The sequence below is a fragment of the Hyphomicrobium sp. DY-1 genome (genome assembly GCF_047497105.1).
In the GTDB taxonomy this organism is placed as follows: Bacteria; Pseudomonadota; Alphaproteobacteria; order Rhizobiales; family Hyphomicrobiaceae; genus Hyphomicrobium_B.
This window is the reverse complement of record NZ_CP134870.1, coordinates 3,243,289-3,300,959: the sequence shown is the minus strand read 5'-3', so window position 1 is coordinate 3,300,959 and position 57,671 is coordinate 3,243,289. Positions and strand designations below refer to the sequence as shown.

The 57,671-nt window shown below is 60.5% G+C and carries 52 protein-coding genes and 1 riboswitch (2 of these 53 only partly in view); of the genes, 31 read left to right on the top strand and 21 right to left on the bottom strand.

The genetic code is table 11. The features are described 5' to 3' along the window. On the top strand, window positions 1-620 hold the end of the coding sequence (gene parE, locus RLW41_RS15950; protein ID WP_414462100.1) for a DNA topoisomerase IV subunit B. Its footprint begins 1,387 nt before the window's first position; only the last 620 of its 2,007 coding nucleotides appear in the window; the start codon falls outside the window, past its left edge; it ends in the stop codon at window positions 618-620. A gap of 75 nt (window positions 621-695) precedes the next feature. Here the strand turns inward: parE and RLW41_RS15945 are convergent, their stop codons facing one another. Beyond that, window positions 696-2,099, bottom strand: coding sequence for a fatty acid desaturase family protein (locus RLW41_RS15945; RefSeq protein ID WP_414462099.1), 1,404 nt, complete (start codon window positions 2,097-2,099; stop codon window positions 696-698). Window positions 2,100-2,465: 366 nt separating this feature from the next. Between RLW41_RS15945 and RLW41_RS15940 the strand changes: the two genes are divergently transcribed. Next, complete coding sequence (locus RLW41_RS15940) at window positions 2,466-3,137, top strand: aquaporin (protein WP_414462098.1); 672 nt, start codon at window positions 2,466-2,468, stop codon at window positions 3,135-3,137. 301 nt (window positions 3,138-3,438) lie between these two features. Beyond that, window positions 3,439-5,073 carry a DEAD/DEAH box helicase gene (locus RLW41_RS15935; RefSeq protein WP_414462097.1) on the top strand — a complete coding sequence of 545 codons (1,635 nt, stop codon included), beginning with the start codon at window positions 3,439-3,441 and terminating at the stop codon, window positions 5,071-5,073. A 153-nt stretch (window positions 5,074-5,226) separates the two neighbouring features. On the opposite strand, the gene RLW41_RS15930 is transcribed toward RLW41_RS15935, so the two are convergent. The 8 genes from RLW41_RS15930 to RLW41_RS15895 form a co-directional block, all read right to left on the bottom strand. Beyond that, window positions 5,227-5,640: a TfoX/Sxy family protein gene (locus tag RLW41_RS15930; protein ID WP_414462096.1), complete on the bottom strand. Its 414-nt coding sequence runs from the start codon at window positions 5,638-5,640 to the stop codon at window positions 5,227-5,229. Between the two features lie 33 nt (window positions 5,641-5,673). Beyond that, window positions 5,674-6,027 (bottom strand): HesB/IscA family protein, encoded by a 354-nt coding sequence (locus RLW41_RS15925; RefSeq protein WP_041300732.1) that lies wholly within the window; start codon window positions 6,025-6,027, stop codon window positions 5,674-5,676. Window positions 6,028-6,125: 98 nt separating this feature from the next. After that, entirely contained in the window at window positions 6,126-6,608 is a 483-nt protein-coding gene (locus RLW41_RS15920) for an SUF system Fe-S cluster assembly protein (RefSeq protein ID WP_414462095.1), read from the bottom strand. 12 nt (window positions 6,609-6,620) lie between these two features. After that, window positions 6,621-7,904 (bottom strand): cysteine desulfurase, encoded by a 1,284-nt coding sequence (locus RLW41_RS15915; RefSeq protein WP_414462094.1) that lies wholly within the window; start codon window positions 7,902-7,904, stop codon window positions 6,621-6,623. Window positions 7,905-7,934: 30 nt separating this feature from the next. Then, entirely contained in the window at window positions 7,935-9,272 is a 1,338-nt protein-coding gene (gene sufD / locus RLW41_RS15910; protein ID WP_414462093.1) for a Fe-S cluster assembly protein SufD, read from the bottom strand. 1 nt (window position 9,273) lies between these two features. Then, the gene (gene sufC / locus RLW41_RS15905) at window positions 9,274-10,029 is read right to left on the bottom strand and encodes a Fe-S cluster assembly ATPase SufC (protein ID WP_414462092.1); all 756 of its coding nucleotides are present in this window, start codon (window positions 10,027-10,029) and stop codon (window positions 9,274-9,276) included. 72 nt (window positions 10,030-10,101) lie between these two features. Continuing rightward, a complete protein-coding gene (gene sufB, locus RLW41_RS15900; RefSeq protein ID WP_414462091.1) occupies window positions 10,102-11,571 on the bottom strand; it encodes a Fe-S cluster assembly protein SufB in 1,470 nt (489 codons plus the stop codon). Window positions 11,572-11,625: 54 nt separating this feature from the next. Continuing rightward, window positions 11,626-13,203 carry an aminotransferase class V-fold PLP-dependent enzyme gene (locus tag RLW41_RS15895; protein ID WP_414462090.1) on the bottom strand — a complete coding sequence of 526 codons (1,578 nt, stop codon included), beginning with the start codon at window positions 13,201-13,203 and terminating at the stop codon, window positions 11,626-11,628. A gap of 304 nt (window positions 13,204-13,507) precedes the next feature. Between RLW41_RS15895 and RLW41_RS15890 the strand changes: the two genes are divergently transcribed. After that, complete coding sequence (locus RLW41_RS15890; protein ID WP_013946731.1) at window positions 13,508-14,290, top strand: alpha/beta hydrolase; 783 nt, start codon at window positions 13,508-13,510, stop codon at window positions 14,288-14,290. Between the two features lie 16 nt (window positions 14,291-14,306). On the opposite strand, the gene RLW41_RS15885 is transcribed toward RLW41_RS15890, so the two are convergent. Then, window positions 14,307-15,428 (bottom strand): anhydro-N-acetylmuramic acid kinase, encoded by a 1,122-nt coding sequence (locus tag RLW41_RS15885; protein ID WP_414462089.1) that lies wholly within the window; start codon window positions 15,426-15,428, stop codon window positions 14,307-14,309. Window positions 15,429-15,580: 152 nt separating this feature from the next. Between RLW41_RS15885 and tyrS the strand changes: the two genes are divergently transcribed. Then, window positions 15,581-16,837 carry a tyrosine--tRNA ligase gene (tyrS, locus tag RLW41_RS15880; RefSeq protein WP_409562595.1) on the top strand — a complete coding sequence of 419 codons (1,257 nt, stop codon included), beginning with the start codon at window positions 15,581-15,583 and terminating at the stop codon, window positions 16,835-16,837. 9 nt (window positions 16,838-16,846) lie between these two features. On the opposite strand, the gene RLW41_RS15875 is transcribed toward tyrS, so the two are convergent. Continuing rightward, window positions 16,847-20,602 (bottom strand): AsmA-like C-terminal region-containing protein, encoded by a 3,756-nt coding sequence (locus RLW41_RS15875; protein ID WP_414462088.1) that lies wholly within the window; start codon window positions 20,600-20,602, stop codon window positions 16,847-16,849. 167 nt (window positions 20,603-20,769) lie between these two features. Between RLW41_RS15875 and bcp the strand changes: the two genes are divergently transcribed. Together bcp and RLW41_RS15865 are read left to right on the top strand one after the other, a co-directional pair. Continuing rightward, complete coding sequence (bcp, locus tag RLW41_RS15870; protein ID WP_013946727.1) at window positions 20,770-21,237, top strand: thioredoxin-dependent thiol peroxidase; 468 nt, start codon at window positions 20,770-20,772, stop codon at window positions 21,235-21,237. Between the two features lie 236 nt (window positions 21,238-21,473). Continuing rightward, window positions 21,474-22,013, top strand: coding sequence for a bactofilin family protein (locus RLW41_RS15865; protein WP_414462087.1), 540 nt, complete (start codon window positions 21,474-21,476; stop codon window positions 22,011-22,013). Window positions 22,014-22,141: 128 nt separating this feature from the next. Here the strand turns inward: RLW41_RS15865 and RLW41_RS15860 are convergent, their stop codons facing one another. The 3 genes from RLW41_RS15860 to RLW41_RS15850 all read right to left on the bottom strand — a co-directional run bounded on the left by RLW41_RS15860 (window position 22,142) and on the right by RLW41_RS15850 (window position 23,907). Further along, a complete protein-coding gene (locus RLW41_RS15860; RefSeq protein ID WP_414462086.1) occupies window positions 22,142-22,681 on the bottom strand; it encodes a GNAT family N-acetyltransferase in 540 nt (179 codons plus the stop codon). A 40-nt stretch (window positions 22,682-22,721) separates the two neighbouring features. Next, window positions 22,722-23,132: an adhesin gene (locus RLW41_RS15855; protein ID WP_414462085.1), complete on the bottom strand. Its 411-nt coding sequence runs from the start codon at window positions 23,130-23,132 to the stop codon at window positions 22,722-22,724. 127 nt (window positions 23,133-23,259) lie between these two features. Further along, window positions 23,260-23,907 (bottom strand): MarC family protein, encoded by a 648-nt coding sequence (locus tag RLW41_RS15850; RefSeq protein WP_409562589.1) that lies wholly within the window; start codon window positions 23,905-23,907, stop codon window positions 23,260-23,262. A gap of 224 nt (window positions 23,908-24,131) precedes the next feature. On the opposite strand from RLW41_RS15850, the gene RLW41_RS15845 reads away from it, so the two are divergent. Next, window positions 24,132-24,419 carry an usg protein gene (locus RLW41_RS15845; protein ID WP_414462084.1) on the top strand — a complete coding sequence of 96 codons (288 nt, stop codon included), beginning with the start codon at window positions 24,132-24,134 and terminating at the stop codon, window positions 24,417-24,419. 307 nt (window positions 24,420-24,726) lie between these two features. Continuing rightward, complete coding sequence (locus RLW41_RS15840) at window positions 24,727-24,915, top strand: hypothetical protein (protein WP_414462083.1); 189 nt, start codon at window positions 24,727-24,729, stop codon at window positions 24,913-24,915. Window positions 24,916-24,981: 66 nt separating this feature from the next. Here the strand turns inward: RLW41_RS15840 and RLW41_RS15835 are convergent, their stop codons facing one another. Next, window positions 24,982-25,995, bottom strand: coding sequence for a sensor histidine kinase (locus RLW41_RS15835; protein WP_414462082.1), 1,014 nt, complete (start codon window positions 25,993-25,995; stop codon window positions 24,982-24,984). Window positions 25,996-26,208: 213 nt separating this feature from the next. On the opposite strand from RLW41_RS15835, the gene RLW41_RS15830 reads away from it, so the two are divergent. The 7 genes from RLW41_RS15830 (at window position 26,209) to RLW41_RS15800 (ending at window position 32,814) form a co-directional block, all read left to right on the top strand. Continuing rightward, window positions 26,209-26,589, top strand: a complete 381-nt coding sequence (locus RLW41_RS15830; protein WP_013946719.1) for a DUF930 domain-containing protein — start codon at window positions 26,209-26,211, stop codon at window positions 26,587-26,589. Between the two features lie 280 nt (window positions 26,590-26,869). After that, window positions 26,870-28,042, top strand: coding sequence for an acyltransferase family protein (locus RLW41_RS15825; RefSeq protein WP_414462081.1), 1,173 nt, complete (start codon window positions 26,870-26,872; stop codon window positions 28,040-28,042). 181 nt (window positions 28,043-28,223) lie between these two features. Then, on the top strand, window positions 28,224-29,846 hold the full coding sequence (locus RLW41_RS15820; RefSeq protein WP_414462080.1) for an OmpA family protein: 1,623 nt from the start codon (window positions 28,224-28,226) through the stop codon (window positions 29,844-29,846). 410 nt (window positions 29,847-30,256) lie between these two features. Next, window positions 30,257-30,466, top strand: coding sequence for a cold-shock protein (locus tag RLW41_RS15815; RefSeq protein ID WP_414462079.1), 210 nt, complete (start codon window positions 30,257-30,259; stop codon window positions 30,464-30,466). A gap of 131 nt (window positions 30,467-30,597) precedes the next feature. Next, window positions 30,598-30,780 carry a hypothetical protein gene (locus RLW41_RS15810; RefSeq protein WP_414464597.1) on the top strand — a complete coding sequence of 61 codons (183 nt, stop codon included), beginning with the start codon at window positions 30,598-30,600 and terminating at the stop codon, window positions 30,778-30,780. A gap of 142 nt (window positions 30,781-30,922) precedes the next feature. Beyond that, entirely contained in the window at window positions 30,923-31,714 is a 792-nt protein-coding gene (locus RLW41_RS15805) for an alpha/beta fold hydrolase (protein WP_414462078.1), read from the top strand. A gap of 623 nt (window positions 31,715-32,337) precedes the next feature. Next, a complete protein-coding gene (locus RLW41_RS15800) occupies window positions 32,338-32,814 on the top strand; it encodes an HXXEE domain-containing protein (protein ID WP_414462077.1) in 477 nt (158 codons plus the stop codon). Between the two features lie 103 nt (window positions 32,815-32,917). Here RLW41_RS15800 and RLW41_RS15795 read toward each other — a convergent pair whose 3' ends face one another. The 3 genes from RLW41_RS15795 to RLW41_RS15785 all read right to left on the bottom strand — a co-directional run bounded on the left by RLW41_RS15795 (window position 32,918) and on the right by RLW41_RS15785 (window position 36,198). Next, the gene (locus tag RLW41_RS15795; protein ID WP_414462076.1) at window positions 32,918-33,535 is read right to left on the bottom strand and encodes a GNAT family N-acetyltransferase; all 618 of its coding nucleotides are present in this window, start codon (window positions 33,533-33,535) and stop codon (window positions 32,918-32,920) included. 129 nt (window positions 33,536-33,664) lie between these two features. Beyond that, a complete protein-coding gene (locus RLW41_RS15790; RefSeq protein ID WP_414462075.1) occupies window positions 33,665-34,990 on the bottom strand; it encodes a DUF1254 domain-containing protein in 1,326 nt (441 codons plus the stop codon). Between the two features lie 608 nt (window positions 34,991-35,598). Beyond that, on the bottom strand, window positions 35,599-36,198 hold the full coding sequence (locus RLW41_RS15785) for a DUF1285 domain-containing protein (protein WP_414462074.1): 600 nt from the start codon (window positions 36,196-36,198) through the stop codon (window positions 35,599-35,601). Between the two features lie 189 nt (window positions 36,199-36,387). On the opposite strand from RLW41_RS15785, the gene RLW41_RS15780 reads away from it, so the two are divergent. The 10 genes from RLW41_RS15780 to RLW41_RS15735 all read left to right on the top strand — a co-directional run bounded on the left by RLW41_RS15780 (window position 36,388) and on the right by RLW41_RS15735 (window position 50,260). Next, the gene (locus tag RLW41_RS15780; protein ID WP_013946707.1) at window positions 36,388-37,386 is read left to right on the top strand and encodes an AAA family ATPase; all 999 of its coding nucleotides are present in this window, start codon (window positions 36,388-36,390) and stop codon (window positions 37,384-37,386) included. Between the two features lie 7 nt (window positions 37,387-37,393). Continuing rightward, entirely contained in the window at window positions 37,394-38,392 is a 999-nt protein-coding gene (locus tag RLW41_RS15775) for a DUF58 domain-containing protein (RefSeq protein WP_414462073.1), read from the top strand. Next, complete coding sequence (locus tag RLW41_RS15770; protein WP_414462072.1) at window positions 38,389-41,385, top strand: DUF4159 domain-containing protein; 2,997 nt, start codon at window positions 38,389-38,391, stop codon at window positions 41,383-41,385. The genes RLW41_RS15775 and RLW41_RS15770 overlap by 4 nt, the downstream gene beginning before the upstream one ends. Window positions 41,386-41,397: 12 nt before the next feature. After that, window positions 41,398-43,539 carry a hypothetical protein gene (locus RLW41_RS15765; RefSeq protein WP_414462071.1) on the top strand — a complete coding sequence of 714 codons (2,142 nt, stop codon included), beginning with the start codon at window positions 41,398-41,400 and terminating at the stop codon, window positions 43,537-43,539. 19 nt (window positions 43,540-43,558) lie between these two features. Further along, window positions 43,559-44,347, top strand: coding sequence for an NAD(P)-binding domain-containing protein (locus RLW41_RS15760; protein WP_414462070.1), 789 nt, complete (start codon window positions 43,559-43,561; stop codon window positions 44,345-44,347). Between the two features lie 118 nt (window positions 44,348-44,465). Next, on the top strand, window positions 44,466-46,124 hold the full coding sequence (locus tag RLW41_RS15755; protein ID WP_414462069.1) for a DUF4332 domain-containing protein: 1,659 nt from the start codon (window positions 44,466-44,468) through the stop codon (window positions 46,122-46,124). Window positions 46,125-46,219: 95 nt separating this feature from the next. After that, window positions 46,220-46,329: riboswitch (TPP riboswitch) on the top strand. A gap of 100 nt (window positions 46,330-46,429) precedes the next feature. Continuing rightward, window positions 46,430-48,274, top strand: a complete 1,845-nt coding sequence (thiC, locus tag RLW41_RS15750) for a phosphomethylpyrimidine synthase ThiC (RefSeq protein ID WP_414462068.1) — start codon at window positions 46,430-46,432, stop codon at window positions 48,272-48,274. Between the two features lie 86 nt (window positions 48,275-48,360). Next, window positions 48,361-48,771 (top strand): hypothetical protein, encoded by a 411-nt coding sequence (locus RLW41_RS15745; RefSeq protein ID WP_013946700.1) that lies wholly within the window; start codon window positions 48,361-48,363, stop codon window positions 48,769-48,771. Window positions 48,772-48,788: 17 nt separating this feature from the next. Further along, window positions 48,789-49,487 (top strand): glutathione S-transferase C-terminal domain-containing protein, encoded by a 699-nt coding sequence (locus tag RLW41_RS15740; protein ID WP_414462067.1) that lies wholly within the window; start codon window positions 48,789-48,791, stop codon window positions 49,485-49,487. Window positions 49,488-49,609: 122 nt separating this feature from the next. Further along, window positions 49,610-50,260: a hypothetical protein gene (locus RLW41_RS15735; protein WP_414462066.1), complete on the top strand. Its 651-nt coding sequence runs from the start codon at window positions 49,610-49,612 to the stop codon at window positions 50,258-50,260. A gap of 642 nt (window positions 50,261-50,902) precedes the next feature. Here the strand turns inward: RLW41_RS15735 and RLW41_RS15730 are convergent. Beyond that, the gene (locus RLW41_RS15730; protein WP_414462065.1) at window positions 50,903-52,201 is read right to left on the bottom strand and encodes a polysaccharide deacetylase family protein; all 1,299 of its coding nucleotides are present in this window, start codon (window positions 52,199-52,201) and stop codon (window positions 50,903-50,905) included. A 221-nt stretch (window positions 52,202-52,422) separates the two neighbouring features. Between RLW41_RS15730 and RLW41_RS15725 the strand changes: the two genes are divergently transcribed. Both RLW41_RS15725 and RLW41_RS15720 read left to right on the top strand, forming a co-directional pair. Then, entirely contained in the window at window positions 52,423-52,752 is a 330-nt protein-coding gene (locus RLW41_RS15725) for a hypothetical protein (RefSeq protein WP_414462064.1), read from the top strand. A gap of 231 nt (window positions 52,753-52,983) precedes the next feature. Beyond that, window positions 52,984-53,499, top strand: coding sequence for a bactofilin family protein (locus tag RLW41_RS15720; protein WP_414462063.1), 516 nt, complete (start codon window positions 52,984-52,986; stop codon window positions 53,497-53,499). Between the two features lie 88 nt (window positions 53,500-53,587). On the opposite strand, the gene RLW41_RS15715 is transcribed toward RLW41_RS15720, so the two are convergent. Then, window positions 53,588-53,902, bottom strand: a complete 315-nt coding sequence (locus RLW41_RS15715) for a hypothetical protein (protein ID WP_409562563.1) — start codon at window positions 53,900-53,902, stop codon at window positions 53,588-53,590. Window positions 53,903-54,111: 209 nt separating this feature from the next. On the opposite strand from RLW41_RS15715, the gene RLW41_RS15710 reads away from it, so the two are divergent. After that, window positions 54,112-55,077: a magnesium transporter CorA family protein gene (locus tag RLW41_RS15710; protein WP_414462062.1), complete on the top strand. Its 966-nt coding sequence runs from the start codon at window positions 54,112-54,114 to the stop codon at window positions 55,075-55,077. 2 nt (window positions 55,078-55,079) lie between these two features. Here RLW41_RS15710 and chrA read toward each other — a convergent pair whose 3' ends face one another. Continuing rightward, on the bottom strand, window positions 55,080-56,408 hold the full coding sequence (chrA, locus tag RLW41_RS15705; protein WP_414462061.1) for a chromate efflux transporter: 1,329 nt from the start codon (window positions 56,406-56,408) through the stop codon (window positions 55,080-55,082). Window positions 56,409-57,022: 614 nt separating this feature from the next. On the opposite strand from chrA, the gene RLW41_RS15700 reads away from it, so the two are divergent. Then, complete coding sequence (locus RLW41_RS15700) at window positions 57,023-57,553, top strand: septal ring lytic transglycosylase RlpA family protein (RefSeq protein WP_414462060.1); 531 nt, start codon at window positions 57,023-57,025, stop codon at window positions 57,551-57,553. A 115-nt stretch (window positions 57,554-57,668) separates the two neighbouring features. Next, window positions 57,669-57,671 carry the start of a septal ring lytic transglycosylase RlpA family protein gene (locus RLW41_RS15695; RefSeq protein ID WP_414462059.1) on the top strand. The gene runs 696 nt beyond the window's last position, so only the first 3 of its 699 coding nucleotides appear in the window; the start codon lies at window positions 57,669-57,671; the stop codon falls past the right edge of the window.

Below are 57,671 nucleotides of genomic sequence, written 5' to 3'. Positions count from 1 at the left end.
GCGCCAAGAGCGCGCGCGACCGCGAAACCCAGGCCGTGCTGCCTTTGCGCGGCAAGATCCTGAACGTCGCCAACGCCTCGTCGGCGAAGCTATCCCAGAACCAGCTTCTAGCCGATTTGATCCAGGCGCTCGGCGTGGGCACGGGCACCAAGTATCGCGACGACGACCTGCGCTACGAGCGTGTGATCGTCATGACCGACGCCGACGTCGACGGCGCGCACATCGCCTCGCTGCTGATCACGTTCTTCTATCAGGAAATGCCGGAACTAGTCGAAAACGGCCACCTCTTCCTGGCCGTGCCGCCGCTCTACAAGATCTCCGAAAAGAGCGACGTCGCCTACGCCCGCAACGAGGCGCACCGCGACGAGCTGCTCGCGACGCATTTCAAGAACAAGAAGCCAAAGGTCACGCGTTTTAAAGGCCTCGGCGAGATGGACTTCAAAGACCTGAAAGAGACGACGATGGATAAAAAGCGCCGCACGCTTCTCCGCGTCGCCATCGGCGAAGCTGCGCGCGACGGGCTGTCAGAAGTAGTCAACGCACTGATGGGTTCGAAGCCCGAAGCGCGCTTCCGTTTCATTCAAGAGAACGCTGCCTTCGCGAAAGACCTGGATATTTAGGCCTTCGCCCGGCTCAACCTGAAAGCATTCCATTTGTCATCCTCGGGAAAAAACCCGAGGACGACAAAATTCGGGTTACTCCCCGCGCGACGAGGCTTCGTTCTCGCGCTGGATAGCCGCCTCATTGCTGACCTTGGCGTATTCGAGCGTATCCGTATCGACGTAAACTTCGCCATCCGGCTTCGGCGCATACTTTTCGCCCAGAACCTCAATCACTGTCGGATTGCGCTCCGGAACCTCACCATGCGGCGAGTTGAAGTACCCTTCGACGACGATACCCTTCTCGCGATACTTCGGATCGTCCAGCAACAGCTCATGCAGGTCCTTGAGCTTGTAATGCGGAACAGACGCGTAGATGTGGTGCGGCAAGTGATAGTCCATGCCGAACGGAAACACCGCATAGCGAATGAACGGATTGACCAGGAACACGCGCGTGTTCGTATAGCGCCCGCGATCGGCATTCCCGTGCTGCACCCACTGCCGCATGATCATGAACAGCGGGAAAGCGGTGAATAGCGGCAAGATCCACAGCAGGCCATAATAGCCCCAGGCCGGTCCCCAGCCCGCCACTTCAACTGCCGTCAAAGCTGTGTAGACGATCGCCATGTAAATGATGCGGCTGATGTTCGTCGCCCGATGCGAAATCACCGTTTCGACGTGCGCGTGCGGCAGCTTGTTTTCATCGAGAAAATAGAAATACGCGACGACAGCCGCCGTCATCACGCCGAGCGCTGCAAAGGCCCATGGGCCATGGCCCGTCTTGATGAGTGTGATAGCCGCAATCGGTGCCGTAACGGCATAGATGACACCGGCCAGCGTCGGCAGCCGTTCGCCCTTCCGCTCCCGGTCCATGTATGGATTATTATCCGTCCCGAGCGCGCTGTAACGCGCACGCACGATCATGTAGCGAAAGAGGTTCGGCAGCCAGAGCTGCTTCGCCAGTTCCTTCAGCATGTCGACGTGCGTGATCGGAAAATCGAGATCGTGGCCGCTCTCGTTCAACTGCGCCCAATCGGGATCGCGCAGCGGATCGTTGATGAACTGATGATGCGCTAAGTGGTGCAGTCGATACTGGAACGTCGATGTGTAAATCGGAAAGCCGCCAAGCCAATCGGACACAGCTTCATTCATGAATTTGTTTTCGAAGAGCGTGAAGTGCGTGCCCTCGTGAATGACACCGCCGAATTGATGCTGCGAGGCGCCGACCGCCGCAATGCACAGCAGGGTCATCGGGATGTTCCACCACCAGCCGAGACCGGCAGCCGCGACGGCGCTATAGCTCCAGATCGTCAAGCCAATCGCGGTGGCAATCACTAGGTAGACAAACCCGATGTGGGCGAAATTCGTATAATTATCCCGCTTCTTCAATTCGCGTATGACGTCGCCACGACGAATGCCGCGTGGCCGGGCTTCTGCCGTTACCGCCGGAGTTTCGCGTGCGGTCACACCGCCAACCACAGAACCAGCATCGATTGTCATTGCTCGACATCCTTGCGAGGTCGCGAGACGGTTCTCGCGTTCAAAATGGCACACGCGAAACGCCACGCAACGGAGCGCACTTAACACCGCCCCTATACCCAGACCGTGACAGGCGCCGCCTCGCCGATGTCTACGGCACTAAATATCCGCTAAAAAGGCAATTTCGTTGATACGACAAATAAGCTCCCCGGAGCTTGTGGAGGTTCGTTAAGATTTTTTCAACAGGCACGGCAAAAAAGCGCTCGCCGCTATGCCCACCATGTTGCACGGATGCCCCTGTTTCGAATGCTGATTCGCATTCATTATGCCAACATATGGCGGCAGAATCTGAGCGACCTCAGAATACGGCGCCCGGGGGGAAATATTATGAACATAAGAGCCTTGGCTGCCGAGACATTCGGCACATTTATGCTGATGTCATCCATTCTTGGATCGGCATTCTATTCGTTCGGAGCACCGTCCGGCGCGGCGGGCATACTTGGCGTCGCGTTTTGTATCGGCATTACCGTCATGGTGACGGCCTTCGCGATCGGCCACGTCTCCGGCGGACACTACAATCCCGCTGTCACTCTGGGCTTAGTTGCCGGCGGCCGCTTCGAGTTCGGTCCCGCCATTCTCTACATCATCGCCCAGCTCGTCGGCGCTTGTGCCGCCTGCGGAATCTTCTCGCTCGTCGGCCATACGAGCCCCACGTTCGCCGCTAACGGCTACGGTGATCTCTCGATGCTGAAAGCGACCCTGGGTCAGGTTTTCATCCTGGAAACGGTCCTGACTGCATTTTTCCTTGTCGTCATCATGGGCGTCACGCGGGCGAACCACCCCTCGATGATGGCCCCCATCGCCATCGGTCTCGCCCTGACTGCAATCCACATCATGTCGATCCCGATCTCAAACACCTCGGTCAACCCGGCCCGCAGCTTCGGCCCAGCGGTCTATGCCGGCGGCGAGCCGCTGTCGCAGGTCTGGGTGTTCTTCGTCGCGCCCATCCTCGGCGGCATCATCGGCGGCCTGTTCGGTCGTTGGCTGCTTGAAGATTAAACTTGGAGTTTAGGGTTTCTAGGGCCGCCAAAAGCGGCCCTGGAGCTGCCTGTGACACAACCCCGCGGCTTACAGGCTCAAAACTAGTGGGTTTTCCTTGCGATTTGCCGAGATGTATGCGAGCACGCGATCGTGCCGGAGCGCAGGGGATCGATTTGCGCATTTTTTAATGCTTTTTTGATCCGCACTCCTATTTCGGCTTAGGTCCTTTCGGCACCCGTCCCCCCTGCGCTCTCTTAAAGACCGTCTGACGCCACTCGCGCCGGACAGCCAGATCCTGTGCAGATGGAGATACCTGCTTTTGGAAACCAAGACGTTCGCTGACCTGGGGCTCTCGCCCAAGGTTCAAGCCGCTATCGCGGCTGCGGGTTACGTCGCGCCAACCCCGATTCAAGCCGCTGCTATTCCGGTCGCCGTGACCGGCCGAGACGTTCTCGGCATTGCTCAGACGGGCACCGGCAAGACCGCCTCCTTCACCCTACCGATGATCACACGCCTCGAAACGGGCCGCGCACGCGCGCGAATGCCCCGCTCATTGATCCTCGCGCCGACGCGAGAACTCGCCGCCCAGGTCGCGCAGAGCTTCGAGAAATACGGCGTCAATCACAAGCTGTCGCTCGCACTGCTGATCGGCGGCGTCTCGATGGACGACCAGGTCAAGAAGCTCGACCGCGGCGTTGACGTTCTCATCGCCACACCCGGCCGGTTGCTCGACCATTTCGGCCGCGGCCGCGTCATGCTGATGGGCGTCGAAATCCTCGTCATCGACGAAGCTGATCGCATGCTCGATATGGGCTTCATTCCCGACATCGAGAAGATCTGCAAGCTGCTGCCGCCGCGCCGCCAGACGCTTTTCTTCTCGGCGACGATGCCGCCCGAGATCACGCGCCTCGTTAATCAGTTCCTGAACAATCCCGAACGCATCGAAGTCGCCAAGCCGGCAACAACGGCAAAGACGATCACGCAGCGGTTCGTCTATTGCCAGAACGGCGAAGACTGGGCCAAGCGCGAAGTCCTGCGTGACATGATCCGCGACGGTAACGTCAAGAACGCGATCATCTTCTGCAACCGCAAGCGCGATGTCGCAGTGCTCCATAAATCGCTGACCAAGCACGGCTTCAACGCTGGCGCACTTCATGGCGACATGGACCAGACGAGCCGCATGGAGACGCTCGACAAGTTCCGCAACGGCGAGATCATGCTGCTGGCAGCGTCCGACGTTGCGGCGCGCGGTCTCGATATTCCGGAGGTCTCGCACGTCTTCAACTTCGATCTGCCGTGGGCAGCCGATGACTACGTGCATCGCATCGGCCGCACAGGCCGCGCCGGACACGAAGGACGTTCCATTTCCCTCGTCAGTCCGGATGATTTGAAGTTCGTGAAAGACATCGAGAAGATCACAAGCGAAACGGCCGTCTGGCTTGGCGAACCTCCATCAGAGGAAGACATTGCCGGAGCCGGAAAGCGCCGCCGCGGACGCGGTGGACGCGGCCAAGCCCCGGGCGGTCGCGAGAAGTCGGCCAAGCCGCACCGTGGTTCGGAACACGGGCGTCGCGAGCAGAAGCCAGCGGCGGACAAGCAGCCGCGAAGCCATGCACCGGTGCACGCACCTGCGCGCGACGGCGAAGCCCCACGTGCTCATGGGCGCGGAGAGCAACCGCCGTCGCCAAACCGTCAGCATGCGCAGCCGCGCCGCGAACATCCTCAGCGCTCAGCCCATCGCAACGAACAGCCGACGGTCGACGCCTGGACGGATGAGCCGAAAGCGCCGCGTCGCCCCGAGCGTGCGCCGGAGAAGCGGCAAGCGGCGCAAGAGCAGCCACGTAGCAAGGCCCCGCCTCCGCAGAAGGGTGGCGAGCGCCTCGGCTTCGCTGAAAACATGCCGGCGTTCATGCGCAAGCCCGCCCGCCCAATAAAGGTCCCCGGCCGCGGCTGATTGATCTTACCTCTCCTTTGAGAGGGTCACAGAGCGAGGGGGACCAGCCACTGGCTTACTCCCTCGCCAATCATCCTCGGGCTCGTCTTGAGGATCTACCGGCCAGCATCCTCAACAGAAAAACGATCCTCGGCTCTGTGCCCAGGGTGGTGTTCAACGGGACGATCGTGCGACCGATTTTGTCTTTCGCTCTGCTTCGGGCTTTGCGGTTGTCGGCTTCCGCTGTTTGCTAGCAGCGAACTCACGCGCGGCATCAATGGATGCACGCGCCCAATCTCTCAATTCATCGACGTCGTCGAGCAGGCGCTCCGGCAGCCGCCAATAAGACGTAAGCTGCGTCCTTCCGCTTTTGGTCTGGTAGGAGAACGGCTGCGAGCGCTCCGCCTCGAACCGCGCTCGCATTCCTTCAGAGGTCTTCAAATAGATCGTGCCGCCAGTGATGATGGCGAAGAACGTGCCATCGAAATAAACACCGACGCCGCCGAACATGCGCCCACCGCGCACGAAACCTTCGCGTTCCAGAGCATCTTTCAGGATTTGAAGCAGATCATCGTTCGCGGAGGACATGCCCCGGTCCCAAACCCGTGTCCGCGGTTTGCGTCAGCCGACCGGCGCAAACCCTTCCGGCGTAGCCGGTTCGAGGTTGACGCTCTCGCCGCAACCACAAGCGCTCTTCTGGTTCGGATTGTTGAAGACGAACTGCGACGACAGCTTGTCGGTCTTGTAGTCCATCTCCGTGCCGATCAGATACATGATCGCTGCCGGATCGATAAGCACGACCGCGCCTTTGTCTTCGATGACTTCGTCGAACTTCCCGATCTCTTCGGCCCAGGTCATGGTGTATTCCATGCCCGCGCAGCCGCCCTTCTTGATCCCGATCTTCAACGCCTTGACGCCTGGCTTCTGCGCGAGCAGAGCAGAAACGCGCGCCGCGGCGGTGTCGGTCAAGGTCATGACTTTTGGCATCATTCTAAGCGAGGGCACGCTGGCCTCCGTAGGTCGTTGCTTCACTGCAAGTATATGGGTATTCGCCGTCCAAAACGATACCCACGTCAGAACATTCCAACCGCAAGCCGCGCTTCGTCCGACATCCGGCTTTGATCCCAGGGCGGATCGAACACGATATTGACCCTGGTTCCAGCGACGCCCGGCACGGCATTGACGGCGTTTTCAACCCAGATCGGCATTTCACCTGCGACCGGACAGCCCGGCGCCGTCAACGTCATGTTGACCACGACGTTGCGGTCGTCATCGACCTCGACCTTGTAGATCAAGCCCAGCTCGTAAATGTCTGCCGGAATTTCCGGATCGTAAACCGTCTTGAGCGCGGCGACGATGTCGTTCGTCAGCCGCTCGATCTCTTCCGGCGGCAGTGCCGATGCATTGCCGCCAACCTTGGGGGCCCCATCCGCCGATACGACACCAGCTACCGGATCCGGCGCAACGCCACCGTCCGGCGGCGACGTCGGCGGCGCGTCGAGCGCCTCGACCGCCGTCTTCAACGCCTCGCGGTCTTCGATTTGCTTCCCATCCATTCGGAAGCTCCTTTACGCGAAAAGATCATGCGCCTTGGTGAGCGCGGTAACCAGCGCATCAGCCTCGGCTTTTGTGTTGTACAACGCGAAGGACGCGCGGCATGTTGCAGTCACGCCCAGGCGCTCCATCAAGGGCTGCGCACAGTGATGCCCCGCCCGGATTGCCACACCCGAACGGTCGATGATGGTCGACACGTCGTGCGGGTGCAGCCCATCCATCGTGAACGAGAAGATCGCGCCTTTGCCCGGCGCCGTGCCGTAAAGTTTGAGCCACGGCAGCTCCGCCAGCCGCTCAGCAGCGTAAGCGCCAAGCTCGGCTTCGTAGCGCGCGATTTTCTCGCGCCCGATCTGCATCATGTAATTCAGCGCTGCCGCCAGCCCGACCGCTTCGACGATCATCGGCGTGCCGGCCTCGAACCGGTGCGGCGGTTCGTTATAGGTGACGTTATCGAGCGTTACACTTTCGATCATATCGCCGCCACCTTCGTACGGCGGCATGGACTGCAACAACTGGCGCTTTCCATACAGGACGCCGATCCCCGACGGGCCATAGGTCTTGTGCCCCGTGAAGACGTAGAAATCCGCATCGAGATCGCGCACGTCGACACCCATGTGCACAGCCGCCTGGCTGCCGTCGATCAGCACCGGCACGCCCTTGGCGTGCGCGATACGAATGATCTCCTTCACCGGATTGATCGTGCCGAGCACGTTCGACATATGCGTCACGGCAACAAGCTTCGTGCGCGGCGTAATAAGCGCCTCGAGCTTGTCGATTATCAGCTCACCGCGATCCGTCATCGGCGCCCATTTCAGCACAGCACCGTTGCGCGCGCGCAGGAAGTGCCACGGCACGATGTTGGCGTGATGCTCCATGATCGTGATGACGATCTCGTCGCCCTGCCCGATTCTGGGCTCACCGAATGACCGCGACACGAGATTGATCGCGCTCGTCGCATTGCGCGTAAAGATAATCTCGTCCGCATGCTCGGCGTTGAGAAACCGGCGCACCGTCTCACGCGCGGCTTCGTATTTGTCGGTCGCCGTATTCGAGAGGAAATGCAGCCCGCGGTGCACGTTGGCATATTCGTAGCGATAGGCATGATCCATCGCCTCGATGACGGACAGCGGCTTCTGCGCCGACGCTCCATTGTCGAGATAGACGAGAGGCTTGTCGTTCACTTCCCGAAACAGGATCGGAAAATCCGCCCGAATGCGCTCGACATCGTAAGGCGCGCCGGTGAGCCCCGCCTGCGACGCGGCGCTTCGGGAAGCGGCAATGCTGGTTTCATGTCCCATATGTTATCCGCCCAGACTTTCGGCCCTAAACTATCGGCCCGCCGAGCGCCCGAGCCACTGCGTAGCGTAAGCCGCTAGCGCGCCTCGAAGCTGCTCGTTTTCAACCTTCTCGATAGCTTCACCAATAAAGGATTCGATCATCAGCGCCCGCGCCTCTTTCTCCGGAATGCCGCGCGAACGGCAATAGAAGAGAAGATCGGGATCGAGTTCCGCCGCCGTCGTGCCGTGGCCGCAGACGACGTCGTCGGCGTAAATCTCGAGCTCAGGCTTCGAATCGAATTCAGCATCTTCCGACAGCATCAGCGCTTGCGACATCTGCTTACCGTCAGTCTTCTGCGCATCAGGGCGAACAATGATCTTGCCTTGGAACACGCCACGGCCGTGATCTTCCAGCACGCCTTTGAATAGTTCGCGGCTCTCGCAGCGCGGCACCGCATGATCGACGACAAGCGTCGTATCGATATGCTCCGCCCGCCGCGCGAGATAGGCGCCGGAAAGATCGATCTTGCCGCCCTCACCTTCGAAAATGACGTTGAGGCCGTTGCGCGCCAGGCCGAGCCCAGCCGAAAACTGGAAGCTGCGATAGGTTGCATCGGCGTCGAGCGTCACATCGCAATTCGACAGATGCAGAGCCTTGCCTTCGTCGACCGCGACCTTTGCATGATGCAGCGTCGCGCCTTTGCCAAGGACAACATCCGTCAGCGCATTGAGCTGCACGTCCTGCGCCGCGCCCGGCAGAACGACGTGCGCTTCGATCACGCTCGCCGACGCACCGGCTTTAACCGTCACGAAATTGCGCACGGCAACTGAGGAAGCCTCGGCACCTGCTCGAACGAAAACGATCATCAGTGGCTTTGCGACTGACGCGCCTTCCGTCACGCGCACGACGGCGCCGTCGGTCATGAAGGCCGTATTGAGCGTTTCAATCGCATCGCCGCCCTTCGGAGTGGAAACGAGAGCCGCACTCACGTCTTCCGTCGCCGTTGCCAACAACTCGCCAAGCGCCGCAACCTCGATGCCCGCCGCGTCGGCAAAATCGCTAAGCCCTGCTCGATGGTGACCATTCACGAAAACGATCCGATGCGCATCGACGTGGGCCAACGGCCCGAGCGCCACGATCAATTCCGCGATCGTCAACGGCGTTGCGTCGTCGGGCGCAGGGGGAAAGATGTCTTTCACGTTGGCGCGAAGATCGGTGTATTTCCATTCCTCGATGCGCCGATGAGGCAGGCCAAGGCCACTGAAAGCCCCGATCGCTTGCGCGCGCCGCTCACGCACGACATCGGTTCCCGGCAGCTTTCCGGCCGCAGCCTCGAAGCTTTCCGAAATGGCCTGTTCGGCCTTCGTCTTCATCACTGCAACGTTCATATTAAGCCGCCTTGTGCGTGTATTCCGCGTAGCCGGACTTCTCGAGTTCGAGCGCCAACTCTTTACCGCCCGTCTTCTGGATGCGGCCATCGGCAAGGACGTGCACCTTGTCCGGCACGATATAGTTCAACAGCCGCTGATAGTGCGTGATGACGACGAACGCGCGGTCCTTGTCGCGCAGCGCGTTGACGCCCTCAGAGACGATGCGCAGCGCATCGATGTCGAGACCGGAATCGGTTTCATCGAGCAGGCACAGCGTCGGCTCCAACAGCGCCATCTGCAGGATTTCCGAGCGCTTCTTCTCGCCGCCTGAGAAGCCCACGTTGACAGGGCGCTTCAACATATCGACGTCGATGTTGAGCTTCGCGCCCTTTTCCTTCACGAGCTTCAGGAACGCAGGCGTCGTGAGTTCCGCTTCGCCGCGCTTCTTCCGGACGGAATTAAGCGCCGTGCGAAGAAACGTCAGCCCGGCGACGCCCGGAATTTCCATCGGATACTGGAACGCGAGGAAGACGCCCTTCGCAGCCCGCTCATCGGGTTCCATGTCGATGATCGACTCGCCGTTCCAGAGAATGTCGCCGTCGGTGACCTCGTAGCCGTCGCGGCCAGCAAGAACATAGGCAAGCGTCGACTTGCCCGATCCGTTCGGCCCCATGATCGCGTGCACTTCGCCCTTCGGCACTGTGAGCGACAGGCCTTTAAGAATCTCACGATCTTCATCTGCGAGCTTCACGTGCAGGTTTTTGATTTCAAGCATTTCAATAACCGTTTCTACAAACTTGAATTCTGATTTCGTCACAGCTGCGCGGGCAGTCACCCTCAGCCACGATCAGCCAACCGAGCCTTCCAGCGAAATGCCGATCAGTTTCTGGCTCTCGGCCATGAACTCCATCGGCAACTGCTGCAGCACGTCACGCACGAAGCCGTTGACGACGAGCGCCACTGCTTCTTCCGACGAAAGCCCGCGCTGGCGGCAATAGAACAGCATGTCGTCCGAGATCTTCGACGTCGTCGCTTCGTGTTCGAAGTGCGCGCTCGAATTCTTGGCCTCGATGTAAGGCACCGTATGTGCACCGCACTTGTCGCCGATCAGCAGCGAGTCACAGTTCGTGAAGTTGCGCACGTTCGTTGCTTTCCGATGCGCCGAGACAAGACCGCGATAAGTGTTCTGCGAGAACCCCGCCGCAATGCCCTTCGAAATGATCCGGCTCGACGAGTTTTTGCCGAGGTGGATCATCTTCGTGCCGCTATCGACCTGCTGATAGCCGTTCGAAACCGCAATCGAATAGAACTCGCCGCGCGAATAGTCGCCGCGCAGAATGCAGCTCGGGTACTTCCACGTAATCGCGGAACCCGTCTCGACCTGCGTCCACGAGATCTTCGAGTGATGACCGCGGCAATCGCCGCGCTTCGTCACGAAGTTATAGACGCCGCCCTTGCCCTGCGCGTCGCCCGGATACCAGTTCTGGACCGTCGAATACTTTATCTCGGCTTCATCGAGCGCGACCAGTTCGACGACCGCTGCGTGCAGCTGATGCTCATCACGCATCGGCGCCGTGCAGCCTTCCAGATAAGAGACGTAAGCGCCCTTGTCGGCGATGATCAGCGTGCGCTCGAACTGACCCGTCTGCTTCGCATTGATGCGGAAGTACGTCGAAAGCTCCATCGGGCAGCGAACGCCCGGCGGCACGTAGACGAACGAGCCATCGGAGAACACCGCCGAGTTGAGCGCTGCATAGAAATTGTCCGACTGCGGCACGACCGAGCCCAGATACTTCTTCACCAACTCGGGATGCTCGCGCACCGCTTCCGAGATCGAGCAGAAGATCACGCCAGCTTTCTTCAGTTCATCCTTGAACGTCGTGACGACCGACACGCTGTCGAACACGGCGTCGACCGCAACGCGCGAACCCTGCACGCCGGCCAGCACTTCCTGCTCTTTCAGCGGAATGCCGAGCTTCTTGTAAGTCTCCAGCAATTCCGGATCGACCTCGGCAAGGCTCTTCGGGCCCTCTGTCGATTTCGGCGCGGAATAATAATAGAGGTCCTGAAAGTCGATCTTCGGATAATGGACCTTCGCCCACGTCGGCTCCGTCATCGCCTTCCATCGCGTGAACGCTTCGAGCCTCCAGTTCAACAGCCACTCCGGCTCGCCCTTCTTGGCTGAGATGAAGCGAACCGTCGATTCATCGAGCCCTTTCGGCGCTGTGATGCTATCGATCAGCGTCTCGAAACCATACTTGTACTGGTCGACATCGATCTTGCGAACTTGATCGATCGTCTCCTGAACAGCAGCCATTTCTTCGTCTCTCTATTTACGCACCGCCTCGCGACGGCACTTGAAATCTGATCTTTACGCAGCGAGCGCCGGTGTGCCCGCGATTGCCTTCCAGGCGGCTAGAAACGCCGCGATATCATCTTCAGTCGTCGTCGGGCCGAGGCTGACGCGGATCGTGCCTGCCGCGATGTCCGGCCCCAATCCCATCGCCTCCAGGACATGGCTCGCGCCGACTTTGCCCGATGAGCACGCCGACCCCGCACTTACTGCGATGCCTGCAAGATCGAGCCGAATAACGAGCGTTTCCGCGAGCTTTCCGGGAAGCGCCACCGCCGTCGTATTGGCGAGACGCAGTGCACCTTCACCGACGATGACCACATTCGGGCTAACCCGCTTCAGTTCGGCTTCGAGCTTGTCTCGCAACGCGCCGACCGCATCGATCGAAGCCAGACTGCGAAGCGCAACTTCGGCAGCTGCGCCAAAGCCTGCAATCGCCGCAACGTTCTCGGTCCCAGCGCGACGGCGACGTTCCTGCCCGCCGCCCCTGATAAGAGGCACAAGGTCCACATGGTCACGATTGACGAGTGCGCCAACCCCTTTCGGGCCACCAAATTTGTGTGCGGAAATCGCCAGCGTATCGACATCGAGCGCGGCGAAATCAATCGGCATCCGGCCCGCAGCCTGTACCGCGTCGACGTGCATTTTGATACCGTGTGCCCGGGCGAGTTCGGCAATCTCGGCGACCGGCTGGACGACGCCGGTTTCGTTGTTGGCCATCTGAACGGCAATGACGGCCGGGCCGGCGAAACTGCGCGACGCGAGCAGCGCAGCGATGTCCTCGACTTTGAGCCTGCCATCCGTGCCGATCGGCAGCATCACAAGCTCGGCGTTTGAAGCCCGCGCAGGCGCTAGCACCGAATCGTGCTCGATGCCGCTCGTCAAAATCGTCGCCCAGGGCTGTGACAGCCCCCAGCTGTTGGCTTCGCTCGCACCGCTCGTAAACACGATCTCGGACGACTTCGCGCCGACCAAACGCGCTACGCTCTCGCGCGCCGCTTCGATGACAGCGCGTGCACGACGGCCTTCCGCGTGCACCGACGACGGATTGCCTGCAACATCGAGCGCCTCGATCATAGCGGCCTTAGCCTCCGGCAGCAGCGGCGCCGTCGCGTTGTAGTCGAGATAGGTTCGCGGACCGTCCGCGCGTGCAAACGCCAATCCGCGGCTGGCAGCCGGACGCGCTGACATTCGGCCGCCTGCTACGACGTCAGCAAGTTTGACCGAACTCAAAAACTTCCCCGTCGCGTCGCTCAGCGCACTCCACAGCCCATGCGTCACGCACGGCGTCGCAACCGAGCAGCGCGGATCGTTATGCGAGCAGCGGGTGAAACGCGTGTCTTCCTCGACCGCGTCCATCACATCGGCGACGGAAATCTCATTTGCAGGCTTGGCGAGGCGATAGCCGCCAGAGCGCCCGCGGGCGCTCTCAACTAGCCCAGCGCGGCGCAACGGCACAAAAAGCTGTTCAAGATAGGAAAGCGGCAGGCTCTGGCGCTCAGCCACGACCGACAGCGCTGTAGCACCTTCATCGGCATGCCCGGCAAGGTCAGCCATGGCCATGACCGCATAACGGCCTTTGGTCGTTAATTCCACGTATCAATCCCCGGACTATCGTCGCCCCAAGCGGCGGCGGAATCCTTCACCACGCATCCTTAGCTTGCATCCGGCACCCCGGACTGTGCTAAGAGACCCGCCCTATCGGAAGGGCCCTGCGTTTTTGAACGCCAGCCCCTACATTTCGAACGGTTCTAAGGTTATGGAAATCCTGAGCGCTGGAGTCAAGGATTGAGAATTCGAGCCACAAGGATTTGAACGCCAAAACGCCGCAGGTCATCCTGGCGGCGGCATCCAGCCTCCGAATGCAGCCCAATTTCACACGAGCGAGACCGAGTAACGAATGCCCGAACTCATAATAAATGGCCCAGGCGGACGCCTTGAGGCCCGCTACCACCACGAGAGCAACGCGGATAGCCCGATCGCGCTCATCCTGCACCCCCACCCACAGTTCGGGGGCACCATGAACAACCAGGTGGTCTACAATCTCTACCACACGTTCGCAGCGCGGGGCTTTTCCGTGCTTCGCTTCAACTTCCGCGGCGTCGGCCGCAGCCAGGGCGTTTGGGACGGCGGCCCCGGCGAACTCGCCGACGCAGCCTCCGCGCTCGACTGGCTGCAGCTCGTCAAGCCCGACGCCAAGACCTGCTGGATCGCCGGCGTGTCGTTCGGCACTTGGATCGCGATGCAGCTCCTGATGCGCCGCCCGGAAGTCGACGGCTTCATCTGCGTGGCGCCGCCGTCGAACCTGTATGACTTCTCGTTCCTCGCGCCGTGCCCCTCGTCGGGCCTCATTATCAACGGCGATATGGACCGCGTCGTCCCGACCGCTTCGGTCGCCGAAATGGCAGCGAAGGTGAAAGTGCAGAAGGGCATCAAGATCACGCACGAGGTCGTGCCCGGCGCCAACCACTTCTTTGAGAACAAGACGGAAGAACTCGGCAACATCGTCGGCAGCTATCTCGACGAGCGCATGGTTCAGTTCGAACTCGATCGCGAGCGCAACAAGGAACGCGAGCGTGAGCGTGAGCGCGAACGTCAGCGCCAGCGCGAACTTGAACGGCTCGAATCCCAGAGCGCACCCGCTGCCGGCGCAGGCGGCGACGAAGAAAGCGACGACGAATAACGCCGTCTTATGTAGCCTAGTGAATGACGTGAGCGGTGGGATCAGCCCTGAGCCCGCCGCTCATTGGTTCTGGAACGCCCGTCGTGCCCGGAAACGTGATCGGCAGTCCGAGCGTCGAACGAACAGCCAGATAGGCCCACGCCTCCGCTTCGAGGCTATCGCCATCAAGGCCGATTGCTTCCGCCGGAACGACGGCATGATGCACCTGCTCCGCCAGCATCCCCATAATGGTTTTGTTGCGCCGGCCACCGCCTGCAACGACCCACAACTCCGGTTCGCTCGGCATGTGCTCCCGCGCCTTCGCAATCGAGCGCGCAGTGAAAGCCGTCAACGTCGCTGCTCCGTCTTCGATGCTCAAGTGCTGGACGGCATCGAGCGCAAAGGCATTGCGATCGAGCGACTTCGGCGGCGTCTCGGCGAAATACCCGTCGCTCATCAAGGAAATGATCGCATCTTCGTCGACCTGCCCCTGCCCCGCAGTAACGCCGCCGGAATCGAGATAGGCGCCGGTCTTGCGCAACATCCAGTCATTGATCAACGCATTGCCGGGTCCAGTATCGAAAGCCAGCAGAGAGCCGTCGCGCCCGATCCACGTCAGGTTCGCGACGCCTCCGATATTGACGATCGCGACTGGCCGCTGCGGCAGCTTTGCCGTCAACGCCCGGTGATAGGCCGGAACGAGCGGCGCACCCTCACCTCCCGCATCGACATCGGCCGCACGCAAATCATAGACGACTGGACAGCGCGTAAAGTTCGCCAGCAGATCGCCAAGCCCGAGTTGCACCGTCAGGCCAATCTCCGGCCTGTGCAGCACCGTCTGGCCATGAAAGCCGATCACGTCGACCGAAGAGCGTTCGATGCCTGCCTCTTGAAAAAACTGCGCGACCGCAATGCCGTGGGCTTCGGTCAGCGCCCGTTCCGCATCCGCCAAAGAATACGGTCGCGCATCGCGGACATGCAGATCCCGCGCATCCGCTATGGCGTTGACCAGCACGCGGCGCATGTCATCGTCATAGGGAAACGTCATCGCCGGACCGCGGATTACGTGATCTTCCCCGTCCGTATCGATCAACGCCACATCGATGCCGTCGAGCGATGTTCCGCTCATCAGCCCCACCGATCTCATCAACTTGCTCATCGCGACCTTCCCGTGCATGGTGCCGCCCCGCGGCGCAGGCCGCAAATCATCAAGTGGCGCAGCCGCAAATAGAAAGCGGCCGCGCCGCATACTAAAAAGCGGCACAGCTCAAAACATAGCCCGCGACGACTGAAGTGAAAGCCTGAATTGCAATGACGACACCGAATTCCGAATTTCTTAAGACTATGACCGAGCGCGGATTTTTCCACCAGTGCTCCGATATCGAGGGCCTGGACAAGCTCTCGGCCGATGGCCGTATTGTCGCTTACGTCGGATACGATTGCACGGCGCCGTCTCTCCATGTCGGCTCGCTGATCTCGATCATGATGCTGACCTGGTTGCAAAAGCTCGGCGGCAAGCCCATCGCCCTGATGGGTGGCGGCACGACCCGCGTCGGCGATCCATCCGGCAAGGACGAAACGCGCCAGATGCGCACCATCGATGAGATCGAAACCAACAAGAACGGCATCAAGCAGGTTTTCGAGAAATTCCTGAAGTTCGGGGATCAGGGCTCCGACGCCATGATGGTCGACAACGCCGAATGGCTCGCGCCACTCAACTACATCGACTTCCTGCGCGATGTCGGCCGACACTTCTCGGTCAACCGCATGCTGACGATGGACTCGGCCAAACTCCGCCTCGAACGCGAACAGGAGCTGTCGTTCATCGAGTTCAACTACATGCTGCTTCAGGCCTATGACTTCGTCGAGCTGAACCGTCGCTATGGCTGCAATCTGCAAATGGGCGGTTCGGATCAGTGGGGCAACATCGTCACCGGCATCGACCTTGGCCGCCGCATGGGCGTGAAGGATCAACTTTATGCGCTGACCTGCCCGCTGCTGACGACGGCGTCGGGCGCCAAAATGGGCAAGACCGCTGCGGGCGCCATCTGGCTCAACGAGGCGCAGCTTTCCGCTTACGACTACTGGCAGTTCTGGCGCAACACCGAGGACGCCGACGTTGCCCGTTTCCTGAAGCTCTTCACGTTCCTGCCGCTCGATGAAATTGCCAGGCTCGAAAAACTGTCGGGCTCCGAGATCAACGAAGCAAAGAAGGTGCTGGCGACCGAAGCCACCGCGCTGTTGCACGGTCGCGACAAAGCCGAAGCTGCCGCTGAGACCGCGCGCAAGACCTTTGAGCAGGGCACGCTCGCGTCCGATCTGCCGACCATCGAAATCCCGCGAAGCGAACTCGATGCCGGCATCGGCATTCTGGTGGCGTTCGTGAAAGCCGGGCTCGTTTCGTCGAACAGCGAAGCGCGCCGGCAGATTCACGGCGGCGGCCTGAAGGTCAACGATGTAGCCGTCACAAGCGACAAAGCCAGCCTCACCCCAGCCGATGCGAGTGCATCAGGCTTTATCAAGCTGTCGCTCGGCAAGAAGAAACACATTTTGCTGCGACCGGTCTAAAGGACTGGTCTAGTGGCTGGTCGTCGTCGATGACCAGCCATCGACCTGCGCCTCGGCCTTCGGCGCTTTTTTCTTGGCCTTCGACTTTGATTTCTTCGTCTCGGAAGATGGGCTGGGTGACACGACCGGAACCTGCCGCTTGGCGGCATCGCGAACCTGGATGGTCGGGTCCATCGACGTCATCTGGAAGATGTCGCGGAAGATGCCCGGCGCAACCAGCGAGAATGGGTTGACGATGACTTGCGGGGCATTCGTTTGCCCTTGCACCGCGAAGGTCATGCCAAGAACACCTTCACCCTGCGTGCCTGACAGAATCTGTCCGATCACCGGAATGTCGCCGAGCGCACCGTTGATGCCTTGCAGCGGAATATACGTGCCGCCGATGCTAACCCGCTTCGTCCGGAAATCGACCTTGCCGCGCAGCGTCGCGCCGAGCAGCGGCCCTTTCAGATAGGCTTCCTGCAACACGAATTGTCCGTAGCCGACAGAAAACGGCGCGCGCATTCGATTGAAATCGAACACTTCGCGAACAACGTGATCATTGCTGCCGATCGCAGGGCGGCCGCTGTCGGCGCTGCTTGCTAGTTCCGTAATGACTGGATCGCCCAAAATCCTGAAATTATCGACGACGAGAAGGCCGGTCTTTTCCGCCGGTCCCGAACCGTCAAGCGCCACGTCGAGACGCATCCGCCCGCCCTGCATGTTCGGATAGAAGTTGACGAGCTTCATCACCTGCCCGGCATCGCTCGACGTCACGATCAGATGTCGCGAGCCCGTGCTTTTATCAAGTGCCGCAACGAAATTGCCCCCGCCATCGAGCGTTCCCCGGGCGTCCAGGCTCGACAGGTTGCCGTTCCGCATTTCGGCTTCCAACTTGAGATTGCGCAGCGACACGTCCGAACTGCCAATGACGTTGGTCAGCGTGATCGAAGCATGCGAGCCGCCCGAAGCAGCCTTTGCCGTGCGATCCGGACCGTCCCCGACGCTGAAGAGCGATTTGAAGAAATTTCGGCCGTCGTAATTCGAGCCGTTGATGTTGACCGTCCAGAAGTCGTCCTTGCTGCGCGCCCCGTTGATATCGAGTTTCGAAATGACGTTGAGGTTGAGATCGGGAAACTCGAATTCCTTGATTTTGTTATCGGGGCCGAACACGACCTTGCCGTCGGCCGCGATGTTGTCGCTCAGCACCTTGAAATTCTGCAGCTCCGTGTCGCCGTCAGGCGTCTTCACGACATCCATATCGAGCGACGCCGTCCGGCCGGGCGCCTTGCGCCACTGAAGCTTGTCGAGCGTCATCTCGGCGCCGGTCAGATCCGCATGCACCTTGATTGCAGGCTCCGGCCGATCGCCCTTCTGGTACGTCACCTCGACGGGTACGACACCGTGCACCATGTTGTTGACGTCGAGTCCGAGTTGCGTCCGGTCTGCCTCGTCAAGCTTGGCGACGATCTTGAGCGGTGGCTGGTCATCGGCATCCGGACCGAGCAGCCGCTGTCCCACGACTTTTGCCGGAACACCATTGACCAGAAGATCGCCCTTCGCATCGAGCGACGTTGCCGTGAGATTGAGGTCGAGCGAAAAGTTCTGCACGTCGAAGCGTCCGGCAACCTTGCCGAAACGCCCATCCGTAATGCGCGCCTTTCCGGTAATGGCCATGTCGTCGCCGCTGACGCCGTCATAGAATGGCATTTTAATCAGGAACTGCGCATTGACCTTGCCTTCGCCGGCTTTCGGCAACGGTGAAGCATCGCGAACGGCTTTGATCGGAAGCTGCTCAAGCGCTTCGATGAAGGGACCGAGATCACCGGTCGCTGTGAGCGCGATCTCGCCGTTCGGACGCGGCGACAAAATATTGTCCGTCGTCAGGCTTCCATCTTTGAGCGGTACCTGCTTCCCGTCCGGCAGTGTCAGTGTTCCTTCTGGAACGGCAACCGACAGGACATTGTTTTCCAGATGGATCGAAGCCTTGGGAGCCGCGATAGGCGGGATGCCAGGCAGCGTCGTAAGGACGACGTTCTCCGCCTCGAAATCCGCATTGGCCCGTTCTGTTGCGGTCTGGACAGTGCCGGGCTCGATGCCACCGACGTCACCGTTCGAAAACTTCAGCGTCCCGCCTTTGAAATCGACGGACTTCACATTCTCGCCGAACCACTCGCGCGGCCCGGTCGCCACCGCCCGCGGCCATAGCGCCTTGAGCGTGTTGAGCGGCATCGGCGAAACATGGAACTCCGCCGACATGCTCTGGCCCTGTGGCCCAGCTTGCATCTTCGCTTTGACCGTCGCCTCGCCGCCGCCGCCCGCGAGTTGGAATTCGCTTAGATCGACGGAACCGCGCCGCGGAACGATCGTACCGGTCGCGTTCCACTTGTCGATGGTGACGGGGGGGACCTTGAACTCCGGCGCTTCAAAGACACCATTCTTGCCGTCGAGATTGAACTGCCATGTCGGCGGTTCCCCGCTCTTGGCGACATCCGCCATGTTGCCTGTGAACATGATCGTGCCATCGGCCCATTTGACCGGGCTCGGCTTCAGCTCCCAGCGCTTCTGCTTGCCGTCGTAGGCAAGCTTGAAGATACCGGCCGTGACGTCCATCGGCTGAACCATATAGGGCAGCCGCGCCCGGCCTTTGCCGACTTCGACAGAAAGGTCCGCGGCTTCGATATTGCCGACCGTCGAAAGGTCTACGGTCGCATCGCCTGAAACCGGAAATTCGAAGTTGCCCAGAAGTGCAAGAGGTGGCGCCGCAGACGCCAGCGTCGACGGCACCAGACCGCGCACGGTCGCTTTGACCTCGAGCCGGCCCGTCTGTTCGCTTTCGTCCGTCAGGAACGAGAGCGACCACGGCCCGCGTGCAGACGCGACGGTGGCGCGCCCCGAAATCACGCTGCGCCTGGCCGCATGATCGAAATCGACACTGGCCTCGTCGATCCGCCAGGAACTGCGTTGTCCTTCGTAATCGACGACGACGGTGGCGTTCGAGATGCCGAATTCCGTCAAGTAAGACGTCGCATCGAGACGTTGCCGCGCCCGCCGCGAAGATTCGGTCAGCATTTTCGCGAGATTGACTTTCGTACCCTTCGCGCCGTGCTGCGGCACAATCGTTGTGGCCGAGACCGCGGCAGGTGCCTCGCCCGTAGATGGCTGCACTCCCGCGTCAGTTCCGGGATGCAGCGGCATCGGTTTGGGAATGGCTCGCTCGAACACAAACCCAGATTGCTCCGAATAGGCGAGCGCAATAATCGGATCGATCAACTCGATGCGGGCCGGCACGATGCGGCCCCGCATCAACGCCCCCATCGAGATATTCACGGCCGCGAGCGGCGACGACAGCACTACATCGCCGCCCTTTTCGAGCACGCTGACATCCCGCAGACGGAATTCGAGTTCTCCCGTCGGCCCGAGCCGCAGCTCCGCGCCATCAATCTTCACCGAGCTGGTAACGAGTTCAGCGTTGATGCCCTGCTCAATCGGAGCGACGACGAAATCGAACGCGATCGGGCCATGGCGCAAGCGCACATACAAGACACCAATAGCGATCGCCGCGAGCAGCGTAAGCGGCATCACGAGATAGAACATGACGCGGCACCCACGAAAGAAATGCTTGGCGCCCTTCGCCATCGCAGTGTCTTTCCGCGGCATGGGCGGCGGCGAGGCCGAGACCTCGCGCTGCGGGATGGCCGACAGGCGTTGCGAAGCGTTTTGCTGCGCGTTTTGGTCAGCGCCGCGCCGAACAGCAGCGCGCCCGCCGGTTACCGGTCTCGTCAACTCCGCTCCTCAAAACCCCCAACCGGCCAGTTGCGGGCCGGTCACCCGTACTGTAGCTCGGAACGAACAGAAAATGCTTTCAATAGAAGGTCTAAACTCTCTGGCCCCCTCTCAGGCATAAAGCCAGCTACAAGGGTCAAAAACGACAAAAGAAAGGCACTTTCAAGATGATCGAGGACGGCAAAAAGGCGCCCGACTTCACGCTTCCCGACGACACCGGGGAAAAGGTCCGCCTCTCGAAGCTCAAGGGCCACCCGGTGGTCGTTTATTTCTATCCCAAGGATGACACCTCGGGCTGCACACAGGAGGCCAAGGACTTCACCTGCCTCGCCGACGATTTCGCCGCGGCCGGAGCAGAGCTGCTCGGCATTTCACCCGACAGCCCGACCAAACACCAGAAGTTCAAGGCGAAACACGAGTTGTCCATCCGCCTGCTCGCCGACGAGCAGAAAGAGGTCGCTCAAGCATATGGCGTCTGGGTCGAAAAATCGATGTACGGGCGCAAATATATGGGGATCGAGCGTTCGACGTTCCTCATCGACGGCAGCGGTAAGGTCGTCAAAAGCTGGCGCAAGGTGAAGATACCTGGACATGCCGAAGAAGTTCTGGCTGCCGTGCGCGCGCTCAAAATATAACCATACTGGGCATAATCGTCGCGACCGTTGATCTTCCGCCACACTTCTCACTCAAGAGAGTGCCTCGGAACGTCGCGCCGGGGAATTTCCAGTGGAAAGCCTCCGGCGACACGGTGGACCAACGTTGGAAAAGTGCTACGCGAATCAAACGCGCTCGTCGCAAAGCGATTATGTGATGCGTTGAGTCGTTTCGGGTGCGGATTGTTGCTTAAGTTGTGTCAGAGGGAAGTCCGAGCATGTTGCCAAATTTCCGCCGTTCCGAGCCTGAGTTGTCGAAGTCCCCGACGCTGGCATCCGCTACATCTGAAACGGCCGCGCCGACGCCTCCCGCCCCGGTGTTTCAGCCCCGTCCATTCCTGACCGTTCCCCGCGCCGCTGCCGAGGGTCCGAAATCGGTCTCGGTGATTGGCGCCGACCTCACCATCACCGGCAATCTCATCTGCAAAGGTGAAGTCCAAGTCGACGGTATCGTCGAAGGCGACATCGAAGGTAGCAATGTCGTCATCGGCGAGGAAGCCACGATAACAGGCAGCATCACCGGTGATGAAGTCATCGTCCGCGGCCACGTCGTCGGAACCGTCCGCGGCAAGCGCGTGATGCTGCAGACCACCAGCCAGGTCGAAGGCGACATTTTCCATCAGTCGCTGTCGATCGAACAGGGCGCCTTGTTCGAAGGCAAGTCGCGCCGCACCAAGGACGATCCGCGCACGGCAGAAATCAAGGCGGAGCCAATCGGCTTTGTCATCCCGGCGCAGCCGCCTGAGTTGCCGAACTGAAAGATCACAAAAGTTTACACGACCCCAAACCCCCAGAGGCCCTTCCCCCAGAGGGCTTAACTTCACCTTTCCGGCCGCCTGTTTGTACCGCTTAGTCGGCGGCCGGAAAGGCTTTCAAATCCCATTTTTCAGAAGCTGCGCGCCAAGAAGACGAGGCTACCGTCCGGCCCGGTCCGCTCGATCTCCTCAAAGCCGTTCCGATTGTAGAAGCTGACGTTCGCAGACCCTGCGCTCGTCACGACGTGCACACCCGTCGCATCCGCCGCCTTGGCATCGGCGATAAAACAACTAATCAGCCGCCCCCCGATCCCGCGATTGCGAAACTCAGGGCTGATGTTGACGTGGAGATGCGCTGGATAGCGCTTCGTCTGCGCTCCGAGCATCGCGAAATACGGAATATCGCCAAACCGCGGCGTCCTCGCCGGATCGTCGATCGCGCCGACGAGATAGCCGACGATCCTGCCGCCGCCATCTCGCGCCAAATATGCAAACGCCGGATCGTGGACCAGATAACGCCCCAGCCACCGCTCACGGAACGCAGCTCGCGCTTCGTCGCTCGGAAACGTTTTCGTGTTGCTCGATTCAAAAAATATGCGGTCGATCTCGGCCACCCTCTCAGGCGTCAGATCGACATCGCGGTATCGGCAAATCGAAACGGTCTCGGACATTCCCGCGCCTTAGCACATGGCGCGAAAGTCCACATCCCAATCAACCGGCAGCGTCGACCGCCGCCACGAGCTGTCTGCGGAACGTCGGCGGCAGGTCATACGGAATAGCCTGCTTGAAAAGCGGCACATCGTTCGACGCCTTGACCGTCGGGTTCGGCGAAATCGTGCTCGCCGGATTTGCCCCGCCGTAGTTCGGGCTGAACGGCTGGCTCGGATCGTCCGGCAATTGCCGGATCGTTGCCGCAGGTGCGGCCTGCACCGGCAAACCATCGCTCTCCATCTGCACGGCCGGTCCCTGCGCAACGTAAGCCGTCGGCGTCGTGCTCGCGGAATAGCTGTTGCCTGTATTGGCGCATCCGCCCGCCGAAAGCGCTGCCGCTCCGGCTACAAAAGATGCAAACACCGCGCGCACGGACGGAGCCGCGGGACGGTGAAAGGAAAACGCGGACATCACATACGCCTTCGTCAACGCAACAAATGCTACGCAAGTTCAACAGTTGTCCGGGATTGAAACAGCCAGGCGTTAAAGGCGCCCTAACGGCCGGCAGCTTTTGAAGCCGCTTGGGTTGCCGAGGTCTCTAAGAAAGCTTGGCTGCGGCCGGGATCAGCCCCGACGCCAGGATGCCATTGAACAGCGCCTGCACCGCGATAGCCGCTAGCAGAATTCCGAACACGCGAATGAGCACTCGTTGCGCCGTGATACCGAGGACATGGTTGAGTTGATTGGCCATCATCAGCAGAACCAGCGTGATGATCATCACCACGGCAAGGGTGATGGCGACGACAGCCAACCCCAGCGGCTCGCCGTGGACGTTGGCGGCCAGCAGGATACCTGCGCTCATTGCGCCAGGTCCTGCGAGCAACGGCGTCGCCAGAGGAAAAACCGCAACGTCATCGCGCGATTGTGCTTCCGCACCTTCCGGAGCCGTAAGTTTTATCGATCCGCCCGGCCGCGCAAAAATCATGTCGAGCGCAATCAAGAGCAGGATCACGCCGCCCGCCGCCTGCAGCGCCGCCAGTGACACGCCGAGCTGGCTGAGGATCGGACCGCCCAGCAGCGTAAAGAACGCCAGAATCCCGGAGGCGATCAGCGTCGCCCGCACCGCAATCGCCTGACGCTCGGCGTAGGCCATCTTTGGCGTCAGCGTCGCAAACAACACCGCGGCTTCGATTGGTCCGACCGTAGCAAAGAACGTCGTGAAACTTTTGAGGGCTATCTCAAGCATACGGCGACGCTACCTTCCAATCGAAACAGCCATCGACACAGCCGTTGACGCACATCCAGTCAGCGGTCCGCTCAGCACTTCGGCAGAAATCGCCAGCACTCGAATAATGCGTTTGCTAACAATGTATTTTCGCACATCTTCGCAATGGACAAGGAACGAATCTCACTTGATCATCATCATTCTAGGGAGGGCGCCCAATCACCTAATTCAAAGGAGATTGCTACGTGACCGAACGGGAAATGTCTTGCGATAACGGTTTCCGGGCTCAACTTGCAGGGTTCAGCCTGACGACCGCTGAAATTCTCTACCGTCTTCCAGACCATCCTTCGCTGCTGCAAAGCTATATCTGGCAGGAATACGACGCCGCCCCGCGTTTTCCGAAACTCAAATCATTCCTCGATTTCTGGGTCGCCAAACTCGAAGGCAAACTTTATCGCGTGACCGTAGCCCATTCCGAATTGATACGGCCGCGCGAATTACGGCTCATCGGAGCGGAATTGAAGCTGCATTGAGTCTCGACGTTCGCGAGTGCGAAAGAAAACGATTTATATTTATGGCAGAGCGCTGAACGAAAGCGATCTGTCCTTTCTCCGACTGCCTCAATGAGCGCGTGTATCTTCGCCTCTGCCGGCAGAACGAAATCGACTTTACAAAAGGGTAAGTACCTCCTCCTTACCGCTTCGGTTTAGCTTCGCGCCGTCGCACGAAATATTTCATTGGGTGGGACGCAGCCGACATACACTTGGATCTGCGTTGGCGAGGCATCTCGCAAACGGTGCGCTCCAGGCTGTCTCGACGGGATCAATCGAGGAGAAAATCATGAAGTTTTTGCTGGCAGTCGCCGCGGTGGCGACACTCGCTCTCGGCTCTCAAATCGCAAATGCCGCTCCGAGCGTCGCTGCGCTCGACGGCGTTCACGGCTCAAGCCTCGTTCAGAAGACGGGCTACTATCATCGCCATCGCCATTGCGTATGGCGCCACGGCCACCGCCACTGCTGGTGGCGCTGAGCTTCGGTCGTCCCGAAACTCAGTTCTTGAGGCGGTGCGCAAGCGCTGCCTCTTTTTTTGGAATTTTCATTTCTCTGTTTTGACAGGAATGACGACGACCACGGCCATGCCCGGCGACATCGGCTCGAACGAAAGATCGCCATTGAGCTGAGCCGCGAGCATGCCCATCAGACGATTGCCGATGCCGCCGTTCGTGACGGTTTCGCTTCCCACGCCATTGTCCGCGATGGTGAGCCTGTACTGCAATCCGACGCGTTGAAAATGGACCGTAATATGTCCTTGGCGCTGTTCTGGAAACGCATGTTTGGAAGCGTTGGTAACAGACTCGTTGATGATCAGCCCAAGCGGCACAGCCTTTTCCAGACTGATCGAATGACTTTCGACCTCGCAGTCCAGTGCGATGGGCCGCATCGCGAGCCGCGAAAGGCGAAGATCTGCACAAAGCTCGCCGATATATGCCCTGGTATCTACGACGACCCGATCGTTATGAAGCTCCAGTCGGCGATGTACCCGCGCAATTGTCTGAACACGTTCAGCCGCCGATGCCAGCGCCTCGCGCGCCTCAGGGTTGGCGGACCGAGACTGAAGATTGAGCAACGTCACGACATTGGCAAAATCATTGCGCGTACGATGCGCAAGCTCGTTCAAAAGCAGATCGCGGTCCCGGACGGTGTCGCGCGCCTCCTCTTTTTCCGCCGCTAAAGCCGCAAGGCCGTTGTGCAGAGCCTCAACGACAAACGAAATCGCAAAACCGATAACGATAAAAAGGATCAACGCAGCTTGATCGCCGGTCTCAACAACGTCGAGTGAGTGGCGCGTTGGAAGAAGAAAGTATGCACAGGCTGCCGCGCTCAGCACGGTGGCAAGAAATCCGTTCCCGCGGTCGAACAGCGTGCCGCAAACGAATACGACGGGGATAAATATCAGAAAGGGATATCGATCGACCATTGTTCCTTCGAACGCGACCTGCACTGAAACCGTCAGCGCAACGAGAAGCACAGTGATCGTATAGCGTAGCGCCTTCGGCACAGAGCGGGCAGCAAGAGCAGCCCGGTGAATAGTAGCGACCCAAGTATCCATGCCGATCAATACGCTCCCGCCGCCAAAATCGTTCAAGTTGTCATATAGGACGTTCCAACGCCCCGTCTCGCAATGCAACCGAGAGCGCTTCACCTACGTTAACAAGCGTCAGCGGCAAGATTTCCTCTCTGTCGGCATAACTTTTTTGACGCCAGCCACGATGGGCGTTAAGTCGGGTCCGTCCGCCGCGTGACGCGCGACGAGGGAGGGGAAATGCATCTGTGGTTGCGACTATTGGCACTCATTGGTTTGATTACGCCGGCATCCGCGGCGTCCATGGATAAGACGCTGATGAAGCTCGAACCTGAAGAGCGTGCGCATCAGGCGTGCATTCTGCGCGGCATGGACACGCTCAAGCGCGCCAAAAAACTGAAAAAGATCGACCGGCTGAAAACGAGCATTCTTTCCCGAGCGACATTCGACGGCGCCACCGTAGTCGCCAAGGGCGCGGCCGTTCGGGCCGACGGCCACTGGTATCGGCTCAAGTTCACCTGCACGGTTGGCGAAAACCAGATGACAGCCACATCCTTCACCTACGATCTCGGGACCGAAATTCCGGAAGACCGCTACGAAGACCTGGGGCTCTGGAAATAATGGCAATCGCCGATCTATACGAGGCTATTGAGTAATCGTTTGCACATTTGGCAAATTCGCGAACGAGCTTCGTATCGCTGCCTTCACGAGAAATGCCATGTTCACGACGCTGCGATATGTTTAACGGACGCGGTCTGCGGATCGCTCTCCGAATGGAGTAGCACGCCGCAAGCTTTCGAAACGTATACACCGTAATTAGTCTTTTCGGCGGAATGTCGAGGGCCCGAATCTTGCGCTAACCTTCAAGGCGGCCGCAAAAGCCAAATTCCGGGGGCCTTTCATGCGCGCCCACATATATCCGCTTGATGCAGTCCGCTTTTTTGCAGCGCTCTGCGTCATGCTCTTTCATCTGAGCTTTTACGATTGGGCATCGACGAACTCCGTCGTCGGCCAAATGTTCGCAAACGCGACGTCCTTTACGCAGGCTGCGCCCTTTACATCGTTCGGCTGGGTCGGCGTCGAGATATTCTTCGTCATTTCCGGCTTTGTAATCGCCAATTCTGCCAACAATTCATCGCCCATTGCGTTCCTCAAAAGCCGGGTGCTCAGACTCTATCCGGCCGCATGGATTTGCATTTGCTTCACAGTTGCAGCGTGGCTTCTCGCGGGCGGCGTGTCGGGACGTCATCTTAGCGGAGAATTCTTGCGCTCCATCACGCTTTGGATTTTCGGACCATGGGTCGATGGCATCTACTGGTCGCTCGCTGTGGAATTGGTGTTTTACGCGATCATCTTTTTCCTTCTACTCAGCAGCCGGTTCGATTGTCTGACGCATGTGGCGTGGGCGTTGACGACGATCTCAGGGGCATTTCTGATCTCCGTCAGTTTTGTCCCGAGCGCCCACAAATCCCATCTTGGCTGGCAGATCGTGGCGTATTCGGACGTACTGCAGCTCCGATATGGATGTTTTTTCGCTTTCGGAATCTGGATGTGGCTTTTTTCGAGGCGCACGCTGGGAGCAGTCAACGTGTTCGGCATGGTTTCTGCGTTTGCGATCTGCATTCTCGAAATCGTAAGCCGCTCACACGATATGGCGAAATGGGAAGTGCACCCCGGTGTTCCTGTTTCCCAGGTCCTGCCAGCCGCTCTGTGGATCGGCACGATCATGTTTATGCTGGTGATCGTCCGAGACGACAAGCGCTTCACACCAGAGTCGCCCAGGCTGCAAAATGCCTTCAAAAACCTGGGGCTGATGACGTATCCGCTTTATCTCATTCATTCCGTCGTCGGGGCCTTCTTGATCCGAGTGATGGTGCGATCCGGAATAAATCCCTGGATTGCTTTGACGATCGCTGTTCTGTCGATGCTGTCGCTAGCTTACGAAGTTTCGCGCTATGGCGAGCCGCCTGTTCGCAGACTGTTGCGCGCAGCATGGGAGCGTGGCGAAGCCAGCCTGCGGAGCGTGCAATCGGTGGCGTTCCTTTTCAGATCCGGCGGCCGTATCGCGACGTAGAACCTCACGCACGTGAACCCGGAGCCGGGACAGACGATGCGCACGAGAATAAATTTTTGCCTGCGAATATCGGCGGCCGATTGCGCCGACTCGCTAACCAAAGGCTTTGAAACCCATCGCGATCTGTCGCGCGCTTTGATTTAAGATCGACAAATCGCCCCTCGATGGACGTAGCAGTACCGTGACACGGACAACGACCATAATTCTCATCCTGCTCTCGACGCTATTTGCATGCGCAGCGTCGGCTGAAGAATTGGCCTACACGTGCAATTATCAGCTTGGCTCCGAAGCGGAAGCGACCCGAAGAAAAATCGGATCCGCCATCATCGCCATCAACATTGCCGCCAAAACCGCCAGAGTCGATTTCGGCAAGGGCTGGTTCAAGACTATGACACTTCTGGTTGACGGCACGGATGTTAAGGAAACGTCTCCACCAGCAAGCGGCGACGAACTCGGCTTTTTCTATTTCGACTTGGCAGCCAACAGCGGCGGCTTTTCGGGTGGCGGTAAAAATCGCGAATTTTTCGACTCGTGCGTGCGCACCAAAATCTCTGACATTGTCGCCCAATCAAACCGAGCCGCGGGCGCGCCACGACAATCCGAGCCAATTCCAGGCCAGACGGCATCGCCATCTACTCAGAAGGCCGAGCCGAACATCGAACCAAAGCTCGCCGCTAAACCTGAGCCAAACGAGGCAGCACCGCCATCGCCGCTGTCAACGTCGCCAAACATGCCTTCTGCACCTGCGGCGACGGACGAAGCCAGAGTCGAAGAGAAAAGCGGCAAAAACCTTGCGGCAGGCACGCCCACTCCGCTGCCTGAACCCAATCTCGTCCCCGAGCCGGAGAAAAATGCGTCCGAGCCGCTCTCCGCCGCTCCCTCGCCAAGCCTAGCTGCTGCGCCTCCACCCTCGGCACAGCCGACGACCGGCGACGAACACGCCGCCTCCGGCTCGGCAAAGGCATCCGAGCCGCCGTCGGAACCACGTTCCATGGAATCGCCCCAAAGCGCACCAGAGCCAGCGCCCGCAACGCCGCCCGCAAGCGTGCCCGCCTCGCCTCCTCCGGCCGACGCCCAGACCGCGGCCGAGTATAGAGGTAACATCAGCGGCACTGCGAAAGCGCCGACCGCGCAACCGGAGCCGAGCGCTATTGTCGAATCCGAGAAAAACGCGACGGAACCGACGCCCGCCACACCGCCGCCAAGTGCCTCGATAGCAACTGCTGACGCCGCGCAAACTCCTGCAGCAAGTACCGGCACAGAAGAAAAGCCGTTGCTACACGCCCAGCCGTCGCCGAGCGCGTCCACCGAACCTGCTGTAGCGATACCGACCCCAGCATCAAACCCTGGAGCAGAGGAAAAACCATCGCCACCCACCGCTCCGCCGCCATCCACCGAGTCGACGGTCGCCGCCGTGCCTGCCGTCGAACCCTGCCGGGAAACGCTCGATAGCGAAACCCATGCGGCAGCGATCACGTTCGCGAATGCCAGCGCGATCCTCTCGAACGATAGCGTGGCCGAACTCAGAAAAATTGCCGAGATCGCCCGCAGTTGCACGAACGTGGCAATAGAGGTTGGCGGTCACACCGACACTTTCGGCACCCGCCTCGGCAATCGTGAGTTGTCGCAGCGTCGAGCCGATGCCGTCGTTGGCGTCCTCGTTAGCGAGGGCGTCCCAGCCGAGAAATTGCGCGCCATCGGGTATGGGCAGGATCAACCGATCGCATCCAACGCCACGGCCGCCGGTCGCCGTCTGAACCGCCGCGTCGAATTCCACATCACGCCCTTCAAGACATCGGGCTGAGCGTTCATCTTCTTAGCCACTGCGTCTAACGTAGCGCACGAACCTCTATTCGCTGCGGGGCTCCAATAGCGTAAATATGCGGCGCGGCCGTTCGCAGCATCGGGCCCGCGAGACGCGGATTGTCCATCACTTCGACCACCTAACCGTTAAAGGTTGCGATCGTCGCGCCAAGACAACTCCCCGGATGATGGGCATTGCGACGTCCGATTGAAAACACGTTTTCGCGCGCTGTACCGATTGCGCTTGCATAGAAGCAGCAATTTTTCTATTGTTTCTCCGTTCGAGCTTCGCTGAAAATGACTTGGCCTCGCCCGCGAAGTGCGCGCCTGACCGACGACCTTCCCAACAAATCTCGACTGTCAGTCCCGGCATTGTCGGGAATAATCGCGCATAAACTAAGGATTTTACCTATGCAGACTGGTACCGTGAAATGGTTCAATGGCCAAAAAGGCTACGGCTTCATCCAGCCGGATGATGGCGGCAGTGACGTTTTCGTGCACATCAGCGCCGTCGAGCGTGCGGGCATGAACGGCCTTAACGAAGGCCAGAAGGTTTCGTTCGATGTCGTAGCTGACCGCCGCAGCGGCAAGTCGTCGGCCGACAACCTGCGCGCCGCCTGATCTCCATAAAGATCGGGACTTGGCCAGCCCCTGCTGGCCACGAACACGAACCGGATCAACGAAACCCGCGTCTGCTCGGCCAGCCGCGGGTTTTTGTTTGCCCGTCAAAATTAAGGAACGATTTCATGGCTATGCCCCGGAAAGACCTGTCGAGTGCAGCAACCGTTAAGCTGCGAAAGGCTCAGGAAGCATCGCAAGCGATGAAAGAACACGAAGCGGAACGCCAAGCCGTTCGCGCCAAGACTGAACGACTTCGCGCCGAGCGGCTCGCCCGGGAAGCAGCCAATCCGCCCGCGACGAAAAAGAAACGCTAACGACGTTCTTCAAAAACGCCATAACATCACGACAAAACGCCCCGAATTGTACTTGCTCTCAGCGCTGCTGATGGCGATGCTGCGCCGGCACATCACGTCGATGGCTTATTTCCTGCAGGATCAGCCGTAGGGAAAATACTGGATGCCATTCCTCGACAAGGACGGCATTGCCCTGCATTACGAGAGCATCGCGGGCGCGGCTCGTCCCATCGTCTTCATCCACGGCTGGTGTTGCGATCACACGTTCTTCGCACCGCAAGCCGCCTATTTCGCTGCACTCGGACACCGCATAATCGCACCCGACCTGCGCGGCCACGGCCAAAGCGCCAAGCCCGAGCAATCGTATCCGATCGCTGCCTTTGCCGACGACATCGTATGGATGTGTCGCGAGCTGAACGTGAAACGCCCGATTCTCGTCGGGCACAGCATGGGCGGGATCATCGCGTTCGACATCGCGACGCGCTATCCCGATCTTCCGGCAGCCATTGCGATGCTCGATGCAGCCATCGTGTTGCCGGATGCCGCGCGCGCAGCGGTCCCTGCGTTTCTGGAAAGCTTGGAGGCCCCAGACCCCGCGAAGGCACTGCGCGACTTCGTTGGAACGGTGTTTTTCATCCCGACCGACGATCCGGATCGGAAACGCCGTATCCTGGACGTCATGGCGAAGGCCCCGCAGCACGTCATGGTGTCGGCCTACCGAGGCCTTGCGGACTATAATGCGGAAACAACGCCGAGCCGCGTCGCCGTCCCCTCGCTCTATATCGTCGCCGACGAGCCCTCGGCACGAACCGACATGGCGCGCCTCCAAATGCTCATTCCCGATTTACATATCGGCCGGACGGTCGGATCAGGCCATTTCTGCCAGCTCGAAGTGCCCGATCAAGTCAACGCCATGCTTTCGCGCTTCATCGCGACAGCGGTGCTCCCCGACTGAGCTGATCAACGCAACAGCCAACGCAATCGGCGGCCGGCTCCGCGTAGCGGAGTCGCCAATGGCATACCAAAGCCCCATCGGCGGCCGGCTGAAACTGGCATGCGCCGACGGCCGGCTCTGCGGAGCAGAGTCGGAGGCGCCAACAACCAAGGGCCAGGGCGGCGGGGCCTCGCTCTCATATCTTGTTGTACTTCGGATGCAGCCTTCGCCGCCCCGGGACAGTGCCAAGTCTTGTTCATGCACCCAGCGGCGGCCGAACCGGCATTCCGGGGCACTCGCAACCTGAAAGGAAGCGAGCTTCCTTTCGAGCCGTGAACCCACCATCCTCCCGTGCATCTCGAGTTGGAGCGGGAGTTGAACCGCGATACCACGCCATGGTGGTCCGCTCGCGGCCGGCAGGGATCCCCAGGCGCGCCGATATCGCTGGCGGCCCGGCACGCTCCCATCCGCACGCAAAACCCCATGCTCGAGTTTCGCGCCCTTGCAAGTCGCGGCGGGATGAGAGGGAGTATGCGGGAGCGCGAGAGAGCGGGGATAAGTTTGATCGCAAATTATTTCCGCGCAGCGTAAAGACGATTGCCCGGACGTCGCGTATCGTGCCGCAAACCAAGGGAGCGCCCGCCATGGACCTCACGCACTGGATCTGGCTCGCGACTGGCGCCTACGGCGTCCACGCTTTCGAGGAATTCGAGCTCGACTGGCGCAACTGGGCGCGCGCCGTCATCAAGCTGCCGGTCGAATGGCACGACTTCTACGTCGTCAATTTCCTTGTGATCGTGCTCGGCATCGTCGCGGCGGAACTCGCGACCGCGATGCCGGGCGTGGCGCTCGCGTTCCCGGCGCTGATGCTGATCAACGCCATCTTCTTCCACATCGCGCCCTACGTCGTGACGAGAGGACGCTTCTCGCCGGGACTGATCACCGCCGTGCTGCTGTTTCTGCCGATCGGAACGATCTGCTACGTCGTCGCGAACGACGCCGGCGTGCTCGACACCACCAACCTCATCGGATCGTTCGTGCTCGCAGCACTCCTGATGGCAATGCCGATCGTGCTCCTGCATATCAAGTCGATGGCTTATTTCCGGCAGGACCGACCGTGAGCTGAGCGACAGCCGGTTAGTTGCGTGCGCGCCCTTGCAAGTCGCGGCGGGACGAGAGGGAGTATGCGGGAGCGTGAGAGAGCGGGGATAAGTTTTTTACCCGTCACCGCTCCAACAAAGGAATTTGCGGCGCGGCCGTTCGCGGCAGCAGGCCAGCGAGGCGCGGATCGTTCTCCACCTCGACCATAAAGGCATAGGGCCGAAAGCCGGACCGCCGATAGAACGCCAATGCGTCCGGATGATCGAAGCTGCAGGTGTGCAGCCACAGCCTGCGAATGGGATGCGCCCACGCCGTGTCGATTGCGAAATCCATCATGAACCGGCCCGCGCCTTTGCCGATCGCATCTTTGACAACGCCGAACCACGTAATCTCGCACTCTTGATCTTCACGAAAATCCAATTCGAGCAGACCGATGCGCGCGTCGCCGTCGTGCAGGACAAAAACTTCGATGCCCGGATCGCTGAGGACGGCCGCCAACGCCTCATCAGTCAGCCGGAGGCGCGACCACCACAACCAATCTTCACCGACGGCGCGGAACAACGCGCGATAAGCATCGAGATCGGGGGATCTCCACCGCGATATCGCAAGCGACGACGAACCATTCGTGGCGCGCGAGGGCGTCGGCCGCTCGCACATCTCGACGAATGTCACGGCATTGACCAGCTTCCCCGCCGGTATCGGCGAATAGCCGTCTGGAAGTAGTGGGTTAGGAGTTTCCATCGCGTGAGGGTATGGCGGAACGCGACGGCGCAGGCAACGCGTCCAGCGGTCTCGGCAGACGGCGGGTCCAAAGCGCCCGCGAGTCGAGCGCGCGGCGTCTTGGCGACAACCGCGCGCGTCTTGCGATCACTACTCGTTCTTATCCTTTTCGCCCGTGCTCGCACCCAATGTTCCGCTGTCAGGCGCAGCTGGACCGGTATTGACGACAGCGGGAGGCGTCCAGCTGCCGTACATCGGCGGCAGGATCGACGGCGGCGTTTCCTTCGGCCAATACATTCGCATCATGAGCAGGAACTCGCCCTTCGGCGACGGCAGCCAATTCGCTACCTTGTCGCTCCCCGGCGACGCATGCTGGAAGTACAGCGTCAACGAACCGTCATCATTGAACTTCGGATTGTCACGCATACTGACCGTGAACTTGTTGAGCGGGTTCGGGTAGAACCAATAACCGCCGTCGTCGTAGTACATCGTGATTGACCAGAAGCCATCGACCGGCGGAGTTTGTCCCTTGGGGAAGGTCACCGTATAGGCGTTGGCGCCATTCAAAGGCTGGCCGTCACCGTCCATTTTCGCGACCGGATAGATGGCATCTTTGGATAGATTGGCCGGCCAACCGACAGCGGCGATCAAGGCGCGTTGGGCGTAATTGGTCCCATATGACCCGGCAGACGCTGGGATAAGCCAGCCGTTCTCTATTTTACCGCCCGTCTTCTGCAGGGCCATGATTTGGTCGTAGCTGATCTTCGGTACATCCGTCAGCGCTGCCTGCACGGCCGGATCGAGCTTTGAAATGTCGAATGGTTGACCTGGCACGAGACCGATTTTCGCCATCTCAGCGACGATGGCCTTATCCTCGGGCAGCGGCGGCGCTGCGCCTCCCATCAGCGTTGCCATCATGTTGAAGTAGGTCGAGACGTCCATTGCATTGATGACGTCCTGAGGCTTGTCCGTCATGCTGAAGCCCGGGTTGGAATCCACTTTTCCCGGAGGCGGCGTGTACGGCTTTCCGAATGAACTCAGAGGAACCAGCGAGTACTGCTCCTGCAAAGCGTTGACTGCTTTGTAATCCTCCTCGGTTCCATCAGCGTAAGTGCGCCCGAGGATCACCAGATAGCGCGTCGGCGATTTTATCTCAGTCATGTTCGCCGGCACGGTGCCGCTCCAGCCCGGGCCGGTGATCAGATAATTTGCAGCCTTCCCGCCGGCCGTCCGCGCGCCGGGCGACTCAATCACCGGCATCCACAGACTGTACATGGGGAAGAGATAGTATCGCTTGCCCATGTCGGGGTGCGAAAAGACCATCGGCTCGGCGCCGACGTCGGCCCAAGCAAGTGAATAGAGAGTATCAGCATTGGGAGCTGAAACGCCGCGATAGTCGCCGGGCGGGTAACGTTTTACGTTCGTAAAGTGCCCCATCGGAGCGCGAAGCTCTTTTGCTTCGGCAACGTTGGTCATTTGTACACGCGTGACTTCAGTGGTGATCAGCGAATATCCGTAAATATATGCGTCTGTCGCGATCGCGCGAGCCTGTGCCGGGGTAAGAGGTTCAGCCGCGCGTGCTGAAGTTCCACCGAAGAGCAAACAAAAAGCAGCCACGGCGGCCAAGCAATTTGCGAAGCGGTATGCGACTCTCTCGTATTTTGACATTGAATTTTCCTATCTGAAAAACCGGCGTTATTCCGCCAAGCGAAGCGGAATTTCGGCGTGGAGTATGCTTCGCCGATGACCGCGTCGCGGTGATCGGCATATGGGGAAATCTCAGTCGTCGAATTTGGAAAGTGTCGGCAGATCGCCTAGCCGCCCGAGCAGGCAGCGGGATCAATATCGATAGTTATGTGATTGGGTGGAGATCGCGGATCAAAATGCAGCACGGGCCGAGGAACGCCTCGGCCGAAATGACAACCCATCCCAACCTCCCGTCGGATAGGGTAGCGCCGCACCCATCTCAACTTTAGCATATGATTTTCGCAAGATCAGCCGACGGATGAAAAAAAATTGCTTTGGTAAAATCGATGCGAAGGTAGGGCTGCCTTGGGTCATAACAGGACATTCATCAACACGAATTACCCCATCCCCCACCACACGCCCCCACTCCAAACCCCGACCGCATCGCCGTCATCACGCGCAACCGCCAGTTCAACCAACTCCGCATAAACCGCGCGCGTGCACAGCGCTTCCAATCTCCCGCGCACGAGCACGTAGGGCTTCAGCCCGCCGTCGGGTCCGCTCGGCGCGAACCGAAGCGGATGCTCCGCATCGACCGTCACGACGTCATCGAGATTGGTGCGGAACGTCAGCCGCTGCGCTTGCCCCTCGCCCTCGACCGCCATCTCGACGGCAAGGAACGGCGCGTCCTCGACGTGAACGTCGACCTTCTCCGCAGGCGTCACGAGATACGTTCGTCCGTCGTCGTCCTTTCTCAGGATCGAGGCGAACAGCTTGACGAGCGCGATCCGTCCGATCGGGCTCCCCTGATAGTGCCACGTCCCGTCGCGGCGGATCGCCATGCCGATGTCGCCACAGTACGGGGGATTCCACTTTTCCACCGGTCTTATGCTCGACGCGCCACCTTCTGACGCCGCCCGCAAAAGCGCATCCAATCCGCCCGGTCGTGCGTCAGAATTTCCATTCCCGGACGCAACTTGCAGTTTTTCATTCGGCATTTCTGCCCGCGCCCTCAAGGTGCCTTCAGATGCACCTCATCCTAACGTAACATTCACTTGACCCTATGAGGGCTGGGCAGGATCGTCTAGGCTGATGCTTAAGGCCGAGTACGCAGCCGCTCGGCCATTGTTTTGTAAGGCGAATTCGCCACCAAGAATGACAAGAAGCAGCTGCGCGAGGCCCCCTTTATGAGCACTGTCGTCGAAACGCATACCGATATCGTGCCCCGGCTCGAAGCCGCCGCCGAGCGCGTACAGCGCGCCCACAAAGCGGCAGCCAGCGTCATCTTCGGTCAGGATCAGGTGATCGAACGGACGCTCATCACGATTTTGTCCGGCGGGCACGGCCTTCTGATCGGTGTTCCGGGTCTCGCCAAGACGCTGCTCGTCGAAACGCTCGGCCGCGTGCTGGGCCTCGACGCCAAGCGCATTCAGTTCACGCCGGATTTGATGCCGTCCGACATCATCGGCTCCGAAGTCCTCGAAGATGAGCCGGGCCGCGGCCGCGCTTTCCGCTTCATCAAAGGTCCGATCTTCACGCAGCTTCTGATGGCGGACGAAATCAACCGCGCTTCGCCGAAGACGCAGTCGGCGCTGCTGCAGGCGATGCAGGAGCATCACGTCACGGTCGCCGGTCAGCGCCACGATACGCCCGCGCCGTTCCATGTGCTCGCCACGCAAAACCCGCTGGAGCAGGAAGGCACCTATCCGCTGCCCGAAGCCCAGCTCGACCGCTTCCTGCTGCAGATCGACGTGACCTATCCCGATCTCGTCGCCGAGCGGCGCATGCTCTACGCTACGACCGGCACGGAAACGCCGAAGCTTGAAACCGTCATCTCGGCACAGGAACTGATGGCGACGCAGCGCCTCGTCCGCCAGATCCCAGTGCCCGATAAAGTTGTCGAGGCCATTCTGAAACTCGTGCGCTCGGCACGTCCGGGCACCGGCGCGAACGCCGACACGGATAAGTTCGTCGCCTGGGGCCCCGGCCCGCGCGCCAGCCAGGCGCTGATGCTCGCCGTCCGCGCCAAGGCGCTGATCGACGGCCGCCTCGCCCCGTCCGTCGATGACGTCATCGCGCTCGCGGAACCGATCCTGAAGCACCGCATGGCGCTGACATTCGCCGCCCGCGCCGAAGGCGAAGATCTGAACCATATCATCGCGCGTCTCGCGGCGGCTGTGGAGTAGGTGCGGGATGGCGAGCCCAATAGGGCGGACAGGAACGTCAGGCGAAGGCAACAGCTCCGAAAGGCGGCGCGTCCTCACGCTTGAGCGCGAAGCCGTTACGCTTGTCGACCGGATGCCGGAACTGCTGATGGAAGCGGCGCGCATCGCCTCGACCGTCGCGCAGGGCATTCACGGACGGCGCCGCGCCGGACCCGGCGAAACGTTCTGGCAGTTCCGCCAATATCAGTCGGGCGAGAATGCGAGCCTCGTCGATTGGCGCCGCTCGGCAAGCTCCGATCATCTCTTCGTTCGCGAACGCGAGTGGGAAGCCGCGCACACGCTCTATCTCTGGCCCGACATTTCGCCGTCGATGGACTTCAAGAGCCATCTCGCGCCAGTCACCAAGCGCGACCGCGCGCTGGTGCTGACACTCGCCGCCGCCGAGATGCTTGTTCGCGGTGGTGAGCGCGTTGCATTGCTCGCGCAGATGCTACCGACAGCCAGCCGCAACGCCGCGACGCGTATTGCCGAAACGATTGCCGCCAACGCCAATTCCGAAACGATCCAGAAAAGCTTGCCGCCCAACGCCGGCCTCAACCGCTTTTCCGGCCTGATCCTGTTCAGCGATTTTCTCGCACCCGTTCACGCCATTCGCGAACGCCTCGAAGGCTACGCGGGCAACGGCGTCGGCGGTCATCTCGTGCAAGTCATCGACCCGGCGGAAGAGACGTTGCCTTATCACGGCCGCACCGAATTCCTGACGCCGTCCGGCAGTCAGCGTTGGGTTGCCGACCGCGTTGAATCGCTCCGTCCGAAATATCAGGAACGCTTCGCAGCCCATCGCGCCGAGGTCGCCGAGATGGCGAAACGCTTCGGCTGGTCGCTGCTGACCCACCACACCGACCGCCCGGCCTCCGAGCCGCTGCTGTCGCTCTTGATGCGTCTCAACGGTTCAGCCCAGGGCTATCGTTGGATGTCGTCCAGCTCTGATGCCGTCAGTTCCGACGATAAGGAGCGCGCCCGATGAGCTTCGGCCCGCTCGCTTTTCTCAATCCCTGGCTGCTTGCGGCGCTCGTCACGCTGCCACTGATCTATTGGCTGCTGCGCGCGGTGCCGCCGCGCCCGACGCAGATCGAATTTCCCCCGACCCGCATTCTCGTCGGCATCGAGAACGACGAAAAGACCGCAGAGAAGACGCCGTGGTGGCTGACGCTCCTGCGCCTCATCGCGGCGACGCTCGTCATTCTCGCGCTCGCCGACCCGATGCTCAATCCCTCGAAGGAAAAAGGCCTGACCGGCACCGGCCCTGTTGTCATTTTCGTCGATAACGGCTGGGCGGCAGCATCGCGCTGGCCTGAGCGCGCCAACATCATGCAACGCCTCATCAGCGAAGCGGAAAGCGGCGGCCGCCCTGTCATGCTGGTGCCGACCGCCGCCGCCACGAAGCTGCCCGCGATCAAGATCGAGCCGCCCGGCGAAGCGCGCAGCACGGCAGCGGCAATCGAACCGCAACCATTCGAACCTGATCGCGAAGCCGCCGTCGCCGCCCTGCAAACGGCGCTGTCTGACGCCGCCGTGAAAAATTCCTCGATCGTCTGGATCGAAGACGGCATCGATCACAGAGGCAAAGTCAGCGACGTCGCAACGAAACTGCAGAATCTAGCTGGTGGCGGTACGCTTTCCGTCATCGATGAAACCAAAGGTCGCGAAGCCTTGGGCCTCGTCGCCGACCTCGCCGAGCGCGGCAAGCTCGAAGCAACGGTGCTCTCGACCGGTGGCCCGGCGCGCGAAGGTGTGGTCAACGCCTTTTCGGCTCGCGGCGAACGTCTCGGTGAAGCGCCCTTCAAACTCGGTCCCGGCGCAACATCCGCGAAAGCTAAATTCGAAATGCCGCTCGAACTGCGCAACCAAGTCGCTCGCATCGAAATCGCAGGCGAACGCTCAGCGGGCGCCGTCAGCCTGATCGACGCCATGACGCAATGGCACCGCGTGGGTCTTCTCTCAGGCGAAAGCCGCGAGGAAGCTCAGCCGCTGCTCGCGCCACTCTACTACATCGAGAAGGCGCTGAAGCCTTACGCCGACGTCGTCGCTGCCAAAAACGCCAACCTCGTGGAAGGCCTCGACGCCGTCCTGAAGCAGAACATCTCCGTTCTGGTTCTCGCCGACATCGGCACCATCAGCGGCGAAGCCGAAGAAAAGGTCGACGAGTTCGTCAAACATGGCGGCCTGCTGGTGCGCTTCGCGGGACCGCGCCTCGAAAAGGCCGGCGACGATCTGCTGCCCGTCGTACTGCGCAGCGGTGGCCGCTCGCTCGGTGGCGCGCTCTCGTGGTCGTCACCTCAGGCACTTGCACCGTTCGACGAGACCAGTCCGTTCGCCGGTCTGACCGTGCCGAAGGATGTCACCGTTACGCGCCAGGTACTGGCCGACCCGGCCGAGCTGACGCCCGACGTCGAGATCTGGGCGCGGCTGCAGGATGGTACGCCCCTTGTCACCTCCGCAAAACGCGGCAACGGCCGCCTCGTCCTCTTCCATGTCACTGCCAACTCGGACTGGTCGAACCTGCCGATGTCCGGCCTCTTCGTCGAAATGCTCCGCCGCCTCTCGACCATGGGAACGGTCGGCGCTGCAGCATCGGCGGAACCGCAGTCGGATACGGCCGCAGCCGATACCGCAACGAAAGCCAATACCGTGTCGGCAAGCGTTCTTGCACCTCTGAAGACGCTGAGCGGCGTCGGAACGCTCATCTCACCACCGCCGACTGCCGAACCTCTGAAGGCTGCCGAGATCGGCGCGATCCGGCCGAACTTCGAGCATCCGCCGGGCTACTACGGCCAGGCCGCGGCGCCCCGCGCCGTCAACGTGTTGACCGTGAAGAGCACGCTTGCGCCGTTCCCGGAACTGCCCGCGAGCATCGAGAGGTTGACGTATGACAACGCTGCCAGCACCTCGCTGAAGCCTGCGCTGTTAGCATTGGCGCTCGGCCTGCTGTTCCTCGACATCATCGCCGTCATGATCCTCCAGTCAGGCGGCGTCGCCGGTCTCTTTTCACGCCGGCCCGGCTCGCGGCGCCGCGCCGCGACGGCTTCCACGATCGTGCTCGGTCTCCTTGCCTTGGGCGCAGGCGTCATCGCCGTCGGCACCGATGCCAAGGCGCAGGAATTTCCGTCCGAGTTTCGCGATGCCATTCCGCAGTTCGATGGCTTCAACCCGGTAAGCCCGTCGCAGCAGCAAGGCCCGGTGATCGTGCGCCCGCCCGCATCGCCCGCCGATAATGCCGCCATCGACGCGACGAGCAAGGTCACGCTCGCCTACGTGTTGAGCGGCGATCGAGAAACCGACGACACAAGCCGCGCCGGCTTGAAAGGCCTCGGCCGCGTGCTGCAGACCCGCACAGCTGTCGAACCCGGCGAGCCTGCCGCCGTTGACATTACGAAAGACGAGATCGCGTTCTACCCGGTGCTCTATTGGCCGGTGCTGAAGACGGCAAAGGCGTTGCCCGACGCAATCATCGCCAAGATCGACGCATATATGAAAGAAGGTGGCCTCATCATCTTCGATACCCGCGACTATGGCGACGGCGGCGCTGACATGCTGCCGATGACACGCCAGGGTGGCACCGCCATCCAGCGGCTGTTGAGCAAGCTCGACGTGCCGCCGCTCGAGCCCGTTCCCGAAAATCACGTCGTGACGAAATCGTTCTATCTGCTGCGCTCCTTCCCCGGCCGTTGGGACGGCGGCCAGCTTTGGGTCGAAGCGACACCGAAAGACGAAAACGAATCCCACAAGGCTCGCGTTTCAGACGGCGTGACCTCGATCATGATCACGTCGAACGATCTTGCTGCTGCCTGGGCGCTCGATGACCGCGGCCGCCCGCTTTATCCGGTCGTGCCCGGCGGCGAGATGCAGCGCGAGATGGCGTTCCGCGGCGGCATCAACATCGTCATGCACGCGTTGACCGGCAACTACAAAGCCGATCAGGTCCACGTTCCCGCGCTGCTTGAGCGGCTCGGTCAGTAGAGGCATTAGGTTTTGAACTGGTCGATTACCTTCGCGCCCCTGATTCCGATGCCGATCCTGATCGGCCTGTCGGTACTGGCAACCGCGCTGATCCTCATTCTTCTTTTCCGCCGTTCACGTGGCGCTTTTCTGCGCGCTGGTGCGCTGGCGGCGTTGATCGCAGCGCTGTTCAATCCGATCCTGAAGGAAGAGCAGCGCGAAAGCCTCGCTAACGTCGCGATCGTCGTCCTCGACGAAAGCCCGAGCCAGAAGCTCGCCGACCGCACCAAGCAGATGGATGAGATCCGCGCCAATCTTGAAGCCAAGTTCGCCAAGATCCCGAACCTCGACATCAAATGGGTGACGGGCGGCGTGCCGTCCGATTCAGCGCCGCCGGGAACGAACCTTTTCACGGACCTGAATGCCGCGCTGAACGACACTGCGCCGGACCGCATCGCGGGCGTCATCTTCGTGACCGACGGCGAAGTTCACGACGTGCCGAAGTCCGCCGCATCGCTCGGCTTTGACGCCCCCGTTCACACGCTGCTGACCGGCAAGCGCGATGAATTCGACCGCCGCATCGAGGTGATCGAAGCTCCGCGTTACGGTCTCGTTGGCCAGTCACGCGAAATCGAAGTTGCCGTCCGCCAGACCGGTACCGCCCCATCCGCGAACTCTGGCGCTGCGACGCTGAAAGTTCGCCGCGAAGGCCAACCCGACGAAACGATCCGCACCGAGGTCAACCGCAACGTCAAGATCGACATGCCGATCCCGCATACCGGGACGAACATCGTCGAAGTCGAATTGCAGCCTGTCGACGGCGAGTTGACGACGGCAAACAATCGCGCCGTCGTTGCGGCCGAAGGCGTGCGCGAAAACCTGCGCGTGCTGCTCGTCTCGGGCGAGCCGCACCCAGGCGAACGCACATGGCGCAACCTGCTGAAATCCGACGCCGCCGTCGATCTCGTTCACTTCACGATTTTGCGTCCGCCCGAGAAGCAGGACGGCACGCCGATCAATCAGCTCTCGCTCATCGCATTCCCGACGCGTGAACTCTTCTCGGAGAAGATCAACGAGTTCGACCTGATCATCTTCGATCGGTACGAGCACCGCGGAATTCTGCAGCTTCTCTACTACGACAACATTGCCCGCTACGTGAACGAGCACGGCGGCGCGCTGCTGGTTGCCGCGGGCGACGATTATGCAGGCCCCTACAGCATCTATAATACGCCGCTCGCGCCGGTGCTTCCTGCGGCACCGACTGGCCGCGTCCTCGAAATGCCTTTCAAAGCGAAGGTGACGGCCGAAGGCCAGAAGCACCCTGTCACGCGCAACCTTCCTGGCTGGAACGGCGCGCAGGTCGCCGACAATTCTCCGCAACCCTCGTGGGGCAAGTGGTTCCGTCAGGCCGAAGTGACGCCGCTGCGCGGTCGCGTGCTGATGAATGGCGCCGAAGACAAGCCTCTTCTGATCCTCGACCGCAAAGGCAAAGGCCGCGTTGCGCTGCTAACGTCCGACCACTCCTGGCTCTGGGCGCGCGGCTACGACGGCGGCGGCCCGCACACCGACCTGCTTCGCCGCTTGTCGCACTGGCTGATGAAAGAGCCGGACCTTGAAGAAGAGCGCGTCATCGCGTCCGCTAAAGGTCTAAAGCTCACGATCGAGCGCCGCTCGATGGAAGACAAAATTCCGCCTGTGAAGGTGCTGGGTCCCGGCGGCGACACGTCTACGGTCACGCTTCAGCCTGTGCCCGTCGAGCCTGGTGTCTGGCGCTCGGCCATCGATGTCAAAATGCCGGGCCTCTACAAAGTCGAAACCGATGGCCCCAACGGCCAGCTGACCGCCGTCGCCAATGCCGGCGTCGAAGACCCTCGCGAAATGAGCGAAGTCACTGCGACAGACCAGAAAATGAAGCCCATCGCCGACGCGACCGGCGGCGGTATCTTCTGGACGAAGCCGTCAGGCCTCCTCGCGACTGCAACCGATATCGACGTGCCGCGTATCTCTATGATGTCAGCGGCCAAGGTGATGGCGGGCTCAGACTGGCTCGGTCTGAAAGATCGGCAAGCGTTTCTGACTCGCGGCGTCAAGCTGACGCCGATGTTTACGGGATTTGCGGCGCTTTCGCTGCTACTCGCTCTCATCGCCTTGGCGTGGTGGCGTGAGGGACGATAATGAGAGGGCACACAACCCCATGGGCAGCGCTTCGAATACCCGGCCAATCGGCGTCATAGGCAACGACGAATTTGGAACGGCAATTGCCGAACGCCTCGCCGCCTGCCGCATTCCAACACTTTACGCAGCTCTGCCGGGTGCCTCACCCGCCATTTACGGCGAGCATCTGGAGCCAGTCTCGCCGACCTCGAACGGCATGGCGGACTGTCCAGTCATCCTCATCGCCATCGAGGACACCGAAGCGTTCCGCGGCCTGCTGATAGGCCGCGACGCGTCCGATCTCGATTTTGCTCCGCTGTCGGGCGCTGTCATCGTCGATCTCGGTGCGCGGACGCCGCGTGAACTCGATGCGCTGCTCGAACTCCTTGAGCCGGGAGGCATTTCGCTGACGGACGCGGCGTTGATCGGCGGCGGCGCCGCTGCTGCCGAAGGCCGAGCCAAAGTTCTTCTCGGCGGGGCCGAGATTGCGACCGAGATGGCAGCGAGCATCGTCTCGCTGTTCGGCACCGTCGAGCGTACTGGCCCGCTCGGGAGTGCGCACGCTGCCGCAGCCCTCATGGGCTACATCGAGGCCGCCCATGCCGTCGCCCGCGAGGAAGCCATGGCCCTTGGCGCCGCCTGCGGCCTGACGCCGGACATGATCGCCCGCGTCCTGTCCGAACGCGCGCCCCCGCACGGAATGAACATCGTGCAGATCGCCCGCCGCGCCGATCTCGCCCGCCGCATCGCCCGCGACCGCAACGCGGGAGCCGACATCATCGATCTCGCGGCTGAAAAACAGGCGCGCTCCAAGCGCGAAAACCGTTGATGACCTGCGGCGTCCCTACCGCACGGATCGAGCGACAGCCCCGACTCGCGTAAGCATCTTGCACTTTCGTCGCGAGACTTCACCGCGAGCCCGTTCACCGCGAGCACTGGGGCCTCAAATGTCGCCGCTCTTTCGAATTGTGTATGCTACGCATGCCAACGGCACTCATCACAAGCTGGCGCTCGATGCGCTGGAAGCGATGACGCGCCCGGACAGCGCCGATTGGACCCGCTTGTTCCTGAAATATATTGAGCGCTATCTCGAAGGCTCGAAAGCCCCCGACATTACCTTCAAGGATTTCAAGAATCACGTCCTGCACGTATCCGAGAACTACTGGGGCGGCGCGCCGGAGAAGACGCAGGAGTGGTACAATCGCACCGTCTTCGAACTCAAAGCCGGTAATTGGCCGGAAGCCGTCTATGCCGCGGGCGTACTGAGCCACTACTTCACCGATCCGGTGATGCCGTTCCACACCGGCCAGACGGAAGCCGAGAATGCCATCCACCGCGCCACGGAATGGAGCATCAATCGCTCCTACAATACGCTGCGCGCACTCGGCGAAAAGCGCTTCGGGCGCTTGAGCATCGCCGTTCCTTCCGGCCAGAAATGGCTGCCTAAATTCGTCTGCGATGGCGCCGAGTTCTCGCACCGCTACTACGAGAAGCTCATCGCCCATTACGATATTCACAAAGGCGCTTCTCGTCCCGAGGAAGGCCTCGACGACATTGCCAAAACCGTCGTCGCGGAACTGCTGATCTATGCCTCCACGAGCTTCGGCAAGGTGCTCGACAGAGCCATCGCCGAATCCGGCATGTCCGCGCCTGAAGTGACGCTGACGGCGGAAACTTTCCTCGCTATGACGCAGATTCCGCGGAAGTTCATCGAAAAGCGGCTCTCGAACGAAGAAGACCGCAAGCTCGTCGCTGCCATCTACGACGAATTGAAAACCACCGGCCGCGTCGACAAATCTCTGTCCGAAGACGATCGCACGATCCGCGACCTTCACAATGCTGAAGTTCTGGCGCCGAAGCTTGCCGAGCGCAAAGCCGCCCGCGCCGCCCGCATCAACGGCCCCGACGACACGCCACTGGAGCTTGCCGTCGCGAAGTCGGCCGCGACCAAAATGGACATTTCCGAAACGCCGCCGACGATCCCGCTGTCGAAAACACCGCCGCCTATGCCCCGCGCCGCGCCGAGCATTGCCGCGCGCATGGAGCCGCTCTGGACGCCCTCGCAACAACGTGCGGCGACGGTACCGCCAGCAGCGACGCACATGGCCGCTCCAACACCTGCCGCGACAGTGGCGCCGATTTCACCCTCGCGGCCGTCATCCGATCGTCCGTCGGAAACACGCGTGTATCTGCGCGAAGGCGACGACCTCGAAGCGGCACCCTCCATCGGACCGAAAATCGCCGATCGCTTCGCGGCGATCGATATTCACACGGTCGCAGATTTCCTGAAGCAGGATCCCGAGCAGCTCGCGGAAAAACTCGACGACCCGCATTTCGATGCCGAAACACTTCTCGAATGGCAGGATCAGGCACAACTCGTCATGGCCGTACCGGGCCTCCGCGGCACGCATGCACAGTTGCTTGTCGGGGCGGGCTACAAGACGGCCGAAGCCGTCGCCGAAGCCGATCCGCTCGCACTGTCCGCTAGCGTACTGAAATTCGCGACCACATCGGCCGGCAAGCGTGTCCTGCGCGAAGGCCGCCCACCCGACATCGAAAAAATCAAAAGCTGGGTCGAGTTCGCCAAGCAGGCAGCAGCGGCCTAGCGCCATTCGGCTACGCCGAAAGATGTCATCCCTGGGCTTGTCCGAGGATCATCGGGCCACACTTGCCAAGCGCACCCCATCCGCGCAAGAATGTGCCCGTTTCCGAGGGGCGCCGGTTGTCCGGCTGAGATCGCGTAAGAAAGCGCGAGCACCCTTCGAACCTGATCCGGGTTATGCCGGCGAAGGGACGGGGCATTCCGCGGCAGAGCCGCATTCCGCGCCTTTCCGGTCAACGCAATTCTGCGCGTGCGCGTGCAGCCAGGGAGCACTCCCTTACCAATGGAGTGGCCGAGAGGAGCAACGTCATGAACAAGCCAACCCGCACCGCCGACATCCAGACGCCGAAAGTCACTGTCGGCCCGATCAGCGCTTCGACGAAAGTCTATTCCTCGCCCGAAGGCCATTACGACGTCCGCGTACCATTCCGCGAGATCGCGCTTACGGATGTGAACGAGCCGTCGTTCCGCGTTTATGACTCGTCCGGCCCCTACACCGATCCGACCGTAACGATCGACGTGGCGACCGGTCTCCCGCGAATCCGCGACGCTTGGGTTGCCGAGCGCGGCGGCACGGAAGCCTATGACGGCCGCACGATCAAACCGGAAGACAACGGCAACGTGACGGGCGCCCACGCTGCGCGCGTGTTTCCGACCGTTTATCAACCGCGCTGTGCCACGTCTTCCGCTCCCCTCACCCAATTCGAATACGCGCGCGCAGGCATCATCACCAAAGAGATGATCTACGTCACCCATCGCGAAAACCTCGGTCGTGCGGCGGCGCTCGCGCGCGCCAAGGAAGCGCTCGCCGACGGCGAAAGTTTCGGCGCCGACATCCCCGAGCACATCACGCCGGAGTTTGTGCGTTCCGAAATCGCCCGCGGCCGCGCCATCATTCCGGCGAACATCAACCACGGCGAGCTTGAGCCGATGATCATCGGCCGGAACTTCCTCGTGAAGATCAACGCCAACATCGGCAATTCCGCCGTGACGTCGTCGGTCGAAGAGGAAGTCGAAAAGATGGTGTGGGCGATCCGCTGGGGCGCGGACACCGTCATGGATCTCTCGACGGGCCGCAACATCCACACCACGCGCGAATGGATCATCCGCAATTCGCCCGTGCCCATCGGCACCGTGCCGATCTATCAGGCGCTCGAAAAGTGCGGCGGCGATCCTGTGAAGCTCACGTGGGAACTCTATCGCGACACGCTGATCGAGCAGTGCGAGCAAGGCGTCGATTACTTCACGATCCACGCCGGCGTGCGCCTGCCGTTCGTGCCGCTAACCGCCAATCGCGTCACGGGCATCGTTTCACGCGGCGGCTCGATCATGGCGAAGTGGTGCCTTGCTCACCACAAGGAAAGCTTCCTTTACGAACGCTTCGACGAGATTTGCGATCTGATGCGCAAGTATGACGTGTCGTTCTCGCTGGGCGACGGCTTGCGTCCCGGTTCCATCGCCGACGCCAACGATCGCGCGCAATTCGCTGAGCTTGAAACGCTCGGTGAATTGACCAAGATCGCGTGGGACAAGGGCTGCCAAGTCATGATCGAAGGCCCAGGTCACGTGCCGATGCACAAGATCAAAGCCAACATGGACAAGCAGCTCAAAGCCTGCGGCGAAGCCCCATTCTATACGCTCGGACCGCTAACGACCGATATCGCGCCCGGCTACGATCACATCACGTCCGGCATTGGCGCCGCGATGATCGGCTGGTTCGGAACCTCGATGCTCTGCTACGTCACGCCGAAGGAGCACCTGGGCCTGCCGAACCGCGACGACGTGAAGGTCGGCGTCATCACCTACAAAATCGCAGCCCACGCCGCCGATCTCGGGAAAGGCCACCCCGCCGCACAGCTTCGCGACGATGCGCTTTCACGCGCCCGTTTCGAGTTCCGCTGGCAGGATCAGTTCAATCTGTCGCTCGATCCCGACACAGCGATGTCGTTCCACGACGAGACGCTACCGAAGGACGCCCACAAGGTCGCGCACTTCTGTTCGATGTGCGGCCCGAAATTCTGCTCGATGAAAATCACACAGGACGTCCGCGACTACGCGGCGACCTTGAACGACCAACAGGTCGGCATGGTCGAAATGAGCGCGAAATTTAGGGAGCTGGGGAACCAGCTCTATATCGACGCCGAAAAGCCATAGGCAGCACACGCCCATTTGCTAGGATCGCGGTTGGCGGAAGCGGTGACACCAGAACCGCCCGCCCAACGCCAACCGCGGGGGAAGCTATGGGGTTCAGGGTCTATCAGCTCGGCGAATTGTTCGGGATCATTCTGCTGCTCGGATCGACAGCGATGCAGATGTTCTATCTCGATCCATTGAAGCGCGAGATCGAATGGCGTCTCGCCGCGTTCAGCACCCAGCAATCGGCCCAGGTCCAGATCAAAGCCATTTACGACAATCGCATCGAGGTGCTGCAAGCTCTCAATGCGCCCGCGGAAAAAATCACAGGGGCACGGACCGCGCGCGACGAGACCCTGAACCGCTTCAAGACATCGGACGCCGATATCTCCGACTTCATGATCGCGAAGGAAGGTGTCGAGGATAATCTCCAATACATCGTGCTGGCGTTGTTTGCCGTCGGCACACTGCTTGCTGGGTTTGGCCGTGCCATGGAAATGCGTGCGCATAGGTCTTAGACTTAAGGGTTCGTGCGATGCTCACGCTCTACTCTTACCCGACGCTGTTCGGCGTCGCCGACAACAACGGCTACGGCCTGAAAGTCTGTGCCTTCCTGAAACTGGCAGGCGTACCGTTCGTGCACGAACACATCTTCGACGCCTCGTCCGCGCCGCGCGGTCAGCTTCCCTACATCGTCGACAACGGCGAAACGATCGGCGACAGCGGCGCCATCATTGCGCACGTCACGCGCAAGTACGGCGTGACGATGGATGACGCGCTGACACCCGCCCAGCGCGACACCGATCTCCTCGTCACGCGCCTGCTCGACGATCTTTATTGGGTCATGTCCTATTCACGCTGGAAGGACGAGCGCTATTGGAAGCAATTCCGCGATGCGTTGCTGCGCGAACATCCGCAACTGACGGAAGAGGGCCTCGCCGCTGCGAAAGAATTCAACGCCAAGCGCTATTACTATCAAGGGATCGGACGCTACGAGCCGGATCAGGCCATGGCGCGCGGCCTCGCAGACTTGCGGGTTCTGGCCAACCTCATCCCGGCCGAGGGCTTTGTTCACGGCCCCAAACCATCAACGATAGACGCCGGCATCTATGGCTTTATCGCCAACATCTATTTCTATGACATCGACACACCGCTGAAGAAATTCGTCGTCGCGCATGACAACATGGTGCACCACTGCCGCGCCATCCACGACGCCGTCAGCGGCTCTACGTGAACGGCGTTGTTGGGGGAGAAACTTCCCGACATTGCAACGACCCTGGAATTGACGCAGGCGCCGTCTGACTATGGTCATATCTGCACGCTAGCCGTTCCGGAAAACCATCAAGGATGTGCTGCATGCGAAGTTCGATGTTTCTGCTCGCCCTGTTCTGCACTTGGCCGGGATATGCTATCGCCGACGATACGGCCAAGCCCCCAAGCAGCCCATCCGCGCCGATCGTCATCTCGCCGATCTTCGGCAAGCTCGTGATGTTCACGCTGCCCACAGACTTCACCACCGTTTATGAGCAGCCGACTGCCGACAACTATATTCGCGAAGCCGTGCTGAAAGGCGAGACAGCCGAGAAGTGGTCGCAGATGATCACTGTGACCGGCGCGAAAGCCGCCCCCACACACCCCGACCTCTCCGCACAATACTTCGCGGCGCGGATCGCGGCCGGATTTCAAAAGGCCTGCCCGAAAACATTCTCAGTAAAGCCGTTCGGCCAGACCGAGATCAGCGGCGAAGACGCATTCGTGGCCGTCGCGAGTTGCGGCAAGATCGATGCGAGCGGCGGCGACGACAGCGAAACTGCCCTCGTCGTTGCAATCAAATCCGCGTCCGCCGTTTACACGGTGCAATGGGCCGAACGCACAGCCGCGAATGCCGAGAACCTGACGATCGACGAGAGCAAATGGAAAGACCGGCTGGCGAAGCTCGCACCGATCCGCCTCTGCGCAATCAAACCGGACGAGAAACCGCCCTATCCGAGTTGCCTCAACAAATAACGCGAACCAGACTTAACAAAGCGTCATAAAACAAAGGCTTTTCAAAGCGCGCGAACAGTGTCAGCTTATCTCATCTTTCAACAACAGAGAGGAGGTGATCCGATGTCGAGTGGGATCTTGAGGCGGTCGATGTCGAGGTCGCTCGGGCTTGCACACGGAACTCTCCTGGAGTGCGCCTGACACCTAAGCGGCAGACATTGCAACTCCGCTTTCAGACGATGATCTCACGGGGCCGCTCTCACGAGCGGCCCTTCTCTTTGCGTAGTTCCCTCCGAAAGCAGCTATCCACAAGACTATAGTCTGAGTACTGAATATTCATTTTGTTGTATCCAATACGCCACATGATTTTGGATTCGAGCAAAACTGATTCGTTTTCTGTGGAAGCCCCCGTCAAGGTCCAATAGCGTCCCTCTCGTGGGCAGTCGATCGGGGGGTCGATTGGGGGACCAAGCCCACATGATGCCGGAAACGCTACGTCTCTGATTATCAGCGTCAGACCGTGGTGAACGCCCAAGAACTTGCCGTCGCGCTGTTGTGCGCTCGGGCAGAAAGCTTGGTTTGCGGCGGGCCCGGGGGGGCCTTACAGGGCGTCCAAAATGAAATGGGTGGCAAACCCTGCCACCCATTTCATTTTTGTCGGCACTATTCGCCGAACCAGAACTGCCACGTCTCTTTCAGCTTCTCGGATATCGATTTCGGTGGCTCGCCCGGATGCGCGGGCTCAAGCGCGTCGACCTTCTTTGGCTCATCTATATGCGCTGTCCCCGAAACCGTCTTCACCGGTGAGGTCTCGGCCGCCGCGACAACGCTCACGGGCTTTGCCGCGCCGTCGACTGTCTCCGACACAGTCGCCACCGGAGATTTGACCTCCTGAGGCGCGGACTCCGCTGAAGATTGCTTTCCCGGAGCGGGCGCCGCTTCAGGAACGGATTGTGGAGCGGGCGGCGTCGCCGGAAAAGCCGGAAGCGGCGCAGCAGCCGGAGCGGACGACGCGGCTTCAGGCGATGGCGGCGCCGGCAACCCTTCCGGTTCGCCGTTTTCCGATGAAGATGGCGCTTCGCTTGGCGGCGGCGTTCCTCCGACTGTCTTGACAATGCTCGAAAGCGGCTTCTCGGCGCCGACTTGCGGCAAGCCTTTCGCTTCCTTCTCGATGGCTTGATCGTATTCCGCCACCGTCGTCACCGGGAACTTCGCCGTCATGTGGACGATCTTGTAGCCCTTGGCCTTGAGCTGCGCGAGCAGCATCGGCACGGCCTTGGCGGTCGTTTTATGGATATCGTGCATCAAGAGGATGCCCTTGCCCCTCTTGTCGAGCTTCTGCATTAGCGACTTGACGAGATGATCAGCCGTTTGCGGCTTGTAGTCGACGCTGTCGATGTCGGTCGAAAAGATCGCGATGTTGCGCTTGCCGAGATACGCGACGGCCTCCTGCGTATCGACGAGCGTTGGAAACCGGAAGAAGGGCGCTATGGGACCGCCGACGGCACGATGTACGGCGCTGACACCGCGCTCGATCTCGTCCTTGCCCGCATCGAAAGTTTTAAGCTTGGCAATCGCCTTATGGCTCCACGTATGCGTTCCAATGGTATTGCCGGCCTTCGCGACCTCGCGAATGATCTCAGGATAGCCCAGCGCCATTTTCCCGATCGAGAAAAACGTCGCCTTGACGCATTCGTCATTCAGCGCCTTGAGGACCGCTTCTGTCGTGTACTTTTGCGGACCGTCGTCGAATGTCAGAACGACTTCCTTGTCCTGTAGGAAGTCGTACGCCTTGTAGTGCTCCATTCCGAAGCCCGGCCCGCCGGTCGTATCGATCTCGACGGTGCGGGAAACGCCAAGCGTTCCCGAACGCGGACACGCCGCTTCATCTGCCGCCGACGCCGGGCCATGCCCGAGAAGCGCCGTTAGAATAATGGCGAGCCCCACTCGGTGAATGACCATGACGACCTCCCCTTTTTGTTAACGAATCTAGCAGACTCCCGCGCTGTCGGAAGCCCAGACCCGCAGATTCTGCAGGGTACGTCGCATTAAGGCGTCAGGGATTGGATCGCGCCGAGCAAAAGAGGCAGCCGTTCAGCCAATTGCCGCATGGAAAAATGCGAACCAAAAGCTCACTTCGTCAGTTTTGAAAGCGTAGCAACAGAAACGAGAAGAGTATTGTCATGACGGCATTTTCCCGTCCCCTCATCGCAGTCACGGCAGCGCTGGCTTCGATGCTGGCGGTCTCCGTAACAGCCAACGCCTTCCCGGCTGCAAAGCCCGGCGCGGCCGATGCGCCGTCCAACCTGATCAAGGTCCATGACCGGTACGACCGGAATGGCCGCCCGATTTATCACCGTCACTATCACCGGGGCCGTAATGTTGTGCATGCGCCCTTCACGCGCGTCGAAAGCGGACGCCGGACAGTCGTCGATGCACCGTTCGCACACGTCTACAGCGATCGCCACGGCAGAACGCACGTCGTTGCGCCGTTCGTGAATTACTGGGATTGATCGACACGAATTCACTATGGGAAATCCAAAGCGGGCCTCGCCACACGCGATGGCCCGTTTCTCTTTGGACCAAGCGTCTTAACGATTGCTGCCCCGGACCGCCGATTCCGCACCGCGGCGAAACAATCCTGGCGCCAGTGCTGACTTGGACATAATGTACCCAAACTAGCGTGATGCTGTGCCTCAGCGGGAAGGGCGACAGCAGTTCTTTTTTTGTTTGGGGGTAGACCGATGTTCAACCGCGTAGCGACGCCGGAACCACGCGTCGCAGAGCCAGCCAAGACACTCACGCCACACGCTTCATCGATCCCATCGATGGCACCCAAGACCCCGGCACCGCCGCTTTTCGGCTCGCCGATCCAGCAGACCGCCAATCACTCTCACACACACGCCATCGACGCGCCGACATCGGTTCTCGGACAAGACATCACCATCTCGGGCCAGCAGCTCGTAATCAAGACGAAGAGCTCGCTGCTCATCGCCGGGCACATCCAGGGCGATGTTCATGGCGAAGCTGTCACCGTCGGTGAAACGGGTAGCGTTGCCGGCACCATCACGGCTCGCACCATCACCGTTCAGGGTGAAGTCAGCGGCGCCCTCAAAGGCTCGTCCGTGAACCTCAACGCCACCTCGCGCGTTGACGGCGACATCGTCAAGCAGACGCTTTCGATCGACGAAGGCGCCCAGTTCGACGGCAGCGTCCGCCGCGCCAAGGACATCAGCGAAGTGACGCCAGATCTCGGCTGAGACCTGACGTTTTTTCGATGCCATCCCGGTGATGATCGTACCAAGCGATCATCACCTTTTTTGTGCCTGGTGGCCTACGATAACGGCATCAGTAAAATCCGCGCCCCGGAACCGGCGTTACCTCGCTACAGGTCTCTTTGATCCGGATATCCTGGCCGATGAAACGGCAAAGACGCTGCTTGAACATCGGGTTGTTGCGAACCTCCGCCGCTGTCGCCTTAAACCCATATTCATGGGCTACCTGGGCAACCAGTGCGTCCTGGCAGTAGGGCGTGGAAAGCCAAGAGCCTTGCACTAGCTGAAAGCCGTTCTTGCACTGAATTCCTCCGGCGCCAGCCGACGTCGCCAATCCGCAAAACAGAATTCCGGCCACACCAGAAACGATCGTCAATCGCGGAGACATGGAAGCCGCTCCAATTAAAGATGCATTCGTCATATCGGACTCGCGACCGCCGGGCAAAGCCCGAAACGCCGACGGCCAGAACAAGCTCGGCCGTTCGGCGGGCTTGTTCGGCCCGGAGGCGCCGTGGAATGGCTGCGCCGCGAGCTTGAGGCCTATCGACGGCGTTCTAGCATCCACGCCGCACGCATTTCACAGCAAGGTTGAAATCAATGATAACGGTCTATGACGCCCTCGGCGGCAAATTGATCAAGCGCACAGAGCCGGGCGATCTTACGTCGAGCGTGTGGATCGACCTGATTAATCCCGGCGAAAACGAAGACAAGGGTATCGAAGACGCTCTCGGCATCGAAATCCCGACCCGCTCCGAAATGCGCGAGATCGAAGCGTCGAACCGCTTCTATTCGGAGAACGGCGCCTACTACATGACCAGCATTATCCTGCATCACGACGCACAGGATATGCCGATGACGTCGGTCATCACGTTCATTCTGTCCGGCAACCACCTCGTCACCGTGCGCTACGCCGAGCCGAAGGCCTTTCCGGTTTACGTCACCCGCGCCGCGAAAGGCGACGCCGATTGCGTGACGGGCGCGGGCGTCATGATCGGCCTGCTCGAAATGCTGATCGAGCGCGAAGCCGACCTGATCGAACGCGTGCAGGATGAAATCGAGCGCATCGCCCCGGTCGTCTTTGCCCAAAAGGGACAGGCCGCGCACAACCGGCGACTGGACGTTTTACTCAGGACGGTCGGCAAGGAAGGCGACATCACCGCGAGAGCACAGGAAAGCGCCATGTCGCTTCACCGCCTGTCTCTCTATTTCGCCAATGCCGCTCGCGAACGCCAAGACGACACGCGCGTGCTCGGTCGCATCGAAGCCGCCAACCATGACATCCTATCCCTGATGGAAAGCATGCGCTTTCTCTCGGCCCGCACCAGCTTCCTGCTCGACGCGACGCTTGGCATGATCTCGACGGAGCAGAACCAGATCATCAAGCTGTTCTCGGTCATGGCCGTGATGCTGATGCCACCGACCCTCGTCGCCTCGATCTACGGCATGAATTTCAAAGTCATGCCGGAGCTTGATTTCCCGTTCGGGTATCCGATGGCCCTCGTCTTGATGTTCATCTCCGGCCTGATCCCGTTCCTCTATTTCAAGAAGAAGGGTTGGCTCTGACGTCACATCGCCCAAGCCAGCAGCAACGATGCCAAGGCTGAAACGCCGAGCGTCGTTACGATTCCGAGGCGAAAAACGAACAGCAGCACGGCGGCAAGAACCGCCAACCCGACAGCCCGGGCATCGACGCTGGCGAGCAAGGGCACGTCGAGCCGCGCCGGCCCAAACCCCACTTCAGCCTGCACCCTGAAAAACACATGCAACGCAAACCAGAGCGACAGATTGAAGATGACGCCGACGACAGCCGCCGTGATCATTGATAAGGCCGCTTTCAGCTTCGGCGACGCCTTCAGCCACTCGATGTACGGCGCACCGGCGAAGACATAGAGAAAGCACGGCGCAAACGTCGCCCACAACGTAACGACAGCGCCGAGCACTCCGAACAGCAAAGCTGGCCCGCCGCCATGTCGCGCCGCCGCAAGGTAGCCGACGAACTCGGTAACGAGGATCAACGGTCCCGGCGTCGTCTCGGCGAGACCCAGTCCGTCCAGCATTTCGCCGGGCCTGAGCCACCCGTATTTTTCGACGACATCCTGAGCCATGTAGGCGAGCACGGCATAAGCGCCGCCAAACGTCACGACCGCCAGCTTCGAAAAAAAGAGGGCAAGCCGCGCCAGTACATGATCGAACCCGAAAACCAGCGCCACGGCCAGCAGCGGCAGGAGCCACACTGCCAGCCAAAGCCCGACCGTCTTAAGTGTCGATGCGATCGGCACAACCAAAGTTGACGCCGCTGCTGCCGATGCGGAATTGCCGCCGCCGGAAGCCAGTGTCCGGCCCCAGCCCGCCAGCGCCGCCGCCAGCACGATGATCGGAAACGGCACCTTGAACAGAAAGATCCCAATGAACGATGCCGTAGCGACCAGCCATTCCGTCCGGCTCGTCAGCGCGCGCCGTGCGATCCGCCACAGCGCTTCGGCGACGATTGCCAGCACCGCCGCCTTGATCCCCTCGAACAGGGTGGCAACGATCGGCACCTGCCCGAAGTTGCCGTAGAGAATGGAGATCGCAAGGATCAGCAGGGCGCCCGGCAGAACGAACAGCAGCCCAGCCGTTAGACCGCCACGCACACCATGCATCCGCCATCCTGCATAGGTCGCGAGTTGCATCGCCTCCGGACCGGGTAGCAATGTGCAGAAGTTCAGCGCCAGCAGGAACGTCCCCTCGTCCAGCCACCGCTTCTGATCGACGAGGACCTTGTGCATCAGAGCGATCTGTCCGGCGGGACCGCCAAACGACATCAGCCCAATACGCAGCCAAACCGCCCGTGCTTCCGCGAATGATGGCGTCGGCATCGGCTGGTCGTGCTGCTGTCGCCGGACATCCGCCATCGAGTTCGATCCATCGCATCGCGCTGATCTCTCGCGCTTGAAAGCGCCAATAACATGCGCGGGCGTCTCACAGCACGACATCCGACGAGAACTCGGCAACGCGATTTAAAAGTGCATTTTCGAAAACGGGTAATCAGCGCATACGGAGCGTCTATCCTGGCCGATTGGGATAGGCTTTTGATTGGTAAACGAAATATGACGAATGGCCTGTTAAGATTTTTGTTCCGTGAAAGGTTGTTAAATTCTGCGACCTGGCGTCGCGCAACCTAAAGATGCAGTTAAAATAAATGATATATTTCCGACAGTTACCAATTATGGTTAAAAGGTGTTAGCAGCAACGGGTTGACCACGGGACCCACTCAGTGCTCGTTGGCCGCTGCCAGGACGGGGGTAACCCCAGTCAACAAGCACGGGCAGCAGTACGAACTGGGTTCTGGAGTTCAGTAACGGGTCACACGGGGTTTTCCGAGACAGGGGCAACTTTCTCCCAACATACACGGACGGTGCCGCCACCGAGGCGGTTGACCCGTGATCGCTGAAGGAAGCGGATCACGGGCGGGGGAAACCGCCCATTCGACCCGAAACCACTGCTGCTCCTGATGAAGGAGTGCATTATGCGTTCAACTATCGCGGTAGCCGCGTTCACGTTGGCGGGAATCACAGCGGCAGCCATGCCCGCAAACGCGGCCTGGAAGTGCGAAGGCGCAGCCTATGTCTGCGGGCATTCTCACAAGAAAGCCGTCTATCGCAAGTCGTCGTATAAATCCTACCACAAGTCTTCTAAGTCGCGGTATGCCCGCAAAGTATCTCGCAAGCACTATGCACAGGGTTCGTCGCGTAAGCGCCACTATGCTTCTGGCGGCGGCGGCGGCGGCGGTATGGCGTCGTACTACTGGCAGGGCCAGCGCACGGCTTCGGGCGCGCGCTTCAACCCGGACGGTCTGACCGCGGCGCATCGCTCGCTTCCTTTCGGCACCCGCGTGCGCGTCACGAACCAGTCGAACGGCCAGTCCGTCGTCGTTACCATCAACGATCGCGGACCGTTTGTCGGCGGTCGCGTCATCGACCTGTCGCGCGGCGCAGCCCGTGCCATCAACATGACAGGTGCCGGCGTGGCCCGTGTCTCATTGCAGGTCTTGAACTAAAGACGCTTATGCTCTGACTATAACGACGGGAGGCGTTGGATAACCTGCGCCTCCCGACGTTTTTCCGCCATTAGAATCGTCATAATCACAGTGATTCGGGGATGTTCCGGGGGGAATG

Coding starts and splice junctions, on each gene's coding strand:
- RLW41_RS15745 (WP_013946700.1), top strand. CDS start 48,361: ATGGGGTTCAGGGTCTATCAGCTCGGCGAATTGTTCGGGATCATTCTG.
- RLW41_RS15725 (WP_414462064.1), top strand. CDS start 52,423: ATGACGGCATTTTCCCGTCCCCTCATCGCAGTCACGGCAGCGCTGGCT.
- RLW41_RS15925 (WP_041300732.1), bottom strand. CDS start 6,027: ATGACCTTGACCGACACCGCCGCGGCGCGCGTTTCTGCTCTGCTCGCG.
- RLW41_RS15945 (WP_414462099.1), bottom strand. CDS start 2,099: ATGACAATCGATGCTGGTTCTGTGGTTGGCGGTGTGACCGCACGCGAA.
- RLW41_RS15710 (WP_414462062.1), top strand. CDS start 54,112: ATGATAACGGTCTATGACGCCCTCGGCGGCAAATTGATCAAGCGCACA.
- RLW41_RS15780 (WP_013946707.1), top strand. CDS start 36,388: ATGAGCACTGTCGTCGAAACGCATACCGATATCGTGCCCCGGCTCGAA.
- RLW41_RS15715 (WP_409562563.1), bottom strand. CDS start 53,902: ATGTCTCCGCGATTGACGATCGTTTCTGGTGTGGCCGGAATTCTGTTT.
- RLW41_RS15855 (WP_414462085.1), bottom strand. CDS start 23,132: ATGTCCGCGTTTTCCTTTCACCGTCCCGCGGCTCCGTCCGTGCGCGCG.
- sufD (WP_414462093.1), bottom strand. CDS start 9,272: ATGAACGTTGCAGTGATGAAGACGAAGGCCGAACAGGCCATTTCGGAA.
- sufB (WP_414462091.1), bottom strand. CDS start 11,571: ATGGCTGCTGTTCAGGAGACGATCGATCAAGTTCGCAAGATCGATGTC.
- thiC (WP_414462068.1), top strand. CDS start 46,430: ATGAACAAGCCAACCCGCACCGCCGACATCCAGACGCCGAAAGTCACT.
- RLW41_RS15930 (WP_414462096.1), bottom strand. CDS start 5,640: ATGTCCTCCGCGAACGATGATCTGCTTCAAATCCTGAAAGATGCTCTG.
- RLW41_RS15920 (WP_414462095.1), bottom strand. CDS start 6,608: ATGGATGGGAAGCAAATCGAAGACCGCGAGGCGTTGAAGACGGCGGTC.
- RLW41_RS15770 (WP_414462072.1), top strand. CDS start 38,389: ATGAGCTTCGGCCCGCTCGCTTTTCTCAATCCCTGGCTGCTTGCGGCG.
- RLW41_RS15785 (WP_414462074.1), bottom strand. CDS start 36,198: ATGCCGAATGAAAAACTGCAAGTTGCGTCCGGGAATGGAAATTCTGAC.
- RLW41_RS15890 (WP_013946731.1), top strand. CDS start 13,508: ATGCCCGAACTCATAATAAATGGCCCAGGCGGACGCCTTGAGGCCCGC.
- RLW41_RS15840 (WP_414462083.1), top strand. CDS start 24,727: ATGAAGTTTTTGCTGGCAGTCGCCGCGGTGGCGACACTCGCTCTCGGC.
- RLW41_RS15815 (WP_414462079.1), top strand. CDS start 30,257: ATGCAGACTGGTACCGTGAAATGGTTCAATGGCCAAAAAGGCTACGGC.
- RLW41_RS15700 (WP_414462060.1), top strand. CDS start 57,023: ATGCGTTCAACTATCGCGGTAGCCGCGTTCACGTTGGCGGGAATCACA.
- RLW41_RS15740 (WP_414462067.1), top strand. CDS start 48,789: ATGCTCACGCTCTACTCTTACCCGACGCTGTTCGGCGTCGCCGACAAC.
- bcp (WP_013946727.1), top strand. CDS start 20,770: ATGATCGAGGACGGCAAAAAGGCGCCCGACTTCACGCTTCCCGACGAC.
- RLW41_RS15730 (WP_414462065.1), bottom strand. CDS start 52,201: ATGGTCATTCACCGAGTGGGGCTCGCCATTATTCTAACGGCGCTTCTC.
- sufC (WP_414462092.1), bottom strand. CDS start 10,029: ATGCTTGAAATCAAAAACCTGCACGTGAAGCTCGCAGATGAAGATCGT.
- RLW41_RS15865 (WP_414462087.1), top strand. CDS start 21,474: ATGTTGCCAAATTTCCGCCGTTCCGAGCCTGAGTTGTCGAAGTCCCCG.
- RLW41_RS15720 (WP_414462063.1), top strand. CDS start 52,984: ATGTTCAACCGCGTAGCGACGCCGGAACCACGCGTCGCAGAGCCAGCC.
- RLW41_RS15735 (WP_414462066.1), top strand. CDS start 49,610: ATGCGAAGTTCGATGTTTCTGCTCGCCCTGTTCTGCACTTGGCCGGGA.
- RLW41_RS15835 (WP_414462082.1), bottom strand. CDS start 25,995: ATGGATACTTGGGTCGCTACTATTCACCGGGCTGCTCTTGCTGCCCGC.
- RLW41_RS15800 (WP_414462077.1), top strand. CDS start 32,338: ATGGACCTCACGCACTGGATCTGGCTCGCGACTGGCGCCTACGGCGTC.
- RLW41_RS15915 (WP_414462094.1), bottom strand. CDS start 7,904: ATGGGACATGAAACCAGCATTGCCGCTTCCCGAAGCGCCGCGTCGCAG.
- RLW41_RS15860 (WP_414462086.1), bottom strand. CDS start 22,681: ATGTCCGAGACCGTTTCGATTTGCCGATACCGCGATGTCGATCTGACG.
- RLW41_RS15775 (WP_414462073.1), top strand. CDS start 37,394: ATGGCGAGCCCAATAGGGCGGACAGGAACGTCAGGCGAAGGCAACAGC.
- chrA (WP_414462061.1), bottom strand. CDS start 56,408: ATGGCGGATGTCCGGCGACAGCAGCACGACCAGCCGATGCCGACGCCA.
- RLW41_RS15825 (WP_414462081.1), top strand. CDS start 26,870: ATGCGCGCCCACATATATCCGCTTGATGCAGTCCGCTTTTTTGCAGCG.
- RLW41_RS15805 (WP_414462078.1), top strand. CDS start 30,923: ATGCCATTCCTCGACAAGGACGGCATTGCCCTGCATTACGAGAGCATC.
- RLW41_RS15810 (WP_414464597.1), top strand. CDS start 30,598: ATGCCCCGGAAAGACCTGTCGAGTGCAGCAACCGTTAAGCTGCGAAAG.
- RLW41_RS15795 (WP_414462076.1), bottom strand. CDS start 33,535: ATGGAAACTCCTAACCCACTACTTCCAGACGGCTATTCGCCGATACCG.
- RLW41_RS15940 (WP_414462098.1), top strand. CDS start 2,466: ATGAACATAAGAGCCTTGGCTGCCGAGACATTCGGCACATTTATGCTG.
- RLW41_RS15830 (WP_013946719.1), top strand. CDS start 26,209: ATGCATCTGTGGTTGCGACTATTGGCACTCATTGGTTTGATTACGCCG.
- RLW41_RS15885 (WP_414462089.1), bottom strand. CDS start 15,428: ATGAGCAAGTTGATGAGATCGGTGGGGCTGATGAGCGGAACATCGCTC.
- RLW41_RS15790 (WP_414462075.1), bottom strand. CDS start 34,990: ATGACCAACGTTGCCGAAGCAAAAGAGCTTCGCGCTCCGATGGGGCAC.
- tyrS (WP_409562595.1), top strand. CDS start 15,581: ATGACGACACCGAATTCCGAATTTCTTAAGACTATGACCGAGCGCGGA.
- RLW41_RS15760 (WP_414462070.1), top strand. CDS start 43,559: ATGGGCAGCGCTTCGAATACCCGGCCAATCGGCGTCATAGGCAACGAC.
- RLW41_RS15850 (WP_409562589.1), bottom strand. CDS start 23,907: ATGCTTGAGATAGCCCTCAAAAGTTTCACGACGTTCTTTGCTACGGTC.
- RLW41_RS15755 (WP_414462069.1), top strand. CDS start 44,466: ATGTCGCCGCTCTTTCGAATTGTGTATGCTACGCATGCCAACGGCACT.